Consider the following 54,287-nt stretch of genomic DNA (forward strand, 5'->3'; position numbering starts at 1 on the left):
TTGACGCGCCAAAACGCAGTTCATCGAAAATCCGTTCCTCCGCATGAGCGGATGCCGAGACGTCCGAGACGTCGGCGATCAATGACGCCAGCAGAATACTCAAGGAACGCAGCACCAACCCGCGATTAGGCATCGTCATCCGGTGTCCTCCCTGTTCCGCGCCAAGGGCAGAACAGGAGAATTGGTAGCATGAGTCGCTGCCAAGCCAGCACGCTGTCTTATGTTCATGCCGACGTCAACGCGGCGGTCGACATCCTGGTGGTCGGAACACGGCCATCGAAGGCGGTTAAACCCGTCTCCCGAGAACGCCAAAGGGCGGCCTGAGTCGCCCCTGAAATCCACGTCCTTTCGGGCGGGGAAGATGTTAAATTTCGCCGACATAGGCCGAGCCGCCGCCTTCCAGCAGGCTTCTCAAAATGATCAGGCCGTTTTTAAGCGCGTCCTTGCTCTTCGGCGATGAGAAGCCGATGCGCACGCGGTGATAGACCTTGTCGGCCCGGGCTGCCTTGAATTCATCCTCGTCATCGACGAGCACGCCATCGCGAAACGCGGCGTTCTTGAAGGTGCCGGACATCCAGGGATCGGGAAGCTTCAGCCAGAGGAAGGGAACATGCGGATGTGATTCGAAATCGAACCCGTCCAGCAATTCGCGGACAAGCTGCTCGCGTGCGGCAAGTTCGGTGATACTTGCCTTGCGCATGGCATGGGCGATGCCGCTTTCGACGAGGCGTGCGCAGGTTTCCGCGAGAATGAAGGGCAAGCCGCCCGTGATCATCTTGTGCGTGACCTTGATCCGCTGGGCAAAATGCGGCGGGCAGGCGACCCATCCGCCGCGGACACCGGCAGCGACCGATTTGGAAAGCCCGTTGACGAGGAAGGTACGGTCGGGTGCCAGCGACGACAGCAAAGGGATTTCGTCACCCGTCATACCGCCATAAAGGTCGTCTTCGATTAGCCAGACGCCATGCCTGCGGGCCGTCGCAGCGATTGCGACGCGGCGTTCATAGGGCATGGTTGCGAGCGTGGGGTTGTGCGCGGTTGGCATCAGAAAGGCGAGCTTGGGATGCTGCTGCTGGCATAGCCGCTCGAAGTCATCAGGAAGGACGCCGTTCTCGTCAGAATCGACGGTGATCGTCCGTCGACCCAGTAGGCGGGCGCTGCGGCTCACCTGCGTGTAGCTCAGGTTCTCAAAGACAATCTTATCTCCGGGCGAGGACACGGCCGAGATGATCGACACCGCGGCCGCATGGGCGCCCAACGTCGGAACGATATTCTCCGTCTCCGGCGTCCAGCCATTTCGCGCCAGCCACCTCTGCCCGGCCAGGAACCAGTTTCGCGGAAAATTGCGGGAGTAGGAGGATATCTCCGAAATGTTCTGCTCCCCGATTTCGGCGAGGATCTGACCGATAATGCGGCCCTGGCCAAGATCGGGAGCCGCGGTGGTGTCGAAGCGGATTTTGTTTGCCGGCGCGTCGAGAACCCGCGTGCCGCCAAGCGAAATCGTCAGCGGATCGGCCTGTTCGCCCGGCGCCGTCTCCGCGCGATCAAGCACATAGGTTCCACGCCCGACTTCGCCCGCCACCAGTCCACGTTCGTGCACCAAAGCATAGGCCCGGCCGATTGTGCCGATCGTCACGCCGATATCGTAGGCAAGGTTCCGCTGCGGCGGCAGTTTGCTGCCTGCGGGGAGGGCGCCGCTAGCGATGGCGGACTCGATGCTGTCCGCCAGACGCATATAGACCGGGCCGGAACCGCGCGAAAGATCAGGGAGCCAATTTGTCATGGTAACAATTTGATAGATTGTCACCCTTTGCCTGTCAAGAGTATGAACAATCGTCAGTAACGAAGCGGACCTTCATGACGATGTCTATCAATCAGAAGATCGATCAGGATATTGTATCAATTGTTGCGATTAGCGAACGGTACAAATTGCAACCCGGGCCGACGCAAGGGCTCCTTGCCAAGATTCAGGACATGCTGTCTTGCTGGGGCATGAAGCGCGCAGGGCGGCGAGCCCTGCGCGAGATGGCGGATTGGCAGCTGCGCGACATCGGGCTCTCGCCTGCCGACGCAGCGAAAGAAATCAGCAAGTCGCGTTTTTGGGATTGATCAGCGGCAGGTTTTGCCGCCGCCGGACCAGCGGGTCACGTCGCTAGCAATGCGGGTGGAAACCGGCTCGGACATCATCGGTCCGAAGGCCTGGAGGCGGGCGGGGTCGCCTTCGGCCTGAACGACGAGCAGCGGCCTGCCTTCCGGGCTGTTCTTGTGGACAACCAGGATGCGCGGGCGCCCGGAGAAGGAATTGAGTTCCGGCGCCAGGCGGTAGGCCGAAAATGCAGCATCGCCGGATTTGAACCAGCACGAATTGGCGCCGACGGCAACGCGCTCCATGGTGGAAAGCGCGCTGCGATCCGGGCCGGAGGCGGGCGCCCTGGACTGGCACGACGCGATCAAAATGCAGAGCGTGATTGCCGCCGCAACCGCTGCGATATTCGTGGAAGGGCGCATCAATCTTGCTCCGGTGGACCTGTTGAGTGCGTCTTACCCGGCGAAGGTTAAGCAGCGATTACGTCGAGAGCCGAAGCAAACAGCCCGCGGCCGTCGGAGCCGCCATGGGCTGCTTCGATCAGGTTTTCCGGATGCGGCATCATGCCGAGAACGTTGCCCCTGGCGTTCATCACCGCGGCAATGTCGTTGATCGAACCGTTCGGGTTGGTGCCCTCTGCATAACGGAAAACCACCTGGCCATTGCCTTCTATCTCAGCCAACGTCTCGACATCCGCGAAATAGTTGCCGTCGTGGTGGGCGACCGGGCAACGTATGACCTGACCCTTGGCATAGGCGCGGGTGAAATCCGTATCGGCGTTGGCGACCTCAAGCTTGATCTCGCGGCAGACGAACCTCAGCGAGGCGTTGCGCATCAGCGCACCCGGCAGCAGGCCGGCTTCCACGAGGATCTGAAAGCCGTTGCAGACGCCAAGAACCTTGACGCCTTTCTGAGCCTTGTCGACGATTGCCTGCATCACCGGCATGCGGGCCGCGATCGCGCCGCAGCGCAGATAGTCGCCATAGGAAAAGCCGCCCGGAATGACGATCAGATCGACGTCGGGAATGTCGGTTTCCGTCTGCCAGATCGTCAGCGGCGCGTGGCCGGAAATTTTCGTCAGCGCTGCAATCATGTCGCGATCGCGGTTGAGGCCCGGAAGTTGAACGACGGCTGATTTCATGGGTGCGGTTCAAACCTTGCTTGTGCTTCTGCCAATTCTCGAAGTTCGAGACGATTTTCAATGCGGCCAAGGCGATCAAGTACCTGGCTCATCGTGCCATGCAGATTGTTGATGTCGCCCTGCATGACGTGGATATGGTTGCGCAGGCTGTTGATATCTTGCCGAATGTCCCTCTGTCCTTCCTTCAATGGAGGGACATCGGACTGGATTTTCCTCAAGATTTCAAACAGCAATTCTTACGTCAGGTCAGCAATCACCTTCTCCGCAACCGTCAGTCGAGAGAAATACTATAATTTTCGATCACCGTGTTTGCGAGGAGTTTTTCGCACATAGCCTTGAGGTCGGCTTCGGCCTTGGCCTTGTCGGCGCTTTCGAGCTCGAGGTCGAAGACCTTGCCCTGGCGGACATGGCCGATGCCTGTGAAGCCGAGGCCGCTCAGCGCGCCTTCGATTGCCTTGCCCTGCGGATCGAGAACGCCGTTTTTCAGCGTGACGGTTACACGAGCCTTGATCACTTCTTCTTCCCTGTCTTTGACCAGAACGTCTTACTTGACCAAAACCGGGCCGGTGCCGCGCACAGGCTCGTTTTCGTTGATGATGCCGAGGCGGCGCGCAACTTCGGAATAGGCTTCAAGAAGCCCGCCCATATCGCGGCGGAAGCGGTCCTTGTCCATCTTCTCGTGGGTTTCGATGTCCCAGAGGCGGCAAGAATCGGGCGAAATCTCGTCGGCAAGGATGATGCGCATCATGTCGCCTTCGAACAGCCGGCCGCATTCGATCTTGAAATCGACAAGCTGGATGCCGACGCCAAGGAAGAGGCCGGTCATGAAGTCGTTGACGCGGATGGCGAGCGCCATGATGTCGTCGAGCTCGGCAGGGTTTGCCCAGCCGAAGGCGGTGATGTGTTCTTCCGAGACCATCGGATCATCGAGAGCATCGGATTTGTAGTAGAATTCGATGATCGAGCGCGGCAGAACCACGCCTTCCTCAATGCCGAGGCGCTTGGCCAGCGAACCGGCAGCGACGTTGCGCACAACGATCTCGAGGGGGATCATCTCCACCTCCCGGATCAGCTGCTCGCGCATGTTGAGCCGGCGGATGAAGTGCGTCGGGATGCCGATCTTGTTCAGATGGCTGAAGATGTATTCCGAAATGCGGTTGTTCAGAACGCCCTTGCCATCGATGACTTCGTGCTTCTTCTTATTGAAGGCTGTGGCGTCATCCTTGAAGAACTGGATCAAAGTCCCCGGTTCCGGTCCCTCATATAGAATCTTGGCCTTGCCCTCGTAGATACGGCGGCGACGGTTCATTTTAGTTGTTCTCTGTCGTTGGCGCTCTTGGGATAGCGCGAGTGGATGGATCTCGTGGCGTCCCCATAAAGGAAAAGAGAGAGTTTCACAATGCGCCTGTCACTCCTTCCCCGGATTCCAGATATGTAGGAACGCGGCGCAAGAGAATCGAAGATTTTCTGGAGATAAGCTTACAGTTTTTTGTGATGCAGTGGAATCAAAGCCGCCAGCACAGCCGCTTATGCAGGCTTTATTTGCTGCGGTTGCTTTTGATCTGCTGGCGAAGAACGCCCTGAAGGGCGTGGGCACCGCCGTCGTGCCGCCGCCAGCCCGCATTGCGTACAAAAGCCGGAACCTGCATGGCCGGCATCGGCCGCGCCAGCGCATAGCCTTGCAGCATGTCGCAGCCGAGATCGCTAAGGATGCGGACATGATCCATGCTTTCGACGCCCTCTGCCGTGACGAGGATGTTCAGCGAACGGCCGATATCGATGATGGAACGGACAAGCTTTCTCTGCTCAGCCGACTGCGGCAGCATGCGGATCAGCTCCCGGTCGATCTTCAGCGTGCGCGGACTGAGCTTGAGCAGGCTGACGATCGAGGCGTGACCGGTACCAAAGTCGTCGATCTCGATATCGATCCCGAGCTTGCGGAATTGCCTGAGATTGGTCAGGACTGCATCATCGCAATCGTCAAGCGATATGGATTCCAGGAGCTCGAAGGAGAGGATCCCCGGCTCGATCTTCTGCACCCGCAACTTCTTGGCGAGGCCCGGATCGGCCAAGCGCCTAGAGGAGACATTCACCGAAAGCTTCGGTGTGACGAAACCGTCTCTCGCCCAGGCGGCGCGATCGGCCAGGCCTTTTTCGAGGATCAGGCCGTCGATCGCTGAGACGACGTCAAGATCTTCGGCAATCGTCAGGAAGTGGCCTGGTGTCAGCAATCCGTGCTCCGGATGCCGCCAGCGTGCCAGCGTCTCCACGCCGGCAACCTCCAGGGTCTGGGCATGAAACTGCAATTGATAGAAGGGGATGAATTCGTTGCGCTCCAGTCCCAGCAGCATTTCGTCCGACAGGCGCTTCGCCGCGATGATGGTGCGGCGGGCGTCCTTCGTGAAGAATTCATGGCGGTTGCGGCCTGCGCCCTTGGCGCGGTAAAGGGCGATATCGGCGTTGAGCAACAACTGCTTTGCATCGAGATCCTTGCCGCTTTCCGCGGCAATGCCGATGCTGGCGCCGAAGCGACAGTCATGGCCTTCGTAGCGGACCGGCTTGCTGAGTTCGCGGATGATGCGGGCTGCCATATTGGAAAGCTTCTTCGGAGCGCTGTCGATCGTGCAAAGTACGACGAACTCGTCGCCGCCGATGCGCGCAACGAAATCGCTCGTGCGCACGCTCTCCTTCAGCACCCTGGCCACATGTTTCAACATGGCGTCGCCGGCGCGATGACCGAGCGTGTCGTTGATCTGCTTGAAACGATCGAGATCGATATGCAGGATCGCGAGCGTCAAGCCATTCTCGCGGCATCCGGCGGAACGCTCGTCAAGCATGCGGTCGAGATAGCGGCGGTTGGGTAGTTCCGTGAGGTAATCGTGAAGCGCCAGATGCTCGATGCTTTCCCTGGCGGCTTCGAGTTCCTGATTGCGGGCTTCTGCAAGATCCTTTGCCTTCTGCAGATCGTTGCGAAGACTGACCTCTTCGGTGACATCCCAATTTGCGCCGATGAGCTTGCGCTTGCCGTCGGCATCCAGGAAGAAAGCCGAGCGGGAGCGAATGACGCGTTCGGCGCCATCGCCGCGCATGACACGGAACTCCTGCAGCAGGCCGCGGTCTTTTTCGAGACTTGCTTCCAGGTTCTTCAGCGTGCGCTCGCGGTCGTCCGGGTGCAGCGCCTGTTCCCATGCCTCGCTCAGCTTCAGGCGCGGCGTGCCTTCAAGCCCGTACATCGCCAGCAAGCGGTCGTCCCACTCGACAGTTCCGGCGTTGAGATCGGCTTCGAAAACGCCTATGCGCGAGATTTCGAGAGCGAGATCCAGCCTACGTGACAGGTGCTCGAGCATCTCCTCGGATCGCTTGCGGGCCGTGATGTCCGTATCCGTGCCGACGATGCGGGCAGGGGCGCCGTTTTCGTCCCATTCCACGCAGGCGCCGCGGCATTCGATCCAGACCCAGTGGCCGTCCTTGTGGCGCTCCCGATATTCGAAGACGTGATAATCCGGGTCGCCTGCGATTTGCTTCTCAATGGCCCGGATGACGAAATCGCGGTCATCGGGATGAAGAAGCTTGAGCCATTCCTCGTAGTCTCCGTCGGCTTCCTCGTGCGGAGCCATGCCGCGGATTTCTTTCCAAGTATCGGAGTAGTATTTGGTGCCGGTTAGGTTATTGTGGTCCCACACGCCGAGGCCAGAGCCGACGAGCGCATAGTTCCAACGGCTCTCGCGCTCCGCAAGATCGGAGGTATCCGGTGCCTGCTTCATCGCAAACTTGTTGTCAGTATTGATCGCGCCGACCTGTTTTCGCTGCTTCACTGCGCACTCGCCCAATTCGCGTGCAGGCAGTTTGAAGTCATTGAATAAAATAACTGTTAAGCGGTGCCTGAAAGACGTGGAAAACTTTCGGTTTTCCAGAGCCTAAGGCTTCAGGCGGCTCAAGAACTGCGCGAAGACCATCGTTCCCTCGGGCCAGGGGCCGTGACCTGACTCCGCGTTGATATGGCCCGATTCACCAGCGTCGATCAGAAGCGAGCCCCAGCTTGCGGCAACGTCATCGGCATGCTCGTAGCTGCCGAATGGATCGTTGCGGCTTGCCACTGTGATCGCAGGGAACGGCAGCGGATCGCGCGGGTAGGGACCGAAGGTCATGAGATGCTTCGGGCGGATCTTCGGGTTGGCGACATCGGGCGGTGCCACGAAGAATGCGCCGGCCACCTTCTTCTTGAAATGCGGGATCGCATGGATCGCCGAGGGTATTCCGAGCGAGTGGGCAACAAGGACGACTGGGCGGGACGAGGCGTTCACCTCCTCGGCGATGCGGGCGACCCAATCTTCGCGGACCGGCTTTGACCATTCCGCCTGTTCGACGCGCCGCGCGGTGCTGAGCTTGGCTTCCCAGCGGGTCTGCCAGTGGTCGGGGCCGGAATTCGTGTAGCCAGGGATGATGAGAATATCGACGTCAGATGCTTTCATGATCCCGCCGATGTGAGAAAGCTTGGCCGCTCTGTCAAGGGAAAGCGCGACAAGGGCGGTGAAATTCGTTATGATCGCGCCATTGCCGGTTGCGGTTTCTCGTGTCGGCTGCGTCAATGCCGATGCATTTCCGCCGCCGGCCGATCGGCTTACGGAGGAGAAAGCCATGTCGGCATTTCATGTTATGACAGGATCAGGCGAACGCTACGCACGTCTCGCTATTAACAAGATCAGCACCGCTGACGTCTTCGACGCGTTACGTCGCGGGCTGGACGATTTTCGCGAAAAGCCTTCCCATTACGTCTTCTTATGCCTCATGTATCCGATCGCCGGCATTTTCCTTGCCCTTGCATCATCGGACGCAAACCTTCTGCCGATGATCTTTCCGCTGATGTCCGGGTTTGCGCTGATCGGGCCGATTGCCGCCATCGGGCTCTACGAAATCAGCCGGCGCCGCGAGGCGGGTCTCGATACGTCGTGGACGCACGCGCTCGAAGTCAGGCAATCGCCGGCCTTGCCGTCGATCATCGTCGGCGGGCTGCTGCTGTTCGGCTTCTTCATCGTCTGGCTCGTCGCAGCGCAGACGCTCTACACGAACCTGTTTGGCGATGTTTTCCCGCGGTCGATCGAAGTGTTCACCTCGCAGATTTTCGGTACGCCCGAAGGCATGCAACTAATTATCTGGGGCAATCTGCTGGGGCTGGTCTTCGCCATCGTGGTTCTGGCGACGACCGTGGTCACGTTCCCCTTGCTTCTCGATCGCGATGTAGGGCTGGTGGCTGCTATGGCGGCTTCGATCCGCGCAACTGTCGTCAATCCGGTACCGGTCATGCTGTGGGGCCTGATCATTGCTGCGGCGCTGGTCATCGGCACGATCCCGCTATTTGTCGGGCTAGCACTGGTGATGCCTATCCTCGGCCACGCGACATGGCATCTCTATAGAAAACTGGTCACGCCTGCATAAGGCACGATGCAGTCTGTGCGCTAAGCGAGCGGAACCTGCAACCTCCTTCAAAGTTAATCTGAAGATGTCTTTGAAGGAGGCTTCCATGCCAGCATCGCGGCACGTCTTTACCCGCTTTGCCACCAACGTGTCGGAATGGGCGGGCAAGCCGGCCATCTTCGTTCTCGCGGTGGCGGTCGTCATTGTTTGGGCAGTGTTGGGTCCGTTCTTCGATTATTCGGAAACATGGCAGCTGATCATCAACACAGGCACGACGATCGTGACCTTCCTCATGGTTTTCGTGCTGCAGAACGCGCAGATGCGCGACACGCGTGCCATCCAGGCCAAGCTCGATGAACTCATCCTGACCAGCCATGCCGAGAACCGCTTCATCGGTATCGAAAACCTCGACGAGGAGGATTTGAAACATCTAGACCGGCTGGTGGCGAAAGCCGCCAGAGGGAAAGGCGGGACGGAGGCGATCAATGCATCGCAGGCGGAGGAAGGACGCCGCAAAAGATCGCAGGGAAGCAAACGCGCTGCACCATCGAAACCGCGCAAGCAGAAATGACAACGGCGCCGTAGCTCCGGCGCCGTTTTCGAATGCATCCGAGGGTCAGCCGAAAACGCGCTTGAAGATCGTGTCGACGTGTTTGGTGTGGTAGCCGAGGTCGAACTTCTCTCGGATATCATCTTCCGAAAGTGCCGCACGGACTTCCTGGTCGGCGAGCAGTTCTTCGAGGAAGTCCTTGCCCTGTTCCCAGACCTTCATCGCGTTGCGCTGCACGAGGCGATAGGCGTCCTCGCGCGAAACGCCTGCCTGGGTGAGGGCCAGGAGAACACGCTGCGAATGGACAAGGCCGCGGAACTTGTTGAGGTTCTTTTCCATGTTCTCGGGATAGACCACGAGCTTTTCGATGACGCCGGCCAGACGGTTCAAGGCAAAATCCAGCGTAATCGTCGTATCCGGTCCGATGGCGCGCTCGACGCTCGAGTGGCTGATATCGCGCTCGTGCCACAGCGCCACGTTTTCCAGTGCCGGAACGACCGACATGCGCACCAAGCGGGAAAGGCCGGTGAGGTTTTCGGTCAACACCGGGTTACGCTTGTGCGGCATAGCAGACGAGCCCTTCTGGCCCGGCGAGAAGAATTCCTCGGCCTCCAGAACCTCGGTGCGCTGCATGTGGCGGATCTCGATCGCGATGTTCTCAATCGACGAAGCGATGACGCCGAGTGTGGCGAAGAACATCGCATGGCGGTCGCGCGGAATGACCTGGGTCGAGACCGGCTCAGGCGTGAGGCCGAGCTTGGCGCAGACATGTTCTTCGACGCGCGGGTCGATATTGGCGAAAGTGCCGACAGCGCCGGAGATCGCACCGGTGGCAATCTCGGCGCGTGCGGCGACGAGGCGGGCGTGGTTGCGGCCCATCTCGGCATAAAAGCGGGCGAGGGTGAGCCCCATGGTGGTCGGCTCGGCGTGGATGCCGTGGCTGCGGCCGATGCGGACCGTGTCCTTGTGCTCGAAGGCGCGCGTCTTGAGCGCTGCGAGTACGCGGTCCATATCGGCGAGCAGAATGTCGGCGGCGCGCACCAGCTGGATGTTGAACGTTGTGTCGAGCACGTCGGACGAGGTCATGCCCTGGTGCACGAAACGGCTGTCCGGTCCGACGAATTCGGCAAGATGCGTCAGGAAGGCGATGACGTCATGCTTTGTGACGGCTTCGATCTCGTCGATCCTGGCGACGTCGAACTCTGCTGCGCCTCCTTTTTCCCAGATCGTCCTTGCTGCTTCCTTTGGAATGACGCCGAGTTCGGCCAGCGCGTCGCATGCATGTGCTTCGATCTCGAACCAGATGCGGAACTTGGTTTCGGGCGACCAGATGGCGACCATCTCTGGGCGGGAGTAACGCGGGATCATGGCTCACTGCTTTCGTTGCGAGGAAGACTTTCTGGCGCCCCTGTAGCAAAGACGCGCGGTAATCTCAACGCATGCGTTTTGCAAGCGCGTAGCTGGTTACAAGCAGGCAGACGAGGCCGAACGGCAGGAAGAGCCTCAGACCGAGGACCAGGAACTGATAGACGGCGTTCGCGCCGGTGAAGATGAACTGGTAGGTCCATAGGAGGCTGCCGAACGGCGCATGCCAGCGCGAATAGAAAATGCGGTAGTCCATGGAAAAGAGAAATGCCGTCATCAACATCGTGCCCGCCGTCAGGCAGACGAAGAAGGCGGCAAAGCGCGTTTCGATCCGGCGCCGGTAGGCGAAGAAGCGGCCGATTGGCAGCATGAAGGGCCAGGAGAAAAGGCCGCCGGCGAAATAGAGAAGCGCCAGTTCGGCCGCGTGTTCCGTCTCGAAGCGGTTGCGCATGTAAAGCGCCGACATCGCCGAGGCCATCATCATGAGGCCCCACAGCGCGGCGCCGCCAAACAGCTCGAAACAAGGTGGTCTGGCAGCGCGTATCCGGTCCATCGTCAGCGATACGCCAATGTCATGAGCGCCCGGCTCCTGCAGCGCTTCGCAGGTCGCTGATGGCGGTGCGGTAGGCTTCGACGGAGGCGCCCTTGAAGATCGCCGAACCGGCGACGAGCACATTGCCACCCGCCTTGCCGACGATCGGCGCCGTCTCAACCGTGACGCCGCCGTCGACCTCAAGCTCGATCGGCCTGTCACCGATCAGGGATTTCGCGGCCGCAATCTTCCCGGCCATCGCGGGAATGAATTTCTGGCCGCCGAAGCCGGGGTTCACCGACATGATGAGGATGAGGTCGACGTCGTCGAGAACGTTCTCGATCGCCGACAGCGGCGTTGCCGGATTGACCGTCACTCCGACCTTCTTACCGAGATTGCGGATCGTCTGCAGCGAGCGGTGAAGATGCGGTCCTGCCTCAGCATGAACCGTGATGCGGTCGCAGCCGGCCTTGGCGAAGGCTTCCAGGTAAGGATCGGCCGGCGAGATCATCAGGTGGCAATCGAAGGTCGCATCACTATAGGAGCGCAACGACTTGATGACGTCGGCGCCGAAGGAAATGTTCGGCACGAAATGGCCGTCCATGACGTCCAGATGGATCCAGTCTGCGCCTGCCGCCGTCACATCGCGCACTTCCTGTCCGAGCTTGGCGAAGTCCGCAGCCAGAATGGAGGGGGCAATCCGGATCGGCAGGGTCATGGCACTCTTCTCTCACCTTGGGGAACTCGCGGCGGTTTAGCAGGGCTCAATCGAACGGGCAACCGCATCATCGCTGCACTCGTGAACTCTGCGTAAACGGCATTCTCGTCTCGGGTTAATCGCCAGGCGCGGCAGGCGTGGCGAAGGTGCCGCGGCGCCATTCCAGCAGCTGGTAAGGGTTCTCCGAAAGCTCATGGCCAGCCGTGAACGTCAGATCGCCGATCGGCGTAGAGAACCTCGTGCCGACGAGTTTTTCCGCCACCGTCTTTCCTTCTGCCGTGGCGGCCGTTGCCGCCTGCTGCGCGAGGGCCGCTGCTGCGGCTGCCGGCAGGACATAGCCTTCAGGCTCGATGCCTTGCGCGCGCAATGCCGTCGCTGCGGCTTGTGCGGGCCGCAAAGTGTCGAATTCCGGCATGGTGACCGCACGCACGCCGTCCGGAAGCGGCAGCGGCTGGTTTGCCGCGCGCATTGCATCTCCGCCCAAAATAGCGAGCGGAATCTTCTCCGCTGCGGCATCTCGGGCGATGACTGCGACGTCGGCGCGGTCGCCGCCGATGAAAACCTTGGTGGCGCCGGCCTTCTTCAGGCGGCGGACGAGGGCGATCTGCTGGTCCTGACCCGGCCTATAGGTGTCCGTAAAGACGGGCTTCAGCCCTTTTTCCTCAAGCGCATTCCGGATGGCCTCGGTCAGTTCGCGGCCGTGGATGGTGCCGTCCTCGATGAGGGCGATCGGCGCTGCCTCCCAGTTGTTGAGGATCGCTTCGATGATGCGTGCGGCTTCGGCGCCATCGGCCGGCGCCAGACGAAACAGCGGCCAGCCGTTCTTCAATGCGTCTTCCATCAGGATGCGTGCGCGCACCGACACGGTGATCGCCGGAATGTTCGCATCCTTGAGCTTCGGCAGTGCACTTTCCAGGGTTTCGCTGCACAGAAAGCCGATTGCGACTTGCACCTTGGCGTTCACCAGCGCATCGGCAATCGCCGCACCACTGTTTTCCTCGCAGGGCTCATCGATTGTGACGACGGTATTTCCATCCTTGGTGATCTGATAGTTCGCTCCGGCGAAAACCTGCGCGCCAAGCTGCTGCAGGTTGCCGCCCTGGGGAGCGACGACGCCGATCGTAACGCCCGCGGCATGGCTTTCGGCTGCTGCAAGAAACAGCATCGAAAAAGCCGCTATGCCACGCAGAATATTCATGAAAATCGCCGTTTCCCTGTCGCCCTTCATGCCCTTTTAGCTGCCCGGCGGCAATCGTCAAAGAAAAACAGGCGGAATGCGCCGCATTTCGTCGGCTTCATTGTAGAAAAGGTAACCGATGGCATCCATATTAGCGGCACAAGAGTAGGCGGCGCGGCCGCAGGAGACCGCATTTGTTGAACAGGCAGCCGATCGATCCCAAGCTTTATCGCGATGCCATGAGCCGTTTCGGGGGTCATGTGCAGCTCGTGACGACGGTGCTTGGCGAGACACGCCGCGGGGTGACGATCACCGCAGCCTGTTCGGTCTCCGACGATCCGGCCTGCGTGCTCGTCTGCCTCAACAACAGCAATCCGAAGAACGACATCTTCTTCCAGAGCGGCATTTTCGCGCTGAACACGCTCGGCGCGCACCATCAGGCGTTGGCGGACGCATTTTCCGGACGCACGCCGATGAGCAACGACGAGCGGTTTGCGACCGGCAAATTCGACAAGCTGGTCACCGGTGCGCCCGTGCTCTGGGACTCGCTTGCCTCCTTCGATTGCAGGGTGATGGAGATCAAGGAGATGTCGACTCACCACATCATTTTCGGCGAGGTCGTGGCCGTGCGTTTCAACGAAACAAAACCGGCGCTGCTCTATATGAACCGGGACTACCACACGCTATAACTCCCTAAAAAGGGAGGAGATATGCCCGATCATCCGCTGCCGCCCGCGTCTATCGACGAGACGATCGCCATGCTGGCAAGAGAGGATTATCTCGCAGGCCGGTCGCTGGCGACGGTGCTCTTTCTCGCCTTGAAGATGAAGCGGCCGCTGTTTCTCGAAGGAGAGGCCGGCGTCGGGAAGACCGAGATCGCGAAGGTGCTGTCGAAGGCGCTCGACCGGCCGCTGATCCGGCTGCAATGCTACGAAGGCCTCGATATCGCATCCGCCGTCTACGAGTGGAATTATCCGGCGCAGATGCTGGAGATCCGGCTTGCCGAGGCCTCTGGATTGACCGATCGCAACCGTATCGAATCCGATATCTTTTCCGAGCGCTACCTTATCCGCCGCCCTGTGTTGCAGGCGCTTTCGTCTGCGGAAGGCCGTGCGCCGGTCTTCCTGATCGATGAGCTCGACCGTACCGACGAGGCCTTCGAAGCCTTCCTGCTGGAAGTGCTCTCGGATTTCCAGGTGACGATCCCCGAGCTCGGGACCATCAAGGCCGGCGAGCCGCCGATCGTCATCATCACGACCAATCGGACGCGCGAAGTGCACGATGCGTTGAAGCGCCGCTGTCTCTACCACTGGGTCGATTATCCGGAGGCCGCGCAGGAACTGGAGATCATCCGCCGGAAGGTGCCCGGCTGCAACGAGGCTCTCTCCCAGCAGATTATCGCCTATGTACAGAAGCTGCGCACGCTCGATCTCTTCAAGAATCCCGGCGTGGCAGAGACGATCGACTGGGCGACGGCGCTGACCGAACTCGACCGTCTGGCGCTCGATCCGGAAACCATTTCCGACACGATCGGCACGCTCTTGAAATACCAGGACGACATTGCGCGCATTCAGGGCGGCGAAGGCGCTCGTGTCCTGACCGAGGTCAAGGACGAGCTGAGGGCAGCGGGTTAGAGATGAAAACGCAACCGGCGCAGGATGGGGTCGTCGTTCCGCCGCTGCCGCCGGCCGAGGGGCGCTTTGCCGACAATATCGTCTTCTTCGCCAGGGCGCTCCGTAACGCCGGGCTCAAGATCGGTCCGGGATCCATTGCCGATGCTATCGGAGCCGTCGAGGCGATCGGCATGGGTTCGCGCGAGGAATTCCACGCGGCGCTCTTTTCGGTCTTCGTCAAACGGCACGAGGACAAGCCTGTCTTCGACGAAGCCTTCCGGCTTTTCTGGCGCTCCCGCGATCTCGTGGAGAAGATGATTGCGATGATGTTGCCGCAGGCGCCGGACAACCGTGAAAGGGAAAAGGCGAAGGCGGGTGAAACGCGCGCCAGCGATGCGCTTCTCGGTGATCGGCGCGACAATCGACCCCCTCGCGATGAGCCGGATATCGAAATCGACGCGCGGTTCACCACCTCCGGGAACGAAGTCTTTCGCCGGATGGATTTCGCGCAAATGTCGGCGGCGGAAATTGCCTTGGCGAGAAAAGAACTGACCCGGCTGCAACTGCCGCTCGACAGCGTTCCAACTCGGCGTTTCAGGCAATCGCATGTTCACCGGCAGGTCGATCCGCGCGCGACCATGCGCTCGGCGCTGCGCACCGGCGGGTCGCTGATCCTGCCGCGTTATCGCGAACAGAAAGAGATCCAGCCGCCTTTGGTGGTGCTTGCGGATATTTCGGGCTCGATGAGCCAGTACACCCGTATCTTCCTGCATTTCCTGCACGTGCTGACGGAGAGCCGGCGCCGCGTCCATACGTTCCTTTTCGGAACGCGGCTCACCAATGTCACCAGGCAGATGCGCCACAAGGATCCGGACGAGGCACTGAACGAATGTGCCGCCGCGGTGAAGGACTGGTCGGGAGGCACCCGTATCGGCGAAACGGTGAGGGAATTCAACCGGCTGTGGGGACGCCGCGTCCTCGGGCAGGGCGCGTTGGTGCTGCTGATCACCGACGGGCTGGAGCGGGAAGGCGTCGAATTGCTGGCCGAAGAAATGGACCGGCTGCACCGATCCTGCCGGCGGCTGATCTGGCTGAACCCGCTTCTGCGCTTCGAGGGCTTCGAGCCGCGGGCTCGCGGCGTTCGCGCCATGCTGCCGCATGTTGACGAATTCCGTCCGGTTCACAATCTATCGTCCTTGAGCGACCTTGCTGCGGCGCTCGGCGCGGGCAGATCGCCGGCGCACGATCCGCGGCGCTATCTCGACAGAATGAGAGGTTTTGTATGAGCGAGACGTCTTTCGGCCTCGATCCGCTGATGACGGCGGAGGACTGGATGAAAAGCGGCCGCAGTGTGGCGATCGCGACCGTCATCGAAACCTGGGGCTCGGCGCCCCGTCCTGCCGGCAGCCATCTGGTGATCGACGGTGACGGCAATTTCGAGGGCTCGGTCTCCGGCGGTTGCGTGGAAGGTGCGGTGATCGCGGAGGCGATGGATGTCATCGGCGACGGCAAGCCGAAGATGCTGGAGTTCGGGGTTGCCGACGAGACCGCCTGGCGCGTCGGACTATCCTGCGGCGGGCGCATCCGCGTCTTTGTCGAAAGGCTTGCCTGATGGACGCCGCCAATCTGGAGCGGCTGAACGCCGCCCGTCGGGCACGCAAGGCCGTGATACTGGTCACCAACTTGGAGCATGGAACGGATCGCGTGATCGTCGAAGGCGGGCCGGTCGATAGCGCACTGAGCGATACCGTCGCTGCGGCATTCCGCTCCGGCAAGTCCGGCATCTGCGACATCGACGGCGGCAGGTACTTTCTGAACGTGCACCTGCCGCCAGCCCATATCGTCATCATCGGCGCGGTCCACATCAGCCAGGTCCTGGCGCAGATGGCGGCGCTTGCCGGCTTCGACGTCCGTATCATCGATCCGCGAACCGCCTTTGCAACGCCGGAGCGTTTCGCCGGCATAGATCTCACCGCCGACTGGCCCGTCGATGTGATGAAGGACCGACCGCTCGATGCCTATACGGCTGTCGTCGCGGTCACGCATGATCCGAAGATCGATGATTTCCCGATCGCCGAGGCGCTTCGAACGGGCTGTTTCTATGTCGGTGCGCTCGGCAGCCGCAAGACCCACGGTTCACGTCTCGGCCGGCTGAAGAAGGAGGGTTTTTCCGACGGCGAACTGGCGAGAATCAATGGCCCGATCGGGCTTGATATCGGCGCCTCCAGTCCGGCGGAGATTGCCGTTGCGATCCTTGCGCAGATCATCCAAGCCTTGCGCTCGCGCGACGTCGCGTCTCCGAAAGGTGACAAGGCATGATCTTTGGCGAATTCGATGTCGGCGGTGCGGAAGGGCTCGTCCTCGCCCATTCCGTCAAGATGCCGGATGGGTCTCTGCCCAAAGGGCATGTGGTTGACGCTGCAGACGTCGAGCGGCTGAAGGGCTCGGGCATCGAGAAGATCGTCGCGGCGCGCCTGGAGGACGGCGATCTCGGCGAGGACGAAGCGGCGGCACGGCTGAGCGAGGCAATCGCGCCCGATCATCTCCGCTTTTCGGAGGCTGCGACCGGCCGCGTCAACATCTATGCTGCCGCGGACGGGCTTTTCGTGGCTGACAGGGAGGCCGTCGATCGGCTGAACCGCATCGATCCGGCGATCACGCTCGCCTGTCTTGCCGATCATACACATGTCAGCGCCGGCGATATGGTGGCGACCTTCAAGATCATTCCCCTGGCGGTTCCGGGCGCGAAGATAAATGCCGCCCGTGCGGAGCTTCGCGCGACTGGACCATTTCAGGTGAAGCCGTTTGCCGATCATGCCGTCTCGCTGATTGCCACGGAACTGCCTTCGCTGAAAGTGTCGGTGATGGACAAGACGGCGCGCATCCTTGAGCGGCGGTTGGCTGCTTGCGGCAATCGTCTGCTGCGGGAGCGGCGCGTGCCGCATGAGACCAAGGCTCTTGCCGCTTCGATCCAGGATATTATGACGATTCCGGAGAAGGCACCGAAGCTCGTCATCGTCTTCGGTGCCTCGGCGGTCATCGATGCGGCGGATGTCATTCCGCAGGCAATACGCGAGGCGGGCGGGCGTATCTTGAGTGTAGGCATGCCCGTCGATCCGGGAAATCTGATGGTCCTCGGCAGCATCGGTGAGACTTATGTCGTCGGCGCGCCTGGTTGCGCCCGCAGTCCGAAGGAAAACGGTTTTGACTGGGTTCTCGACCGCATTCTGGCCGGTGAAGAGCCAGGCGCGCATGAGGTGACCGGAATGGGTGTCGGAGGCCTGCTGATGGAGATACAATCGCGGCCGCAGCCACGCGATGTGCCTGCCAGGAAACGTGCCGACGCTTCCGTTGCGATCGTCCTGCTTGCCGCCGGCAGGGCGCGCCGCATGGGCGAGGGCGGACAGCACAAGCTGCTGGCGGAATTCGATGGCATGCCGCTGGTGCGCCGCTCGGCATCCATTGCTGTTGCCAGCAGGGCTTTATCGGTTTCGGCCGTAACGGGGCATCGCCGTGCTGAGATTGAAGCAGCCCTTGAAGGCTTGAGCGTGCAGCCGGTCTTCAACGCCGATTATGCTTCCGGCATGGCAAGCTCTCTCGCGGCCGGCTTCGCACATGCCCATGCGAACGGCGCCGATGGCGTCCTTGTCATGCTTGCTGATATGCCGGGGGTCTCGACGGCGGACCTCGATCATTTGATCAGCGCATTCGAGCAGACTGAGGGCCGGGCGATCGTTCGGGCGGTCTCCGGAGGCAAACGCGGAAATCCGGTCATTCTGCCGCGATCATTGTATCATGCAGTGCTTTCACTCGAAGGCGATGTCGGCGCGCGCCACATCGTCGAGACGGCGCGGCTGCCGGTCGTCGATGTCGATATCGGCGAGAGTGCGCATCTTGACGTGGATACGCCGGAGGCGATCGCCGCCGCAGGCGGCATATTGAAGGGATAGCAATGGACGCGGCCGGTATAGAGGAAATGTTTCAGGGGCTCGGCCCCGTGACGATCAAGCGTATGTTCGGCGGCAAGGGCATCTATCACCTCGGCCGTATCGTCGCGGTCGAAGTTGGTGGCGAGGTGCTGCTCAAGGCCGATGACAAGAGCTCGCCGGAGTTTGCCGGAGCAGGCTCCAGCCAATGGTTCTATGAGGGCAAGAAGGGCAATCCGGTGAAAATGCCATATTGGTCGATCCCGGACGCGGCTTATGACGATCCGGATGATATGGCGAAATGGGTGCGGCTTGCCTATGAGGCGGCGCTGAGAGCCGAGTGATCAGCGGAAGTTTTCGTTGTCGAGATAACCGATTGCGGCCTTGGCAAAGTCGGAAAGAGGTGCCGGCAGTTCTGATCGCGTGAACCAGCCGAAATCCGAGAGTTTTTCCGGTTCCGTCAACCGCGGATCGCCGCTGACTTCTCTAGCTATGTAGAGAAACGAGACCCAATGCTGCGCATCTGCGCCTGAAATCACTTCCGCATGACCGAGAAGTTCGGTTCGACCAATCGTCAATCCGGTTTCTTCCTCGGCTTCGCGGCGCGCGGCTTCGGCTATCGGCTCCATATGATCTACTTTGCCGCCGACGATGCTCCAATGACCAGCCTCAGGCACACGAATGCGCTTGTAAAGCAGGATCTTGCCGTCGCGCAAAATCACCAGGCCGACGCCGAGACCTGGAAAATGAACGCCAGGCTTGCCCATCGGAAGATCAGATCTTGGCGTTAGCCGCAATCAGCATGAAGGCGGGAATGTCGTCGCCGAAGCCGACCGGCGTCGGGCCGTCGTCGTGGTCGCGATAGCGGCGCCGCTCGCGATTATCGTCGTTTGCCGGATAGGGCCGAGAGTTGCGCGCGTTATTCTGCGGCTTGTTTTCTGTTTTGCGCTCGTGCTTCACGCTTTCGGCCTTTGCTGGTGCTGCTGCTTCGATGGCTTCGGCGGCATTATCATCGGCGCCGATATCAGTTTTATGACCCCGGCGCTCCTTGACGCGGCCACGGCCCTTGTCGCGATCCCGGCTACCTGCGCGGCGTGGACGATCGTCTTCGCGGCCGGGTTCCGGAGGCGGAAGAGCGGAAAGATCGCCATTCAGCCACTCGACCTTCTCGCCGATCAGCTTTTGGATCGCGTCGGCATGTTTCTGGTCACGGCCTGTGACAATGGTGAAGGCAGCGCCGGAACGGCCTGCACGGCCGGTCCGGCCGATGCGGTGCACGTAATCCTCGGCATGAATCGGCACATCGAAATTGAAGACGTGGCTGACATCCGGAATGTCGAGGCCGCGGGCGGCGACGTCGGAGGCGACGAGCAGTTGCAGCTGTCCATCGCGGAAGCTTTGAAGCATATTCGTGCGCGAGCGCTGGTCCATGTCGCCGTGGAGCGCACCGACGGAAAAGCCATGGCGTTCGAGGGAGCGGAAGAGGTCGGCCACGTCCTTCTTGCGGTTGCAGAAGATGATGGCGTTCTTCAAGTCTTCCTGCGCGCGGACCAGATCGCGCAGTGCGGCGCGCTTCTCATAGTCCTTGCCGTGCGAAGCAACGAAACGCTGCGTGATGTTCTTGGCGGCGGAGGCCGGCTTCGCAACTTCGATTCGCTCCGGATTTTGCAGGAACCGGTCGGCGAGCTTCTGGATTTCCGGCGGCATGGTCGCCGAGAAAAACAGTGTCTGACGCGTGAAGGGGATGAGCTTGGCAATACGCTCGATATCGGGGATGAAGCCCATGTCGAGCATGCGGTCGGCTTCGTCGATGACGAAGATTTCGACGGCGCTCATCAAGAGCTTGCCGCGCTCGAAATGGTCCAGCAGGCGGCCGGGTGTGCAGATGAGAACGTCTGCACCGCGCTCGAGCTTGCGGTCCTGGTCTTCGAAGGAAACGCCGCCGATCAAGAGCGCGACGTTCAAGCGATGGTTCTTACCATATTTTTCGAAGTTCTCCGCGACTTGCGCCGCGAGTTCGCGCGTCGGTTCCAGGATGAGCGTCCGTGGCATGCGGGCGCGTGCGCGGCCCTTTTCCAGCAGCGACAACATCGGCAATACGAAGGATGCCGTCTTGCCCGTTCCTGTCTGCGCGATCCCGCAAATGTCACGGCGCTGCAGGGCGAACGGGATTGCTCCTGCCTGAATAGGAGTGGGGATCGTGTAGCCGGCGTCGGTAACGGCGGAAAGCACTTTTTGGCTCAGGCCAAGGTCAGCGAATGTCGTCAAGGGGAAAACTATTTCCGTTCAGGTTCGGCCATACTCTGGTTGAGTCGGCGGGATTGCATGCCGCAATGCAGCGCGACATAGTCCCAAACGGCTTGCAAGTCAAGGAATACGGGCTCTGCAGCCTTCGAACAGGTAAAACTGTGGTTACTGTAATTGGTTATTTGATATAAGTCGCGAGTTTCAACCCTGCGTTCAAGAAATACACGGGATCGACCGCGCGGCCGTTCTGGCGTACCTCGTAATGCAAATGGGTGCCCGTCGAGCGGCCGGTGCTTCCGGCAAAACCGATCACATCCGAGCGGCCGACCATGTCGCCGGCCTTCACCAGGATCTGCGACATGTGGCCGTAACGGGTAGAAATGCCGTTGCCGTGATCGATCTCGACCATGTTGCCGTAGCCGCCCGTCCAGCCCGCATTGACGACCTTGCCGGGGGCTGTCGGGCGGATCTTTTCGCCCGCAGCAAAACGAAAGTCGACGCCGGAATGAAGGGCGAGACGTCCGAGGAAGGGATCGCGCCGATTGCCGAAGGGACTGGTGATTTCCTTGCCGATGGCCGGATTGCGGAACGGCAGGGATTCCGCCGTACTGCGGACGGCTTCGAGCCGTGTCAGCGCGGTATCGAGCTGCGCGAGGGAATTGTTGAAGTTGTCGCCGTTTTCCGGCTCGACATAGGGACCGCCGACAGCGCTGTCATCATCATCGGGCTTGACGGCTGCCTGCTCCGGTACGGCAATCCTGAAGCGGGTCAGGACTTTCTCGATATTGCTTGCGGCATCGCCCGCATCCACGGTCAGCTGCTCAACGCGGGCACGCTGCTCTTCCTCGACGCCTTTCAGGGAAAGCGTGACCTTCGAGAACAGGCGGTCGGCACGATCGCCGACGGTTTCGGGTGCGGGGACATAGGCGAGCGTGGAATTGTCGGGCGTTGCGTCGGCGGGTTCGTCGGTGCCTGCCAGGAGCTTGTCGATCGCCCGGGCACCGGCTGAAAGCGACGCACGCTTGTCCCTCGCTTCGGGCACGAGCGATTGAGCCGGTATCATCTCATCCTTCCTCGTCAGGCCGGAATTTTCCGCACGGTCGAGGAGGGAGCCAAACTTTCCGTGGCGCGAAGTCAGCGCCATCTGCTGCTGCATGAGCTTGTCCACCTTGTCTTCCACCAGCTGCTGGTCGAGCAGCTGACGCGAGGTGACCCGATCGACCTGCGCGCGAAGGGCCGCAATGCGATCTTCATAATCATGCTGCATGCGGGCTTGCCGCGCCATGGTGGCGCCGATCAGGTCGTCGCGAAGAACGAGGTAGGAGGTTGCAAGCAGATAGCCGATCAGGAAAACGCCGGAAAAGCAGAAGCAGAGGGCTGCCATCCACGGCTTTATGGTTACGTGCCGGACCTTGTCGCCACTGGCGAGAATGAGGATATGTTCCTGCGAACGCTTGCCGAATACGCGATTATGCTGTGCATGCGTCACGGAGAATCTCCCAATTGATGCGCCCGTGCTTCGATCAGGAATGATTACACACTGTTATGGTTAACAAATGCCTTAGCGGGCATGTTAATGCACGCAAAGGTTTATTGGTTGCTCATCGACGTCAATGAGCGATAGAAAGAAGGCGTGAGGCCGGCTTCGGCGCGCGCCAGGTCGTTGAATGGCGGCTTCAGCGGACCGCGGAAGTTTACACGCACCAGCTCCTTGAAGGTCTGGACCGGGTCGCGGCGCTCGCGGGCGCAGAGAAAGCGGAACCATTTGGCGCCGATTGCCACATGCCCCTTTTCGTCATGGTAGATAACATCGAGGACGGCGGCACTTTCGAGATCGCCGGTTTCACGCATCTTCGCCTGCAGCGAGGGCGTGACATCCAAGCCGCGGGCCTCGAGAATCAGGGGAACGACGGCAAGCCGCGCCGTCAGATCGTTTCTGGTCGCGTGCGCCGCCTGCCAAAGGCCGTCATGCGCGGGCATATCGCCGTAATCGGCGCCAAGATCGCGAAGCCGCCCGCGCACCAGGCGGAAGTGCTTCGCCTCCTCGAAGGCAACCTGCATCCATCCGTCGAAGAAAGAATTGGGGACCGCTTCGGTGGCGAACCGCGCAACGATATCGAGCGCCAGGTCAACGGCGTTGAGCTCGATATGGGCGATCGCGTGAAGCAGCGCGATGCGGCCGTTGATGGTGTGCAGCGAGCGTCTCTCGACCTGCGTCGGGGGTACCAGTGCCGGCTTTTCCGGGCGGCCCGGCCTGTCCGGCAGCGACGCATCGCGCGGCGAACGTAGGGAAATCCTTCGTGCGAACCAGCGGGTCGCAGCTTCCTGCGCCAGAGCTGTCTTGCGATCGAGATCGGCGGAACGGATGGCCTCGATCGCGCCACCGCGCAGCGATGTCATCGAAAGCGTGCTCACGCGGCAAGGTTCCTGAGGGCCTTCAAAACGTCTTCGGCATGGCCGGGTACCCTGACCTTCTGCCAGATCATCGCGACCGTACCATCGGTGCGGATCAGAAAGGTCGTGCGCTCGACGCCCATGAAATTGCGGCCGTACATGCTCTTTTCCTTCCAGACGCCATAGGCCTGCAGCGTCGTTTTCTCCTCGTCCGAGGCGAGCGCAACGGAAAGGCTGTGCTTCTTGATGAAGCGTTCGTGGCATTTGACCGAATCGGGAGACATCCCGACGACCGCCGCTCCCGCGGCATCGAATTCGTCGGCCAGAGCGGTAAAGGCCAGCGATTCGGCGGTGCAGCCGGTCGTATCGTCCTTCGGATAGAAGAACAGAACCAGCGGCTTTCCGCGGAAATCGGAAAGCGATACCCGCCCGCCGCCGTCGCGGGGAAGGTTGAAATCCGGCGCCGTGGCGCCGATGCCGAGAACCGCCATATGTGGTAACCTTTCTTTTGCCGGGTTTATGGATGACACTATGTTCCGCGGATATATATTGAAGCTCAGACCGTCCAGCTAGACCGGGCGGCCACATTCTAACTCGGGGTTATCCAAAGCGCATGTCGGTGATCCGCGGCGAAAAGGTTACGTTTCGCAAAAAAGACATCGTCGCGCTGCATGAGCTTCCCTCCGCACAGGCCGAGGACCCCATCATCGTGCATTGCCCGCCGCCGCGGCGTTCACGCATGCGGCGTGCGGCCAATGTGACGGCTGGCAGCTTTGCCGCCGTACTCTTTGTCCTGGCGGCGATCATCTTCATTATCGAAAGCGGAATGTTCGACGCGACGCTGTCGCGCCAGGCGCAGACCGCATTGAATTCGGCGATAGGTTCCCGCTACCGGGCAGAGGTGGGGTCGACTGTCATCCGTTTCACATCCGGTGCACAGCTCGCGCTTGAAGCCCGTAACGTCAATATGGTCGATCAGGAAAGCGGGCAGCATCTGTCGACGACCGGCGCGATGCGCATGGCGCTCGATCCGTTTGCGCTTTTTCGCGGCCGCGTGGCCGTGACGGCGATCGAAGCCGACGATATTGCGCTCGACACGGCCCTTCTGCCGTCCGGCGGCCCTCTGGACTTAAGCAAGCTTCGCATCGACGCAATTCCGCACGCGATGGAAGCCGCATTTTCTCATCTCGATATCCTGGACGATTTTGTTGAGCGCGGGGGTACGGATACCGTGCGTCTCTCCGGCATCGACATCAAGCTCGCCGATACCGCGAATGGTCCGCTTTCGATCGTGGTCAACAATCTGGTCTTTGCGCATGCAGGCCCATCTTCGTTGCATTTGACGGGCGAGGTGGCGATCAACGGCGAAGTGGCGCTGCTGGACGTGCTTGCTGAAAAGCGCGCCGGGAAAGCGTCGCGGTTCATGGCAAAGCTCACCCATGCCGATCTGACGCCATTTACTTTGAAGAGGAACGGGCTCGGGGAAATTCGGCAGGGCGTGCACAGTTTTGCGGACGTTGCCGTTTCCGCCGTGCGCGGTGCGGGCGATGTTGTGCCGTCCCTGGCCGCCAGGGCGGATCTTGCGCCCGGGTCAATTTATGTCGACGGAGACGAGCAGCAGCTTTCCGGTGGCCGCATCAATCTCGGCTATGACTTCACGAAGCAGACGCTTGAGATCGCAAGATCGCAAGCGCAGTTCGGCAACACCGCCGTCCCGTTCAACGGCGCAATCATCGACCTCGACAAGCTCGATCCGGCCGTCGGCAAGGGTTTTGGCATCGATCTCCTGATCAGCGGCGGCACGGCTGCGCCGGTGGGGTCGGGCGAACAGCCGCTCCCGTTCGATATCCAGACGACGGGCCGCTACCTTGTCGCCTCGCGGGAACTGCAGTTCGCGGGCATGACAGTTTCCAGTCCTCTGGGGCAGTTGTTCGGATCGCTTCATGTCAAATTCGGCGACAAATCGCCGGAAATCAGCTTCGTCGGACAATCACAGCAGCTTCAGACGGCTGCGATCAAGCAGCTCTGGCCCTTTTGGATGGCACCCAGGGCGCGCGAATGGGTTCTGGGAAATCTCTTCGGTGGCACGGTCACGAATGCTTCGATCTCCGTATTCATTCCGTCCGGGAAATTGGACGACGCCGTCGGCAAGGGGCTGAGACTCGGCGACGAGCAAATCCGTATCAATTTCGATATCGCGAATGCGCGCATGAACGTGGCGGGCGATATTCCGCCGATCCGCGATACATCCGCCCATTTCGATCTGACCGGCCAGAAGGCGACGATTTCGATCAAGAGCGGCACGTCATATTTCGCGTCGGGCCGTTCGGTCAGCCTCGGAGAGGGTCAGTTCGTACTGCCCTCAACTTACCAGAAGCCACTGATGGCGGAAATGAAGCTCGCGATCTCCGGCGATGCCGATGCGGTGGGCGAACTCCTGACCTACAAGCCGGTCCAGGTCCTGCAGCGCGCCGGCCTCGAGCCTGGAGACCTGAAGGGCAAGATCACCGCCGACGTCGAGGCGCGGCTCGGCCTCCTGAGATCGCAGGATCCTCCGCCGCCCGAATGGAAGGCGGCCATGCAGCTCAGCGGCGTCGATGTCGGCAAGCCGGTGTCGGGCCGGATGATTACCAATCTGAACGGCGCGCTCGACGCCGATCCGCAGCAAGTGGCGCTCGATGCCGAGGGGCAGATCGACGGCGTGCCCGCTGAGATCGAGCTTATCGAGCCGACCGACAAATCGTCCGGCGTCAAGCCGCAGCGCATCATCACGGCGACGCTGAACAACGCTCAGCGCGCAAAGGTGCTTCCTGGCCTATCCGGGATCATCGACGGTAGCCTGACGATGCAGCTGACGAAAATCGATGAGGAACGCCAGAATGTTCAGATCGATCTCGACAAGGCGTCGTTGCAGCTTCCCTGGATCGGTTGGGCGAAGGGAAGCGGGATCGGCGCAACGGCGGAATTCGAAGTATCGGGACCACCCGAGAAAACGCAGATCAGGAATTTCCGTCTGAAGGGCGACGGCTTTGGCGCCAGCGGCTCGTTTGCCCTCAGCAAGGGAGACCTCGATTCTGCCGATTTCGACAGCGTGAGGCTTTCGTCCCTTGATGACTTTGCGATATCGATCCGGCGCAACAGGGGCAATTTCGACGTGTCGGTATCGGGGAACACTGCCGATGCGCGTCCGATCCTTGCACGATTGAAGAACGGACAGGGCGACAGCGACGGGGATGGTGGTGGCAGTGCCAGCGTCTCGGTCCGAGCGAATCTCAACAGCGTCGTTGGCTTCAACGATGAAAAGATCGGCAATTTCGAGGCCAGATACGTATCGAGCGGCGGCCGGCTGCAGGCGCTGAACTTTTCCGGCATCACCGGCAGCGGCGAGGCGGTCGTCAGTCAGACAAGGGAAGGCCGTGCCTTGAACATCACGAGCGGCGATGCCGGTGCCGTCTCGCGCTTCGCCGATCTCTATCAGCATATGCAGGGAGGGCTGCTCAACATGTCGATCAGGCTCGGCAACGGCGGCAATTGGGATGGCTCGGTCGATATACGCCGCTTCGCCATCGTCAACGAACAGCGCCTGCACTCGATCGTTTCAACGCCGGTCGGCGAGAACCAGCGCAGCCTCAATTCCGCCGTCAAACGCAATATCGACACCTCCGCGCAGCGCTTCCAGCGCGGCTTCGCGCGCGTCGTGTCCCGCGGCGGCGTGGTCGGTATCGAAAACGGCGTGGTGCGCGGCGATCAGATCGGGGCCACGTTCCAGGGCGTGATCCGCGATCAGCGCGGCAATATGGATATGACCGGCACCTTCATGCCGGCCTATGGCTTGAACCGGCTGTTCGCCGAGCTGCCGGTCATTGGCATCATTCTCGGGAACGGCTCGGATCGCGGTTTGATCGGCATCACGTTCAAGCTAACCGGCAAGTTCGACCATCCGTCCATGCAGATCAATCCGCTGTCGATCATTGCGCCGGGCGTTTTCCGCAACATCTTCGAGTTCCAATAAAAAAGCCGGCGCGAAGGCCGGCTTTTTTGGATTTCGATACCGTATGGCTCAGGCCGCGCGGCGGATCAGGATGTGCTTCTTCTTGCCGAGCGACAGCTTAATGACGCCATCGGCGGTGATTTCACCGCTGCCGATCAGCCTACGCTCGTCGCTGACCGCTTGGTCGTTGATGCGCACGGCTCCGCCCTGAACGTGACGGCGGGCTTCGCCGTTGGAGGCCGCAAGGCCGGCGCGGACCATCAGGGAAAGCAGGCCGATACCGGCGTCGAGTTCGGATGCGGGAACATCGACGGAGGGAAGGTTCTCGGCGATCCCGCCTTCTTCGAAGGTTTTGCGAGCCGTTTCCGCGGCCTCTTCGGCAACGGTGCGGCCATGCAGGATCGCCGTTACTTCGGTTGCGAGTATCTTCTTTACCTGGTTGATTTCCGAGCCACCGAGCGCAGACAAGCGTGCGATCTCGTCCATGGGCAAGGTGGTGTAAAGCTTGAGGAAGCGCGGGATGTCCGCATCTTCGGTGTTGCGCCAGTATTGCCAGAAGTCATAGACCGAGAACATATCGGCGTTCAGCCAGACGGCACCGGTCGCCGACTTGCCCATCTTGGCGCCGGAAGATGTCGTCAGAAGCGGTGAGGTCAGGGCATAGAGCTGTGTAGTCCCCATGCGGTGACCGAGGTCGATGCCGTTGATGATGTTGCCCCACTGGTCGGAACCGCCCATCTGCAGCCGGCAGCCGTAGCGCTTTGCCAGTTCGACGAAGTCGTAGGCCTGCAGGATCATGTAGTTGAATTCGAGGAACGAGAGCGACTGTTCGCGATCGAGACGCGTCTTCACGCTGTCAAAGGCCAGCATGCGATTGACCGAGAAGTGGCGACCGACATCGCGCAGGAAATCGAGGTAGTTGATCGAACGCAGCCACTCGGCGTTGTTGATCATCAAGGCGTCCTTCGGACCCTCACCGTAGGTCAGGTAATTCGAGAAGACACGCTTGATCGAGGCGATGTTGCTTTCGATCGTTTCGACGGTCATCAACTGGCGTGCTTCCTCCTTGAAGGACGGATCGCCTACCATGCCGGTGCCGCCGCCCATCAATGAAATCGCGCGGTGGCCGGTTTTCTGCAGCCAGTGCAGCATCATGATCTGGATGAGCGAGCCTGCATGCAGGCTCGGCGCCGTGGGATCGAAGCCGATATAGGCAGTCACGGTTTCCTTGGCGAACAGATCGTCGAGGCCTGCTTCATCGGAGATCTGATGAATGAAGCCGCGCTCTTTCAGGATGCGCAGGAAATCGGATTTGAACTCGGACATGACTTCGTCTCTTCGGGGGTGTCGGATTGATACTTGTTGAACTGCCGCGGCGCGTTTAGCACTGTTTTGCCGAAAGTGCACTATTCCGTTCGGAATGTTTTGGAGGATGGATGGGTAAAATAAGAACCGCAATCGGCCTGATGAGCGGAACGTCGATGGACGGGATCGATGTCGCCCTGGTTCGTACGGACGGTGAAGCCAGAGTGGAACGCGGGCCGTTTCTGGGTGTGCCTTACGATCCGGCTTTTCGCGACAGGCTGAAGCTTTCGCTTGAAGGTGCAAAATCCATACTCAGGCGCAAGCAACGCCCCGGCGAACTTGCAACAATCGAGCGAGAGCTTACGCTGCGTCATGCATCTGCTGTTACGGAGTTTCTCGATCGTTGCGGTCTGGATCGAAGCTCGATCGATGTCGTCGGATTCCACGGCCAGACCGTGCTGCACCGGCCGGACGATGCGCTGACCGTCCAGCTTGGCGACGGGCCGTTGCTTGCGAGCGAGACCGGCATCCCGATCGTCTACGACATGCGGGCGAACGACATGGTGCATGGCGGGCAGGGTGCGCCGCTCGTGCCGGCTTATCATGCGGCGCTTTCGGGGACTATTCGAGACGCCAAGCTGCCGGTCTGCTTCGTCAATATCGGCGGCATCTCGAACCTCACCTATATCGGCGCCGACGGCTCGATCGTCGCCTATGACAGCGGGCCGGGAAATACCTTGATCGACCAATGGGTCGAGACATACGCCGGAATTCCGTTCGACCAGGGCGGCATGATTGCTTCGGAAGGCAAGATCGTCCCCGAACTGGCCGACCTGTATCTGGAAAGCCCGTTCTTTACTGCCGGGAAACGCCGTTCGCTCGATCGCAATGACTTTCTACCGCCGAGCGGAGCGGACGCCGAGCTCGCGGACGGTGCGAGGACGCTCGCCTATGTGGCTGCCGCCTCGATCATCAAATCGGCCGGTCACCTGCCGGTGACGCCGACGCTCTACATCGTCTGCGGCGGCGGACGGCTGAACCGCACGATCATGCGCGATCTTGCTGATCTCGCTGCCCGCCAGAATGCCGACGTGATCTCCGCCGAGGTTGCGGGCTTCAACGGCGACGCCATGGAAGCTGAAGCCTGGGCCTACCTAGCAGTCCGGTCGCTGGAGGGACTGCCGCTGACTTTTCCGGGCACGACCGGCGTCAAGGAACCAGTCAGCGGCGGCATTCTTGCGAGGCCATGATGGTGGGAACGCTTATTCTCGAAACGTCGCGGCTGCGGCTGGTGATGTGGGACGCAAGCGATGCGGGGCTCGTACTCGCGCTGCATTCGACGATCGGCACAACGCGTTATATGTCCGGCGGCGCGCCTTGGGGCATCGACAAGTGCGAGGAGCGGCTTGCCAGCTGGTTCAAAGAGAATGCACAGGACGGCACGACAAAGTACAAGCTCCTGAGCAGAGACGACGGCCGCTTCGTCGGCCGCGCTGGGATTTCGATGCATGACCGCGACGAGAACGAATTCGAACTCGGTTATGCGCTTCGCGAGGAAGAATGGGGAAAGGGCTATGCGACGGAAGTGGCCAGTGCGCTTGCGATGTGGTTCTTCGAAAAGGGCTTCGCTACGCGTTTCATAGCTTTCACGCATCCGGAAAACTTCGCCTCGCAGCATGTACTGAAGAAGATCGGAATGCGGCCGGTCGCGCCGCGGCTGATCGACGGCTTTGTGGCGCCGACATTCGAGCTCGGCGCCACCGACATTTGATTGTCAGCGAATGCGCTTCGCTGCCGGTTCCGGCACCAGTTCGCCGTTCAGGCGGCGGTCGAGATAGTCTTCGCATTCCGCCATCAGTGTTTCGACCTGGCCGTTGAAGAAGTGATTGGCATTCGGCACCGTACGGTGAGTGATGAGGATGCCCTTCTGGGTCTTCAGCTTTTCGACCAGACCGTTGACATCCTTTTCTGGCGCAACCTTGTCGGCTTCGCCGTTGATGATCAGGCCGGAAGACGGGCAGGGCGCCAGGAACGAGAAGTCGTAGGTGTTCGGTTGCGGCGCAATCGACATGAAGCCTTCGATTTCCGGGCGGCGCATCAGCAGTTGCATGCCGATCCAGGCGCCGAAGGAATAGCCAGCGACCCAACAGGTCTTCGAATCGGGATGCAGGCTCTGCACCCAATCGAGCGCGGAAGCGGCATCCGAAAGCTCGCCCGCGCCGTGGTCGAATTCGCCCTGGCTGCGGCCGATTCCGCGGAAGTTGAAGCGCAATGTCGTAAACCCGCGCTTCTGGAACATGTAGAAGAGCTGGTAGACGATCTGGTTGTTCATCGTGCCGCCGAACTGCGGGTGCGGGTGCAGGATAAGGGCGATCGGCGCGCTTTTTTCCTTGGAGGGCTGGTAGCGGCCTTCAAGACGGCCGGCTGGGCCGTTGAAAATGACTTCGGGCATCGGTACTCCGGGTTTTTATTTTCGCGTTCCTGCTGCTTAGACTTGACGAACGTTGTCAGCTTTTCTAAAACGCAGTTTAGAACAATTCGAAACTTGCATGCGATCCACGCATCGTGGACGTGTCATAAGGCAAGCCCGGCGGAAATTTCAAGGAAAATGAACCGTGGCAGCCTAGCAGGATCAAGCGCAGGAAAAAAGAGCATGGCGCCGCCCCGCCTTTATCTTGATTGGAACGCGACATCGCCGCTGCATCCCGCAGCGCGCGAGGCGGTTCTGAGCGCGCTCGCTCTCTTTGGAAATCCGAACTCTGTTCACGGCGAAGGCCGCGCCGTACGCGCTGCGATCGAGGGTGCGCGCCGCCAGATTGCGGCGCTGACCGCGGCCGAACCGGCACATGTGATTTTTACCAGCGGCGCGACGGAAGCGGCCAGTATGGTGCTGACGCCGGATTTCCGCATGGGGCGCACGCCGCTTGCGATCGACCATCTCTACTATTCGGCGATCGAGCATCCGGCCGTGCGTGAAGGCGGGCGCTTTCCTGCTGAGAAGACGACCGAGATTCCGGTTACGTCGACAGGTGTCGTGGATCTGGCAGCGCTGGACAGATTGCTTGCGGCGCACGACAGGGCCTCGGGCTTGCCCATGGTGGCGATTATGCTCGTCAACAACGAGACGGGTATCGTCCAGCCGGTGCGCGAAGCCGCCAAGATCGTACAGACCTATGGCGGACTCCTGATAGTGGATGCGGTGCAGGCAGCAGGACGCCTGAAGCTCGACATCAGCGAGCTCGGTGCTGATTTTCTGATCGTGTCTTCACACAAGCTCGGCGGGCCGAAAGGAGCCGGCGCGCTTGTTTCGCGCGGTGAGGCTCTTATGCCGAGGCCGCTGATCCGCGGTGGTGGCCAGGAAAAAGGTCACCGTTCGGGGACTGAAAATTCCACCGCCATCATTGGCTTCGGCGCCTCCGCAGCTGCGGCACTTGCCGAGTTCGACGAGCGCAATAGCAGATTTGAAAGGCTTCGCGACCGTCTCGAGGCCGGAATGCGGCGCGCAGCGCCCGGTTTACTGATTTATGGCGCGGACGGGCCGCGGGTATCGAATACGAGCTTCTTCACGCTTCCGGGCCTCAAGGCCGAGACTGGCCAGATCGCCTTCGATCTCGAAGGCGTCGCGCTTTCGGCAGGCTCCGCATGCTCGTCCGGCAAGGTCGGCGAAAGCCATGTTCTTGTGGCCATGGGCCGCGACCCGAAAATGGGCGCGCTGCGCATATCGCTCGGTTTTGCGACGACGGAAGAGGAAATCGACAGGGCGGTCGCCGCCTTTGCGAAGATAGCCGGGCGGTGCAGGCCGGCCGGAGAGGCGGCCTGACGGCCTCACTAAATTGCGGAAACGCAAATTTCCGCTTGCCAATCGGGCTGAAAAGCGCCTTTTGGCCCCCTACATACGGGGTAAGGAAAATTGCCCCAAGACAAGCTGCCGGACCTTTACCCGGCGAGATTGGAGAACGACATGCCCGCCGTACAAGAAACGGTTGAACGCGTCCGCCAGATCGATGTGGACCAGTACAAATACGGTTTCGAAACCATCATCGAGATGGACAAGGCACCCAAGGGCCTGTCCGAAGAGATCATTCGCTTCATCTCCGCCAAGAAGCGGGAGCCTGAATGGATGCTCGAATGGCGCCTTGAGGCCTACAAGCGCTGGCTGACGATGGACGAGCCCACCTGGGCGCGCGTCGACTATCCGAAGATCGACTTCAATGAAATCCACTACTACGCTGCGCCGAAGAGCACATCCGGCCCGTCGTCGCTGGCTGAAGTCGATCCGGAGCTTCTGAAGGTCTACGAGAAGCTGGGTATCCCGCTGCGCGAGCAGGAAATCCTTGCCGGCGTTGAGAAGCCGAAGATCGCCGTCGATGCCGTCTTCGATTCCGTTTCGGTCGTGACGACCTTCAAGGAAGAGCTGAAGAAGGCCGGCGTGATCTTCATGTCGATCTCCGAAGCGATCCGGGAACATCCCGATCTCGTGCAGAAGTATCTCGGCTCCGTCGTTCCGCCGACCGACAATTACTACGCGACGCTGAACTCCGCGGTCTTCACGGATGGCTCCTTCGTCTTCGTGCCGAAGGGCGTCCGCTGCCCGATGGAGCTCTCCACCTATTTCCGCATCAACGAGAAGAATACCGGCCAGTTCGAGCGCACGCTGATCATCGCCGAGGAAGGCGCCTATGTGTCCTACCTCGAAGGCTGCACGGCGCCACAGCGTGACGAAAACCAGCTGCACGCCGCCGTCGTCGAACTGATCGCGATGGACGATGCCGAAATCAAGTATTCCACCGTCCAGAATTGGTATCCGGGCGATGCCCAGGGCAAGGGCGGCATCTACAACTTCGTCACCAAGCGCGGCGATTGCCGCGGCGACCGATCGAAGATCTCATGGACGCAGGTCGAGACCGGCTCCGCCATCACCTGGAAGTACCCGTCCTGCATCCTGCGCGGCGACGATAGCCGCGGCGAGTTCTATTCGATCGCCGTGTCCAACGGCCATCAGCAGGTCGACAGCGGCACCAAGATGATCCATCTCGGCAAAAACACCTCGAGCCGCATCATTTCCAAGGGTATTGCCGCCGGCGTGTCGCAGAACACCTATCGCGGTCAGGTGTCGGCGCACCGCAAGGCCTCGAACGCGCGCAACTTCACGCAGTGCGACTCGTTGCTGATCGGCGGCAAGTGCGGCGCGCATACGGTGCCCTACATCGAGGCGAAGAATTCGACGGCCCATTTCGAGCACGAGGCGACGACCTCGAAGATCTCCGAAGATCAGCTCTTCTATTGCCTGCAGCGCGGCATTCCGGAAGAAGCGGCGATCGCGCTGATCGTCAACGGCTTCGTCAAGGAAGTCCTGCAGGAACTGCCGATGGAGTTCGCCGTCGAGGCGCAGAAGCTGATCAGCATCTCGCTCGAAGGCAGCGTGGGCTGACGCCAACCGATATGACTACGCGATGGCGCGCGCGGCGCGCCTTTCTACGATTGCTTATTATGGGACATAACCATGCTTGAAATCAGAAACCTGCACGCCCGCATCGCCGAAGACGGCACCGAAATCATCCGCGGCCTGGACCTTACGGTGAAAGCCGGCGAAGTCGCTGCCATCATGGGCCCGAACGGCTCTGGCAAGTCGACGCTCTCCTATATTCTCGCGGGTCGCGAAGACTACGAAGTGACCGAAGGCGACATTCTTTATAACGGCGAGAGCATCCTCGAGCTGGACGCTGCCGAGCGCGCCGCCAAGGGCATTTTCCTCGCCTTCCAGTATCCGGTTGAAATCCCGGGTGTCGCCACCATGCAGTTTTTGAAGGTCGCTATGAACGAGCAGCGCAAGGCGCGCGGCGAAGAAGAACTGAAGACGCCGGATTTCATGCGCCTCGTCAAGGACGCGGCCGGCAAGCTGCAGATCAATACCGAGATGTTGAAGCGTCCGCTGAACGTCGGCTTCTCCGGCGGCGAGAAGAAGCGCGCCGAGATCCTGCAGATGGCGCTGCTTCAGCCGCAGCTTTGCGTGCTCGACGAGACCGATTCCGGCCTCGACATCGACGCGCTGAAGATCGTTGCCGATGGCGTCAACGCACTGCGCTCGCCGGACCGCGCGGTGGTCGTCATCACCCATTACCAGCGCCTGCTCGATTACATCGTTCCAGACACCGTTCACGTCCTCTACAAGGGCCAGGTGATCAAGTCCGGCGACAAGACGCTGGCGTATGAGCTCGAAGCCAACGGATACGCCGACATCATCGGAGCGGCAGCCTGATTCAGGCGGAAAGGACGGGTCTCATGAACATGCAGACGACGAGCCGCCTGACTGCCGCGGAAGCGGCGCTCGTTGAGGCGTTCAACAATCAATTCGGCGAACTGCCAGGCGACGGCGCCGTGACGGCGACCCGCGACCGGCTGCTCGACGACCTGAAGAAGGGCGGCCTGCCGACACGGCGGATCGAGGCCTGGCACTATACCGACCTCAAGAACCTGCTGCGCGAGGTGCCGGCCACTGCTGGAGACGCCGCGTCGAAAGAGATCGAGCCGTTGATCGAAGGTTCTTCGGTTCTTTCGATCGTGCAGGGCCATGCGGACCCTAGCGCAAGAGCGGGCGACCTCGAAATTTCCAGCTATGCGCAGCGCCTGATCGATGGTTCGGCTGCCGCCGCGCTCGGCGCGCTCGGCGCGGATGACGCCGTCGGCCGCATCAATGGCAGCTTCGTGCGCGACGGCTATGTCGTCGATATCCCTGCAAAGACCGAGTTCGATAAGCCGCTGGAGATCGACGTCGTTCACGCCGGCGGCCAGATCCATACACGCCTGCCGGTGTCCTTCGGCGAAAACGTCAAGGCGACCGTGATCGAGCGTCACCTGTCGGTGACCGGAGATGCGGCATTCGTGTCTCATGTCAGTGACATCACGATCGGAGAGGGCACGGAACTTATCTGGATCATCCTGCAGCAGCAGGGCCGGGAGGATACGCATCTCGGCCAGATCCGTATCGATCTCGGCGCCAATGCCAAACTGAAGCTCTTTGTCATCAACGCTGGCGGCAAGCTGGTGCGCCAGGAACTGCATATCAAGGTGACGGGCGAGGGTGCGGACTTGACGCTCCGGGGCATCAACCTGCTCGGCGGCGATACGCATACCGACGTGACGATGGTGCTTGGTCACAATGTTCCGCACACCGGTTCGACGGAGATCATCCGCAACGTCGTCTTCGACCGCGCCAAGGGGGTCTTCCAGGGCATGATCCGGGTTGCGCCCGACGCGCAGAAGACCGATGCGAAGATGTCCTGCAACACGCTGCTGATGTCGGACGATGCCGACTTCTCGACAAAGCCCGAGCTTGAGATCTTCGCCGACGACGTCCAGTGCGGCCACGGTGCGACCGTTACCGACATCGATGACAATCATCTCTTCTACATGATGGCGCGCGGCGTTCCGGAGAACAAGGCGCGCGCGATGCTCGTCAATGCCTTCGTTGCGGAGATCATCGAAGAACTGGAAGACGAAGCCCTGGTCGAGGCGCTGGAAGGCGTCATCTCGGTCTGGCTCGAAAAGCACGTCTGATCGGATAAGCGCCATGGACAAGATAGTACCGGCAGCCACCTACGACGTCGAAGCCATCCGCAGGGATTTTCCGATCCTTGCGCGGGAGGTCTATGGTAAGCCACTGGTCTATCTCGACAACGGCGCGTCCGCACAGAAGCCGCATGCCGTCATCGACGCCATCTCGCGGACCTATTCGACCGAATATGCGAATGTGCACCGTGGCCTGCATTACCTCTCCAATGCCGCAACCGAAGCCTATGAAGGCGCGCGCGAAAAGGTGCGCCGTTTCCTGAATGCGCCGTCGGTCGACGACATTGTCTTCACGAAATCCTCGACGGAGGCGATCAATACGGTCGCGCATGGCTGGGGAATGCCGAAGATCGGCGAGGGCGACGAGATCGTCGTCTCGATCATGGAGCACCACTCCAACATCGTCCCTTGGCATTTCATCCGTGAACGGCAGGGCGCCAAGCTGGTCTGGGTGCCGGTGGACGACGAAGGTGCCTTTCATATCGAGGACTTCGAGAAGAGCCTGACGGAGCGTACCAAGCTCGTCGCGATCACGCACATGTCGAATGCGCTTGGCACGATCGTTCCGGTCAAGGAAGTCTGCCGTATTGCTCATGAGCGCGGCATTCCGGTCTTGATCGACGGTTCGCAGGGTGCCGTGCACCTGCCGGTCGATGTCCAGGATATCGACTGCGACTGGTACGTCATGACCGGCCACAAACTCTACGGTCCCTCGGGCATCGGCGTTCTCTACGGCAAGAAGGACCGGCTTCGCGAGATGCGTCCATTCCAGGGTGGCGGCGAGATGATCTTCGAGGTGACCGAGGATGCGGTCACCTACAACGACCCGCCGCACCGCTTCGAGGCCGGGACGCCGCCGATCGTGCAGGCGATCGGCCTCGGTTATGCGCTGGACTATATGGAGACGGTCGGCCGCGAGGCGATTTCGCGTCATGAAGCCGACCTGACGGCCTATGCTGCCCAGCGGCTGCGGTCGATCAATTCGCTGCGTGTCTTCGGAACGGCACCCGGCAAAGGCAGCATCTTTGCCTTCGAACTCGCCGGTCTTCACGCTCACGACGTTTCGACGGTCATCGACCGGCAGGGCGTTGCGGTGCGTGCCGGCACGCATTGCGCCATGCCACTCTTGAAACGCTTCGGCGTCACCGCCACATGCCGTGCATCCTTCGGCATGTACAATACACGTGCCGAGGTCGATGCCTTGGCCGACGCGCTGGAATATGCGCGCAAGTTCTTTGCTTGAGGAGTGTCCGTATGAGCCTGGACGAAAGCGAACAGAAGACCGACGTGCGCGAGGGCATCGTGCATTCGAGCATTCCTGCCGATGAACTGGCGCGCCTCAGCGACGACATCATCGGGGCGCTGAAAACCGTCTACGATCCGGAAATCCCCGCCGACATCTTTGAACTCGGACTGATCTACAAGATCGACATCGAAGACGACCGCATGGTGAAGATCGTCATGACGCTGACGGCTCCAGGCTGCCCGGTTGCCGGCGAAATGCCGGGCTGGGTCGAGAACGCCGTTGGCGCCGTCGAAGGCGTGTCCGGCGTCGAGGTCGCAATGACCTTCGATCCGCCGTGGACGCCGGACCGCATGTCGGAAGAGGCGCAGGTGGCCGTCGGCTGGTATTGAGGGTCGGGCGGCCGACCTTTCATTGGGCATGATGGGAGCAAGGCCGAGTCAGAGAGCATTCGTTCGCTTGAGGATGGTCGCAATTTCCGAATTGCCTTCCTTGTAAAGCGCGGAGCGGCTTATCCAAGCTCACGCGCAGACTGGCTCATGTTTGTGGCTCTTGCCACAACGCCCAAACTCCGGGCGATGAGAGGACATATGTCAATGAAAAGACGTAGGACGAATTTCGCCTTTGATTAAGGGATTGAAGAATTAGGCATAACTGCCTAAATTGAAAAGATGAAGCGCCGGATCTTGACCCCGGTGCGGAAGGAGAATGAGCCGATGGGCTTTGCAGTGATGAGCATGACAGGCACCGCCGCGGCGCGCGTGAAGGCAATCGTTGAAAATTCCGGGCCTGACGCCAAGGGCATCCGCGTCGGCATCAAGAAAGGCGGTTGCGCCGGGATGGAATATACCATCGAACTGGTGACCGAACCCAATGTCAAGGACGACCTGATCGAGCGCGACGGCGCCAAGGTCTGGGTGGAGCCCTCTGCGGTCCTCTATCTGCTTGGCACGGAAATGGACTTCGAGACCACGACACTGCGCTCGGGCTTCACCTTCACGAACCCGAACCAGACATCGGCCTGCGGCTGCGGCGAATCCGTCGAGCTCAAGCCTGCCGATCTCGCTGCGCTTGCCGCGCGCGGCGACGCCGTGGTACCAGCCGCGCACTGAATTCTTCAAGACCGCAACCGAAAGCCGCCAGAGATGGCGGCTTTGTTATTTTGATTTGTCCCTTTCAGGCAGCGAAACAGTTTCTACCTTATGATCATCGAAACGCTGCTTCTGCTCTTTGCCAAAGGCGCGCTCCTCGGCCTCATCATTACAGCGCCGCCGGGGCCGATCGCGACGCTCTGCATCAACCGCAGCCTTCATCGTGGTTTCGGATCGGGTGCAGCCATCGGCATTGGGGCAGCGCTTGGCGATGCATGTTACGCGCTGGTCGCGGCCGCCGGTCTCGCGATGGTTTCGGATATCGTCGATGACTATTCGCTGCCGATTGCGGCGGCCGGCGGTGCGCTTCTGATCTTTCTCGGCATCCGAGATCTCATGACGCCGCCAGCCGGTGCCTTGCAGGTCGGTGCGCGCGATCTCTTGCGCACGATCGCCTCGACCTTTCTGCTGGCGATTTCGAACCCAGGCGCGCTTCTGTCCTTCGGGGGTCTCTTTGCTGGCCTTGGTTTGGTCGATGGCAAAACCGTCACCGAGGTGGCATCGATCGCCATCGGCGTGTTTTTCGGGGCCATGGTATGGTGGACGGCGCTGAGCGCGGCGGTGAACCTCGCCCGCGACAGGATTTCAAGCGATCTCACGCTGCTGATCCGCCGCATTTCGGGGGGGCTGATCATTACGTTCGGCACCGTCGTTCTCGGCTTTGCCGCGCGGCTGCTGCTTTCGTAGAGAGTTACGGGCGGGGCCGTCAGTCGCGCTTGATGCTCATCAGAAGGTCCCATATGTCAGCGCCGGTCTCGAAGACGACAGCATTTGCCTTGAAGCTTTGTTCGGCCTGGATCAGGCCTGTCAGTTCCATGGCAGGATCGACACTTTGGCCGTCATCGGCAGTCAGTGTATCGGGATCGATTCGGCCATAACCCGGCGTGCTGATATTCGCAACGTTGCTGGCGATCGCGCTGACCTTGTTGGTCTGCGTGCGCATGCCGGAAAGAGCGGTGTTCATGACGCTCGATGCATTCATCAGCCGTTCCCCTCATGTCTCTATAGAAGCCGCTGTACAGCAGAGGTTTTAGGGAAAGCTGAACGCAGTTCGTTAATGCCGAGCATTGGGCCGTCGCCAGGCCGTCCGGAAATGGCACATTGTCATGCCTGGGGATTCGATTGGCCGGCCGAGGCATAGCGAATGGTCAAGCGTTGAAATGGTGCTCGTCCAAATCTTCGAGCAGACGCGAAGGACCGGAGTCCATCCGAGCCGCTCACAGGTCGCAGCCGCTTGAGGCGCGGTTGTCTATCCTCGCGAAATGCGCGAACCAGCCGAAGCGCTCCTTTGCCTCTTCGCGAACCTTGGAGACAACGGGCAGATTCAGGCGTCGGCCGATCACGGCGGCGATGTCCTTTGAAGGCGACGCCTTGTCCGGCGCCGCCGTGACTGAGTCCGCCCGCCTGTCCCTTTTTGAGCACCAGACGGTGGAGGGTGGGCCATCGGAAGTATTGCGGCGCTGGTCGATGAACTCTGCCGTTCCGCGGCAACGTTCGAGGCGACATGGCGCAACTATCACGTCCGCAACTACGGCCGGGGTGCCAAGCACGCCGGTGACGACAAGGTCGGGAACTCGCCTCGAATATTCAGCCTTCGCCGGCGACGCCGGAGGATTTAGCCAGGGCGCAGAGGTTAGGGAAGGGAAAGGCCTAGGCGACGGCCTTTGCCCTAAGCTCCTTTCGGCGCAATATGGCCATTGCTGATGACCGTTTGGCGCCCTGCCAAGTGCTCAGTTATAATTGCCATGCCTCTGGCTGATGGAGCTTTCGATGTCCTCAAGCTTTAACGTTCACAACGCGGCCGGCTACGAGCAACTCATGGGACGCTGGAGCCAAAAGCTCGCGCCGGCATTCATAGAGTTTGCGGGTCTTGCCAATGGTGAGAAGGTCCTTGATGTCGGTTGCGGTACGGGCAGCCTGACATTTGCCCTTGCCAAGGCCGCTGATCTCAGCGAGATCGCTGCCGTCGACTATTCGCCAGTCTTCGTCGAAGAGGCAATTCGGCGCAACACCGACCCGCGCATCAAGATCGGGCAGGCGGACGCTTGCTCCTTGCCCTTCGATGACGGGGGCTTCGACCGCGCGCTCGCGTTGCTCGTTCTTCATTTCGTGCCCGAGGCCGGCCGGGCCGTTGGGGAGATGCGCCGCGTCGCGCGTCCGGGCGGGGTAGTCGCCGCAGCTGTCTGGGATCATGTGGGCGGCATGCCCGGCATGCGAATGATGGTCGATACGGTGGCGGCACTCAGCGAGACCGGGCGGCAGCTGCGCAATCGATATTGCTTTCAGCCGATGATGCAACCTGGCGAAATGAGGCGGACTTTTGTCGAGCAGGGTCTGCTGGACGTTACCGAAACGCAGCTGGTGATCCGCATGGAGTACCAAAACTTTAACGATTACTGGGCACCTATTGCGGCAGGCGAAGGGCCTCTTGGCAAATTTGTGGCGACCCTCGACGCCGCTGAGCGGGCACGCATAGACGCTGCCGTACGCGACGCATACGAGGCGGGCCGGTCCGATGGTCCAAGGTCGTTCGCAAATGTTGCATGGGCCTGCCGCGGAATCGTTCCCTGAGCCGGCCGCCAGAGGTCTGATCGGCCCCGCGCTTCTTACACGCACGATCCTTGATCCTAGAAGCGAAGGCCCCTCTGACGAGGAGCCTTCCAGCCCCCGCTTCAGGCTCGGGGCATTCGCTGCAATCGATTCATGGTCGATCGGCTGGGCCTTTGCCCGACCGCTTCTACTCCGCAGCCTCTGCGTAGCTCTCCACCGGCGGGCAGGTACAAACGAGATTCCTGTCCCCGTACACATTGTCGACGCGGTTGACCGGGGACCAGTATTTGTCGACGCGGAAGGCGCCGGGCGGGAAGCAGGCTTGTTCGCGGCTGTAGGGGCGGTCCCATTCGCCGACGAGATCTTCCACCGTGTGCGGGGCGTTCTTCAGCGGGTTATTGACCTTGTCCATGCTGCCTTCCTCGATGGCGCGGGCTTCCTCGCGGATCGCCAGCATTGCCTCGCAGAAGCGGTCGAGCTCGGCCTTGGTTTCGGACTCGGTCGGTTCGATCATCAGCGTGCCGGCGACCGGCCAGCTCATGGTCGGGGCATGGAAGCCGCAGTCGATCAGGCGCTTGGCTATGTCGTCGACCGTGACGCCTGCGCTGTCGGCCAGCGGACGCGTGTCGATGATGCATTCATGCGCGACGCGGCCGCTCTCGGACTTGTAGAGCACCCCGTAGGCGCCCTTTAGGCGGGCGGCGATGTAGTTGGCGTTGAGGATCGCAACCTTGGTTGCCTGCGTCAGGCCTTCGCCGCCCATCATCAGCACATAGCTCCAGGAGATCGGCAGGATCGAGGCCGAGCCGAAGGCCGCTGCCGAGACGGCGCCTGAGCGTCCGTCCGTTTCCGGGTGGCCGGGCAGGTGAGGCGCCAGATGGGCCTTGACACCGATCGGGCCCATGCCGGGACCGCCGCCGCCATGCGGGATGCAGAAGGTCTTGTGCAGGTTGAGGTGACTGACGTCGGAACCGATGTCACCGGGACGCGACAAGCCGACCATGGCGTTCATGTTGGCGCCGTCGAGATAGACCTGGCCGCCATGCTTGTGCACGAGATCGCAGATCTCTTTCACCGTTTCCTCGAACACGCCATGCGTCGAAGGATAGGTTATCATGCAGCAGGAGAGATTTTCCGCATGCTCCTGCGCCTTGGCGCGGAAGTCGTCCATGTCGATGTCGCCGTTCCCGCGAACCTTGATGACGACGACCTTCATGCCGGCCATCTGCGCGGAGGCGGGGTTGGTGCCGTGCGCTGAGGTCGGGATCAGGCAGACGTCGCGATGGCCGTTGCCGTTGGCGATATGGTAGTTGCGGATCGTGAGCAGGCCGGCATATTCGCCCTGCGCGCCTGAATTTGGCTGCATGGAGAAGGCGTCGTAGCCCGTCACGGCGCAGAGTTTTTCCGTCAGATCGTCGATCATTTCGCGGTAGCCGAGCGCCTGATCGGCCGGAGCATAAGGGTGGATATCCGAAAATTCCGGCCAGGTGATCGGCAGCATTTCCGCCGTGGCGTTGAGCTTCATGGTGCAGGAGCCGAGCGGGATCATCGCGCGGTCGAGCGCGAGGTCGCGGTCGGAGAGCCGGCGGATGTAGCGGGTCATTTCGCTTTCGGCGCGGTTCATGTGGAAGATCTGATGCGTCAGATATTCGCTGGTGCGCAGCAGATCCTTCGGCAGGCGGTAGCCTGGCTCGAAATCGGCGACGGCGAAATTGCCGCCGAAGGCGCGCCAGGTGGCTTCGAGCGTCGCGGGGCGCGTGCGCTCATCGAGGCTCATGCCGATCTTGGTCGTGCCAACCTTGCGCAGGTTGATACCCTCGGCGACGGCCGCGCGCAGGATGAGGCCCTGCATGTGGCCGACATCGACAGTGATCGTGTCGAAGAAGGTTTCGGGCTCTATCCTGTAACCTAGCTTCTCCAGGCCCTTAGCCATCAGCACGGCCTTCTGGTGGACCTGCTGGGCGATTGCCTTGATGCCTTTCGGACCGTGGAAAACCGCATACATCGAGGCCATGACGGCGAGCAGCACCTGCGCGGTGCAGATGTTCGACGTGGCCTTTTCGCGGCGGATATGCTGTTCGCGGGTCTGCAGCGACAGCCGGTAGGCGCGATTGCCGCGGGCGTCGACCGAGACGCCGACGAGACGGCCGGGCATGGAGCGCTTGTGCGCATCCTTGACTGACATATAGGCGGCATGCGGTCCGCCGTAGCCGACCGGAACGCCGAAGCGTTGCGACGAGCCGATCGCAATATCGGCTCCCATTTCGCCCGGCGACTTCAGAAGCGTCAGCGCGAGTATATCGGCCGCGACGATGGCGATCGCGCCCGTCTGGTGCAGGCGGGAGATCAAGCCGGTGAAATCATGCACGTGGCCGTGCGTGCCTGGATACTGGAAGATGGCGCCGAAGACGTCCACCGGATCGAGATCCTTGAAGGGGTCACCGACGATGACGGTCCAGCCGAGCGGCTCGGCGCGGGTCTGGATGAGCGCGATCGTCTGCGGATGGCAGGCGGCATCGACGAAGAAGGCCTTGGCCTTCGACTTCGCGACGCGCTCGGCAATCGCCATGCCTTCGGCAGCAGCGGTCGCTTCGTCGAGAAGCGAAGCGTTGGCGACGTCGAGACCGGTCAGGTCGCAGATCATCGTCTGGTAGTTCAAGAGCGCTTCCAGACGGCCCTGACTGATCTCCGGCTGGTAAGGCGTGTAGGCCGTGTACCAGGCCGGATTTTCGAGGATCGTGCGCTGGATGACCGGCGGCGTGATCGTGCCGTAATAGCCTTGACCGATCAGGGAAACGAGGACCTTGTTCTTGTTGGCGGTCTCGCGCAGCTTGTCGAGCGCCTCGCGCTCCGTCATCGGCGCGCCCCAGGCAAGCGCCGCCTTCTGGCGGATCGCAGACGGCACGGTCGCGTCGATGAGGCTGTCGAGGCTGTCGAGGCTGTTGTAGCCGACGACCTTCAGCATGTCGCTCATTTCGGCCGGCGACGGGCCGATATGGCGGCGGTTGGCGAAGTCGTAGGGCTGGTAGTCGGTGAATTGGAATTCTGTCGGCGTCGTCATTACGCGGTGAGCTCCCTATAGGCCGCTTCGTCAAGCAGGCCATCGGCATCGCCCGGATTCTTGAGCTTCAGCTTGAAGAACCAGCCGGCGCCCTGCGGGTCGGAATTGACCAGCGACGGATCGGCAGTGATCGCTTCGTTGACTTCGGTGATCTCGCCATCGAGCGGACAATAGACTTCCGAGGCAGCCTTCACGGATTCGACGGTGGCGGCATCGTCATTCTTGGAAAAGGTCGCGCCCACTTCCGGCAATTCGACGAAAACGAGGTCGCCGAGCTGCTCGACGGCATAATTCGTAATGCCGACCGTCGCCACGCCGTCTTCGAGCTTCAGCCATTCATGTTCTTCGGTAAATTTCAGCATGGTTTTGATCCTCTCTGGAAATTCTTAGCGTTTGTAGGTCGGCGTGATGAAGGGCAGGGCGGCGACCGTGGCGGGGAGATACTTGCCGCGCACCTCAGCGTAAATTTGGGTTCCAACGGAGGCATGCGAGACCGGCACATAGCCCATGGCAATTGGGCCTTCGACACTGGGGCCGAAGCCGCCCGAAGTGACTTCGCCGATCTCGGTCTTGCCTTCAGCATCCGCATAGAGCTTGGAATGGCCGCGCACCGGCGCCTTGCCTTCCGGCTTCAGGCCGACGCGGCGGCGTGCGGCACCATTGTCGAGTTCACCGAGAATGCGTGCTGCGCCCGGAAAATCCCCCGTGCGCGCGCCGCCTGTCCTGCGAGCCTTCTGCATGGCCCATTCGAGCGCGGCCTCGACCGGCGTTGTGGTGGTGTCGATGTCGTTGCCGTAAAGGCAGAGGCCGGCCTCCAGACGCAGCGAATCGCGGGCGCCGAGGCCGATCGGCTGCGCATCGGGATGTTCGAGCAACCGCCTGGCGACATCCTCCGCCTTGTTAGCGGGTACGGAGATCTCGAAGCCGTCCTCGCCGCTGTAGCCGGAGCGGGAGACGAGACAGGAGATGTCGTGCAAGCGGCAGTGGCGCACGTCCATGAACTTCATTGCCGCGACATCCGCCCAGAGTTCGGCGAGCACGTCGACGGCGCGCGGACCTTGCAGCGCGACCAACGCGCGGTCGAGAAGGGTTATGTCGCAGCGGTCGCCGATATGCTTTTGCATGTGCGCGACATCGGCCTCCTTGCAGGCGGCGTTGACGACGACGAAGAGATGGTCGTCGAGATGGGTGATCATCAAGTCGTCGAGGATGCCGCCGTTTTCGTCGGTGAAGAAGCCGTAGCGCTGGCGGCCTTCGGCGAGGCCGAGAATGTCGACCGGCACGAGGCTTTCGAATGCGAGGGCGGCATCTTCATATCTGCCGGACTTCGCCCTCACGACGACCTGACCCATGTGGGAGACGTCGAAGAGGCCGGCGCCGGCGCGCGTCTGCAGGTGTTCCTTCAGCACGCCGGCCGGATACTGAACGGGCATTTCGTAGCCCGCGAAGGGCACCATGCGGGCACCGAGCGAAAGATGCAGCGCGTGTAGCGGAGTTTTCTTGAGGGCAGCAGTATCGTCCAACGACGCCTCCGGGGTTTGCGCGTGGAATTCCATGCGCGGGCTCAATCTGAAGGCGCGGCTACGCCTTGCTTTCGAGCCCCCTCTGTCCCTGTGCCTGAGATTGTTATCCCTTCGGCGAGCGTTTCGAGAACGCTTCTCTCCAGAGTTCCGTCTGCCCCTTGCTGGTCCTTTGGCCTGAGAGTTTCCGGGGCGGTTGCTCCTTCGGCACCGGCCGTCTGTAGACCGGATTCTCCCAACAGGGTTGCGGCAATTATCCGGCGGAGCAGGCTCTTGGCAAGGGGGAATGTCGCCGCCGAACAAATTTTTGTCGCGCCGTCTTTCGGCAAAGTGTGATCTGCGTCAAATGGGCTTTTGCTTTTTTCGGATAAAGTGCTTAATCGCGAAATCCGCTAAAGAGGATCCAGATGATGAAAACGGGCCGAAACGCTGGCATGCTGACGCGCATTCTCTGCGCGCTGAGCTTGTTTATGCTTGGCCTTGCGCATCAGGCACCGCAGGCGGCTGCGGCAAATGCGGACTATAATAGCGCCGCATACGTCCTGCCGGACGGCACCTACGCCTCGCTTTGCGTGACCGCTACCGACAGCAGCGGCAAGACGGTCCCTCTGAAGCAGAATTGCGAAGTCTGCCGGCTTACGGCTTTCGTCATCCTGCCGGTGCCGGATAACGGCTCCTGGCTGCATCTCGAATTCGCGACGCTGCATAACCCGCCGGTTGTTGCCGACTCCCCCATCCGGGTGCACGCCGTCGAACGGCCGAAGTCCAGGGCGCCGCCGGTTCTGGCCTGATCTCCAGCCACCACCGAAATGACACGACAATGCCGGTGCGCCAGCCATTGCGAGCAGCAGCCGGCGAGGAGATACCCGATGAAGACAATCAAGACCCTCAGCATTGCGGCTCTGGTTTCCGCAACCACATTCACGGCAGCGCAGGCGCATGTCACCTTTCTTGATCCTGAAGCCCCACAGGAAAAGACGTTCCTCTTAACGCTGCAGGTGCCGCATGGCTGTGACGGCAGGCCCACCAACGAAGTGCAGGTGAAGCTGCCGGAAGGCTTTGTATTCGCCAAGCCGCAGCCGAAGGCCGGCTGGGAACTTGAAGTGATCAAGGGCGACTATCAGAAGAGTTACGACAATCACGGCACCAAGGTGAAATCCGGCGCAGTCGAAATCCGCTGGAAGGGCGGCAACCTCTCGGACGATTTTTACGATACCTTCGTGATCCAGGGCAAGGTCTCGGGCGTGGATGCCGGAACGTCACTAGCCTTTCCGGTGAAGCAGCTTTGCGGCGATGCGGCCGAGGCATGGGACGAGGTCGCAATCGATGGCGGCGATCCCCATAAGCTCAAGAGCCCGGCGCCGTTGCTGAAGGTCGTTGCCGGTGGCGGCAATGGCCATGACCATGGCGACATGGCGGGGATGGACATGAATGCTGCAGCAGGCGGCAGTGCCATACTCGGCGACCTCGAAATCTCCGGCGCCTTTGCCAAGGCAATGCTGCCCGGCCAGCCGGTCGGCGGTGGCTTCTTTACTGTCAAGAATAGCGGCAAGACCGACGACAAGCTCGTCGTCGTTTCCTCGCCGACTGCGGGCGAAGTTCAGATGCACGAAATGGCCATGCAAGACAATGTCATGAAGATGCGTGAACTGAAGGATGGGATTGCCATTCCGGCAGGCGGGACGGTGAAGCTAGCGCCTGGCGGCCTGCATCTGATGTTCCAGAAGGTGAAGGCGCCTTTCAAGCAAGGTGAGAGCGTACCGGTGACGCTCACCTTCGAGAAGGCGGGCAACATCGACGTGGCGTTGAAGGTTCTCTCGGCCCAGGGTAAATAACCAGCAACAGGCCTGCGGCAGTCGCCGCGGGCCTGTTGCTTTCCAAACGTAGGAAACTCAAAAATCCTCGTAGGATTTCAATGCCTGCTGCAATCCAGCCTGCGGCTGCTTGTTGCCTTTGGCCATCAGGTCGAGCGCCACTTCGGTGGACTGAATGATGCTTGCCGTTTCGCTCAGTTCCTGGTCATGTCGGAGCTGACGGTCTGCGATCCGGCGCGCGTCCTTTGCCGCTATGCTTGTCGGCACGCGGGGAGCAATCCTCAGCGTTTCGAAAGCGGCGGCGGCCGTGCTCGCGGATATGGTGACGACCTGTGTCATAGGACGTTTGATACACATCGCCGGTTCGTGTGCGGCTAAGGAAATCAATCGCATTTTATTGAACGGCAGGATTTCTTCTCATCCGATTGGAATCGGTCAATTCGTCAGGTAGACCAGAACGATGATCCAGGCTCTTCTTGTCGGCGTCGGCGGCGCTATCGGCTCGCTTTTGAGATATTATGTCGGCCAATGGTCGCTGCGGCTCCTGGGGCCCGGCTTTCCTTGGGGCACGCTGATCGTCAACGTGGTTGGCTGTTTCGCCATTGGCGTTTTTGCCGAAATGATCGCGCGCCGGTTCAACGCCTCCGTTGAGATGCGCCTGCTGCTCATCACCGGCTTCCTCGGCGGCTTTACGACCTTTTCCGCCTTTTCTCTGGATGCGATCTCGCTTTTCGAGCGGGGCGAGGCAGTGGCTGGCGGACTTTACGTCGCCGCAAGCGTCGGGCTTTCGATTGCCTCTGTCATGGCTGGTCTCGCGCTTGTGCGTGCTTTGATCTGAAAGGCAGTTTCCGCGCAAGGAAAAATGCTCTAAAGCCACCGCAACAGCCGCGCGTGGCGCGACCAAGATTTTCCGAAAGAACAAGAATGGCCGGAATCGAACATATCAAGGTGGATGCCGACGAGGCGGGAATGCGGCTCGACCGGTGGTTCAAGATCCATTTCCCTGGCCTCGGCTTCGGCCAGCTTCAGAAGCTCCTGCGTTCGGGCCAGGTCCGCGTTGACGGTGGACGCGTAAAGACCGACGCGCGCGTGCAACCGGGCCAGGTGGTTCGCGTGCCGCCGCTCGATGTCGATGCGAAGGTCAAGAGCGGTCCGATCGCCGGGAAGGATCTGAAGCATTCCAGCGATTACGAACTTCTTCAGCGCATGGTGCTGCATGAGGACGACAAGGTAATCGTTCTCAACAAGCCCGCCGGACTTGCCGTGCAGGGCGGTTCCGGCCTGACCCGGCATATCGACCAGATGCTGGAGGCCTGGACGAGCCCGAAGGGCGAGAAGCCGCGGCTCGTGCACCGGCTTGACCGCGACACATCGGGCGTGCTCGTCATTGCCCGCACACGTGGTGCCGCTCAGAAGCTGACGGCTGCCTTTCGCGAACGCGACACCAAGAAGACCTACTGGTCGTTGGTGAAGGGCGTGCCACGCAAGCATGAGGACAAGATCTCCACGTGGCTCGTCAAGGAAGCGACTGCCGACGGCGACCGCATGCGCATTGCCAAACACGGCGAGGAGGGTGCGGATCATGCCGTATCCTATTACCGCGTGATCGAAACGGCGGCGCAAAACCTGGCCTGGCTCGAGATGGAGCCATACACCGGCCGTACGCATCAGCTTCGTGTTCATGCGCTGCATATCGGCCATCCGATCATCGGCGATCCAAAATACTTCATCGACGACCCGAACTGGGATTTTCCCGGCGGCATCCAGAAGCGGCTGCACCTGCATGCCCGTCATATCGATATCCCGCATCCTGCGGGCGGACGCCTACGCATCACGGCGCCGCTGCCGCCGCATATGGTGCAGACATGGAACCTTCTCGGCCTTGATCTTGCCGGTGCGGAGAGGATTGACGAATGAAGCTCATTCTCTTCGATTGCGACGGCACGTTGGTCGACAGTGCCGCCCTGATCCATGAGGTGATGGCCAGAACCTTCGTTCAATTCGGTCATCCACGTCCGGATCTTTCCAGCATCAAATCGATCATCGGTCTGACCCTCGACATCGCGATTGCCCGCATGCTGGGCAAGCTGCATGTCGATGACGAGGCGATCGCCATGACGGCTCACTACAAGTCGATCTACATGGACGTCAGGCAGGAGCCCGGCATGGATGTGCCGCTTTTCGCCGGGATAAAGCCGATGATAGACAGGCTCGCCGCACGAGAAGACATCCTGATCGGCGCCCTCACCGGAAAGTCGCGCCGCGGGCTTGTCAATGTCCTCGAAACACACGGTTTCATGCCGCATTTCATCGTCTCGCGGACGGCCGACGATTGTCCGTCCAAGCCGCATCCGGCCATGGTAACCGAATGCTGCGACGAGGCCGGCATGAAGGCCGCTGATGCGATTGTCATCGGCGACGCTATCTACGATATGCAGATGGCAAAGGCTGCAGGCGCAAAGGCAATTGGTGTATCTTGGGGTTATGCCAGCATTGGCGACCTGATTGCCGCCGGCGCCGATACTGTCGCTTACCATCCGAATGACGTGCTTGACCATTTTTGAGGTGACGCCATGCGCGACCTGCTAAACGACCTTTCCGAAGGACTGAGCCATCCCGATCCGATCCGCCGCGCGCAGATCCAGATGAAAAGGCCGCTGCCGAAACGCTTCTACAAGAACGTCACGGTTGCCGAGCGGGACGACGGCTTCGCGATCGAGCTTGACGGCAGGGTCGTGCGCACGCCCGCCAAACAGGTTCTGGCGGTGCCGGTAAAGGCTCTGGCCGACCTCGTCGCCGCCGAGTGGGATGCACAGGCGGAAATCATTGACCCGGCGACCATGCCCGCGACACGCCTCGTCAATACCGCGCTCGACGGCGTCGCGATGGACACGCAAGCCGTCTTCGAAGACATCCTGCGGTTTTCCGCGAGCGATCTTCTCTGCTATCGCGCCGAAGGACCGGAACTCCTGGTGCAGCGCCAGACCGAGCAGTGGGATCCGGTTCTCGATTGGGCGGCGAATGATCTTGGCGCGCGCTTCATCTTGATCGAAGGCGTGATGCATCACGAGCAGCCGCACGAAGCCGTCGCAGCCATCGACGTCACTTTGCGCAGACACGACAGTGCGCTGGAACTTGCCTCTCTTCACACGATAACGACGCTCACCGGGTCGGCCCTTCTGGCGCTGGCGTTCGCCGAGCACCATCTGACCATGGACGAGGTCTGGTCGCTTGCCCATCTCGATGAGGATTGGACGATCGAGCATTGGGGCAGCGACGAGGAGGGCGAACTGCGCCGCGCCAAGCGCTTTGAGGAGTTGAAGGCAGCGGCGGAGGTTTTTTTGGCGCTAAAGGCCTGAAACATATTGCTTTGACCGCCATTATGACGAAATCTGCGACTCCGAGCGGGAGAGGTGCGGAATTCAGCATGAATCGGTTTAGGTCGCTTTTTTGTCAGCTGGGGCTGGTCTGCGCCATGCTGACGTCCTGCATGGGCCTGACCTCCGATGAGCCCGCCGCTCCTATCTACGATGTCCGCAGTGCCGTGGTTCTCGGCGGTCCCAATACGCCGCCCGAGCTGCTTTCAGGCATCGGCGACCGCATCAATGCCGCCATCAATGCAACGGTTCGGACCGAAGTCTATCCGCGCGTCGTGCTGACGATTCGCATCGCTTCCCTCCAGAAAGTCACAGGCTTCGACAAAAACAGGAATATCGCCAAGATCAATATCGATGCGGCGTCCGTCGACGAGGGTTCGGTCATCGCCGTCAGCTCGTTCGAGGTGACCAGCACTGCCAACGATCGGGCCATGGCGGATCAGATTCTAGCGGAGGATATCGCCGCGCGAATCCGCTCGGCCTTCAAGCTCAATACCGGCCGCGGCTGAGGATCATGCCGCGATCGCGCGGCGAGGGGAGATTTCATGAAGGAAGTTCTCGACGAGCTGGAGCGGCGGCGGGAGATTGCCCGGCAAGGCGGCGGCCAGGCGCGCATCGAAGCGCAGCACAAGCGCGGCAAGCTGACGGCACGCGAACGGATCGACCTCTTCCTCGACGAAGACTCTTTCGAGGAGTTTGACATGTTCGTCGAGCATCGCTCGACGGATTTCGGCATGGACAAGAGCCGGATTGCCGGCGACGGCGTCGTCACGGGCTGGGGAACCGTCAACGGCCGGACCGTCTTCGTCTTTGCCAAAGATTTCACGGTGTTCGGCGGCTCGCTTTCCGAGGCGCATGCCGAGAAGATCATGAAGGTACAGGACATGGCGCTGAAAAATCGGGCGCCGATCGTCGGCATCTATGATGCGGGCGGCGCGCGCATCCAGGAAGGCGTTGCTGCGCTCGGCGGCTATGCCGAAGTCTTCCAGCGCAATGTACTCGCCTCCGGCGTCATTCCGCAGATTTCCGTGATCATGGGCCCATGTGCCGGCGGCGACGTCTATTCGCCTGCGATGACCGATTTCATCTTCATGGTGCGCGACACCTCTTACATGTTCGTGACCGGTCCGGATGTCGTCAAGACCGTCACCAACGAGACCGTGACCTCCGAGGAACTCGGCGGCGCCTCTGTTCACACGACGCGTTCCTCAATCGCTGACGGCGCTTACGACAACGATGTCGACACATTGCTGCAGGTTCGCCGCCTCATCGATTTTCTGCCGCTTTCCAATACCTCGCCGGTGCCGGAGATCGAATGTTACCAGTCGGTGACGGATGGGGATCAATCGCTGGACACGCTCATCCCGGCCAATGCCAATAAGCCCTATGACATCAAGGAGCTGATCCATAAGGTTGCGGACGATGGCGATTTTTTTGAGATTCAGGCAAGCTTCGCCAAGAACATCGTCTGCGGTTTCGGGCGCGTCGAGGGCTCGACGGTCGGCTTTGTGGCGAACCAGCCGATGGTGCTTGCCGGCGTGCTCGATAGCGATGCATCACGCAAGGCCGCGCGTTTCGTGCGCTTTTGCGATTGCTTCAGTATTCCCATCGTCACCTTCGTCGATGTTCCGGGCTTTCTGCCGGGCACGGCGCAGGAATATGGCGGTCTCATCAAGCATGGGGCGAAGCTGCTTTTTGCCTATGCCGAGGCGACCGTTCCGAAGCTGACAGTCATCACCCGCAAGGCGTTCGGCGGGGCTTACGACGTAATGGCCTCCAAGCATCTGCGCGGCGATCTCAACTATGCCTGGCCGACGGCGCAGATCGCAGTGATGGGTGCGAAGGGCGCAGTCGAGATCATCTTCCGCAAGGACATCACCGATCCGGAAAAGATAGCGGCACACACAAAGATGTACGAGGACCGCTTCCTCTCGCCCTTTGTCGCGGCCGAGCGCGGCTATATCGATGAGGTGATCATGCCGCATTCGACGCGCCGCCGCCTGGCGCGCGGTCTGAAGATGCTGCGCAACAAGGATCTCTCGAACCCCTGGAAGAAGCACGACAATATTCCGCTCTGAGATGTGAGGTTCGTGAAAATTAAGCGAAATCAACAGGAAGTGAACACACGTCACCGATCCGTGTTTTCATTCCTGTCGTTTAGGAAATTAACGCTCGACTGTCTTATCTCAAGGGAGAGTCCAAATGTCCGGTTTCGAACGTCTCAGCGCCTATCAACCCTACGCGCTGGCCGCTCTCAGGATTATCACTGCGCTTCTGTTCATCGAGCACGGCACGATGAAGTTGTTTGAATTCCCGATCCCGCAAGGAGAGGGCGGCCCGCTTCCGCCGCTCATGCTCGTGGCGGCGCTTCTGGAATTCGTCGGCGGGCTGGCGATTCTCGTCGGTTTCCTGACACGTCCGGTCGCTTTCATCCTGAGCGGCCAGATGGCTGTTGCCTATTTCATGGAGCATGTGCCGATGGGTTTCTACCCGGCCGTCAATCAGGGCGAATCGGCGATCCTCTACTGCTTCGTCTTCTTGTACCTGGTTTTCGCCGGTGCAGGCGCCTTTTCGGTCGACAAGCGCAACGCCTGAGAAGAATGCCGCGGGTTCGTCCCGCGGCATTCATCGTCATCGTGAACCCCCGCGGGATACCCCGGCGTTCAGGCCGGGAGGAACGCGAGGCCTTGGTTCGCTTCCCGCTGGGATTTGACATATTCGGCGATCACCGAGAGCGGTGCGCCGCCACAGCTTGCCGCAAAGTAGGACGGCGACCACAAAACGCCCCTGTGGTAGCGCCCGGTGATTTCCGGGCCGTGCCTGTGACGCCCCAGCAGCAGGCCCTGCGCGATCTGGACAAGGCCTATGCCAACGTCTTGGCGGGGCGCGCAGGATATCCCTCGCCCCGCAAGAAGGGCGTGAACGACGCCTTCCGCTTTCAGGGGCGGGAGATCGAGGTCAAGCGCCTGAACGGCAAGTGGTCCGCCGCGCGCCTTCCCAAGATCGGCTGGGTGAAGTTCCGCGCCACGCGGCTCCTGCGTGGCAAGACCCTGAATGTGACGGTGAGCCTGGCGGCGAACGGCTGGCACATCCTTCGCCTGCGAAATCGACCATGCCGTCGCGGCGAACGATTTGCCCGCCGTGGGGATCGACCGGGGCGTGGCGAACACGCTGACGCTATCGACCGGGGAGCATTGGTGGATGCCTGCCGGCCTTGCAGAGATCGAGCGCAGGAAGCGCAGGGCACAGCGCGTTCTGGCGCGGCGCAAGCGCGGGTCGAGCCGCCACGCGAAGGCCCGCCGCCGCGTTGCAGCCTTGCAGGCCCGCGCTGCCCGCATCGGGCAGGATTGGCGGCACAAGGCCAGTCTTGATATCGCCCGTCGCTTCGCAACGGTCGGGCTGGAAGACCTCGCCACGCGCAACATGACGCGCAGCGCCAGGAAAACCGTGGACGCGCCCGCAACCCACGTCTGCCAGAAGGCGGGCCTGAACCGGGCGATCCTCGAACAAGGCTGGTACGGCTTTGAAACCGTGTTGACCTA

Annotated in this window: 58 protein-coding genes, 1 pseudogene and 1 riboswitch (1 of these 60 cut by a window edge); of the genes and pseudogenes, 32 read left to right on the forward strand and 27 right to left on the reverse strand. The window is 60.9% G+C overall.

Translation table 11 applies throughout. The annotated features are described in order from the left end of the window. On the reverse strand, nucleotides 1-139 hold the start of the coding sequence (locus tag A3C3_RS0114110; RefSeq protein WP_022715257.1) for an acyloxyacyl hydrolase. Its footprint begins 443 nt before the window's first position; the window shows 139 of its 582 coding nt (coding positions 1-139); it begins with the start codon at nucleotides 137-139; its stop codon lies off the left edge, out of view. A gap of 225 nt (nucleotides 140-364) precedes the next feature. After that, a complete protein-coding gene (locus A3C3_RS0114120; protein ID WP_022715259.1) occupies nucleotides 365-1,783 on the reverse strand; it encodes an aminotransferase-like domain-containing protein in 1,419 nt (472 codons plus the stop codon). 74 nt (nucleotides 1,784-1,857) lie between these two features. Between A3C3_RS0114120 and A3C3_RS0114125 the strand changes: the two genes are divergently transcribed. Next, the gene (locus tag A3C3_RS0114125; RefSeq protein WP_022715260.1) at nucleotides 1,858-2,109 is read left to right on the forward strand and encodes a DUF1127 domain-containing protein; all 252 of its coding nucleotides are present in this window, start codon (nucleotides 1,858-1,860) and stop codon (nucleotides 2,107-2,109) included. Here A3C3_RS0114125 and A3C3_RS0114130 read toward each other — a convergent pair whose 3' ends face one another. The 7 genes from A3C3_RS0114130 to A3C3_RS0114160 all read right to left on the reverse strand — a co-directional run bounded on the left by A3C3_RS0114130 (nucleotide 2,110) and on the right by A3C3_RS0114160 (nucleotide 7,699). Next, a complete protein-coding gene (locus A3C3_RS0114130; RefSeq protein WP_022715261.1) occupies nucleotides 2,110-2,508 on the reverse strand; it encodes a carbohydrate kinase family protein in 399 nt (132 codons plus the stop codon). Nucleotides 2,509-2,555: 47 nt separating this feature from the next. Then, the gene (gene purQ, locus A3C3_RS0114135; protein ID WP_022715262.1) at nucleotides 2,556-3,227 is read right to left on the reverse strand and encodes a phosphoribosylformylglycinamidine synthase subunit PurQ; all 672 of its coding nucleotides are present in this window, start codon (nucleotides 3,225-3,227) and stop codon (nucleotides 2,556-2,558) included. Further along, nucleotides 3,224-3,460 (reverse strand): hypothetical protein, encoded by a 237-nt coding sequence (locus A3C3_RS41485; protein WP_145611830.1) that lies wholly within the window; start codon nucleotides 3,458-3,460, stop codon nucleotides 3,224-3,226. The genes purQ and A3C3_RS41485 overlap by 4 nt, the downstream gene beginning before the upstream one ends. 38 nt (nucleotides 3,461-3,498) lie before the next feature. Beyond that, a complete protein-coding gene (gene purS / locus A3C3_RS0114145; RefSeq protein ID WP_022715263.1) occupies nucleotides 3,499-3,741 on the reverse strand; it encodes a phosphoribosylformylglycinamidine synthase subunit PurS in 243 nt (80 codons plus the stop codon). Nucleotides 3,742-3,771: 30 nt separating this feature from the next. Then, entirely contained in the window at nucleotides 3,772-4,536 is a 765-nt protein-coding gene (gene purC, locus A3C3_RS0114150) for a phosphoribosylaminoimidazolesuccinocarboxamide synthase (protein WP_022715264.1), read from the reverse strand. A gap of 229 nt (nucleotides 4,537-4,765) precedes the next feature. Then, entirely contained in the window at nucleotides 4,766-6,991 is a 2,226-nt protein-coding gene (locus A3C3_RS38380) for a putative bifunctional diguanylate cyclase/phosphodiesterase (protein WP_084796961.1), read from the reverse strand. A 153-nt stretch (nucleotides 6,992-7,144) separates the two neighbouring features. Beyond that, nucleotides 7,145-7,699, reverse strand: a complete 555-nt coding sequence (locus A3C3_RS0114160; protein WP_028739645.1) for an RBBP9/YdeN family alpha/beta hydrolase — start codon at nucleotides 7,697-7,699, stop codon at nucleotides 7,145-7,147. A gap of 166 nt (nucleotides 7,700-7,865) precedes the next feature. On the opposite strand from A3C3_RS0114160, the gene A3C3_RS0114165 reads away from it, so the two are divergent. Together A3C3_RS0114165 and A3C3_RS0114170 are read left to right on the forward strand one after the other, a co-directional pair. Next, nucleotides 7,866-8,663 carry a DUF2189 domain-containing protein gene (locus tag A3C3_RS0114165; RefSeq protein WP_022715267.1) on the forward strand — a complete coding sequence of 266 codons (798 nt, stop codon included), beginning with the start codon at nucleotides 7,866-7,868 and terminating at the stop codon, nucleotides 8,661-8,663. 85 nt (nucleotides 8,664-8,748) lie between these two features. Beyond that, entirely contained in the window at nucleotides 8,749-9,213 is a 465-nt protein-coding gene (locus tag A3C3_RS0114170) for a low affinity iron permease family protein (RefSeq protein WP_028739646.1), read from the forward strand. 45 nt (nucleotides 9,214-9,258) lie between these two features. Here the strand turns inward: A3C3_RS0114170 and purB are convergent, their stop codons facing one another. The 4 genes from purB to A3C3_RS0114190 all read right to left on the reverse strand — a co-directional run bounded on the left by purB (nucleotide 9,259) and on the right by A3C3_RS0114190 (nucleotide 13,005). Continuing rightward, nucleotides 9,259-10,560, reverse strand: a complete 1,302-nt coding sequence (gene purB, locus A3C3_RS0114175) for an adenylosuccinate lyase (RefSeq protein ID WP_022715269.1) — start codon at nucleotides 10,558-10,560, stop codon at nucleotides 9,259-9,261. 64 nt (nucleotides 10,561-10,624) lie between these two features. Then, entirely contained in the window at nucleotides 10,625-11,110 is a 486-nt protein-coding gene (locus A3C3_RS0114180) for a hypothetical protein (RefSeq protein WP_022715270.1), read from the reverse strand. Between the two features lie 19 nt (nucleotides 11,111-11,129). Next, complete coding sequence (gene rpe, locus A3C3_RS0114185; protein WP_022715271.1) at nucleotides 11,130-11,807, reverse strand: ribulose-phosphate 3-epimerase; 678 nt, start codon at nucleotides 11,805-11,807, stop codon at nucleotides 11,130-11,132. 115 nt (nucleotides 11,808-11,922) lie between these two features. After that, on the reverse strand, nucleotides 11,923-13,005 hold the full coding sequence (locus A3C3_RS0114190; protein WP_028739647.1) for an ABC transporter substrate-binding protein: 1,083 nt from the start codon (nucleotides 13,003-13,005) through the stop codon (nucleotides 11,923-11,925). 173 nt (nucleotides 13,006-13,178) lie between these two features. Here A3C3_RS0114190 and A3C3_RS0114195 point away from each other — a divergent pair, with 173 nt between their 5' ends. Genes A3C3_RS0114195 through A3C3_RS0114225 form a run of 7 tightly spaced genes read left to right on the forward strand, consistent with a single transcriptional unit; the run spans nucleotide 13,179 to nucleotide 18,867 of the window. Next, nucleotides 13,179-13,673: a flavin reductase gene (locus A3C3_RS0114195; protein WP_022715273.1), complete on the forward strand. Its 495-nt coding sequence runs from the start codon at nucleotides 13,179-13,181 to the stop codon at nucleotides 13,671-13,673. A 21-nt stretch (nucleotides 13,674-13,694) separates the two neighbouring features. Continuing rightward, nucleotides 13,695-14,618, forward strand: coding sequence for an AAA family ATPase (locus A3C3_RS0114200; RefSeq protein ID WP_022715274.1), 924 nt, complete (start codon nucleotides 13,695-13,697; stop codon nucleotides 14,616-14,618). 2 nt (nucleotides 14,619-14,620) lie between these two features. After that, nucleotides 14,621-15,883, forward strand: coding sequence for a vWA domain-containing protein (locus tag A3C3_RS0114205; RefSeq protein ID WP_022715275.1), 1,263 nt, complete (start codon nucleotides 14,621-14,623; stop codon nucleotides 15,881-15,883). Then, a complete protein-coding gene (locus A3C3_RS0114210; protein ID WP_022715276.1) occupies nucleotides 15,880-16,209 on the forward strand; it encodes an XdhC family protein in 330 nt (109 codons plus the stop codon). The genes A3C3_RS0114205 and A3C3_RS0114210 overlap by 4 nt, the downstream gene beginning before the upstream one ends. Continuing rightward, a complete protein-coding gene (locus tag A3C3_RS0114215) occupies nucleotides 16,209-16,916 on the forward strand; it encodes an XdhC family protein (protein WP_022715277.1) in 708 nt (235 codons plus the stop codon). The genes A3C3_RS0114210 and A3C3_RS0114215 overlap by 1 nt, the downstream gene beginning before the upstream one ends. Beyond that, nucleotides 16,913-18,547 (forward strand): NTP transferase domain-containing protein, encoded by a 1,635-nt coding sequence (locus A3C3_RS0114220; RefSeq protein WP_022715278.1) that lies wholly within the window; start codon nucleotides 16,913-16,915, stop codon nucleotides 18,545-18,547. The genes A3C3_RS0114215 and A3C3_RS0114220 overlap by 4 nt, the downstream gene beginning before the upstream one ends. A 2-nt stretch (nucleotides 18,548-18,549) precedes the next feature. Then, complete coding sequence (locus tag A3C3_RS0114225; RefSeq protein WP_022715279.1) at nucleotides 18,550-18,867, forward strand: TfoX/Sxy family protein; 318 nt, start codon at nucleotides 18,550-18,552, stop codon at nucleotides 18,865-18,867. On the opposite strand, the gene A3C3_RS0114230 is transcribed toward A3C3_RS0114225, so the two are convergent. From A3C3_RS0114230 to A3C3_RS0114250, 5 genes are all read right to left on the reverse strand, one after another. Beyond that, complete coding sequence (locus A3C3_RS0114230; RefSeq protein ID WP_022715280.1) at nucleotides 18,868-19,290, reverse strand: NUDIX domain-containing protein; 423 nt, start codon at nucleotides 19,288-19,290, stop codon at nucleotides 18,868-18,870. 7 nt (nucleotides 19,291-19,297) lie between these two features. Continuing rightward, complete coding sequence (locus tag A3C3_RS0114235) at nucleotides 19,298-20,791, reverse strand: DEAD/DEAH box helicase (RefSeq protein ID WP_022715281.1); 1,494 nt, start codon at nucleotides 20,789-20,791, stop codon at nucleotides 19,298-19,300. Between the two features lie 157 nt (nucleotides 20,792-20,948). Then, entirely contained in the window at nucleotides 20,949-22,259 is a 1,311-nt protein-coding gene (locus A3C3_RS0114240) for a M23 family metallopeptidase (protein ID WP_022715282.1), read from the reverse strand. Nucleotides 22,260-22,360: 101 nt separating this feature from the next. After that, a complete protein-coding gene (locus A3C3_RS0114245; protein ID WP_033419680.1) occupies nucleotides 22,361-23,170 on the reverse strand; it encodes a ferritin-like domain-containing protein in 810 nt (269 codons plus the stop codon). A gap of 11 nt (nucleotides 23,171-23,181) precedes the next feature. Then, nucleotides 23,182-23,655 (reverse strand): peroxiredoxin, encoded by a 474-nt coding sequence (locus A3C3_RS0114250; RefSeq protein ID WP_022715284.1) that lies wholly within the window; start codon nucleotides 23,653-23,655, stop codon nucleotides 23,182-23,184. Nucleotides 23,656-23,777: 122 nt separating this feature from the next. Between A3C3_RS0114250 and A3C3_RS0114255 the strand changes: the two genes are divergently transcribed. Further along, entirely contained in the window at nucleotides 23,778-27,176 is a 3,399-nt protein-coding gene (locus A3C3_RS0114255; RefSeq protein WP_022715285.1) for a YhdP family protein, read from the forward strand. A gap of 48 nt (nucleotides 27,177-27,224) precedes the next feature. Here A3C3_RS0114255 and tyrS read toward each other — a convergent pair whose 3' ends face one another. Beyond that, complete coding sequence (gene tyrS, locus A3C3_RS0114260; RefSeq protein WP_022715286.1) at nucleotides 27,225-28,481, reverse strand: tyrosine--tRNA ligase; 1,257 nt, start codon at nucleotides 28,479-28,481, stop codon at nucleotides 27,225-27,227. A gap of 110 nt (nucleotides 28,482-28,591) precedes the next feature. Here tyrS and A3C3_RS0114265 point away from each other — a divergent pair, with 110 nt between their 5' ends. Beyond that, the gene (locus A3C3_RS0114265; RefSeq protein WP_028739648.1) at nucleotides 28,592-29,710 is read left to right on the forward strand and encodes an anhydro-N-acetylmuramic acid kinase; all 1,119 of its coding nucleotides are present in this window, start codon (nucleotides 28,592-28,594) and stop codon (nucleotides 29,708-29,710) included. Next, nucleotides 29,710-30,231 (forward strand): GNAT family N-acetyltransferase, encoded by a 522-nt coding sequence (locus tag A3C3_RS0114270; RefSeq protein WP_183906846.1) that lies wholly within the window; start codon nucleotides 29,710-29,712, stop codon nucleotides 30,229-30,231. The genes A3C3_RS0114265 and A3C3_RS0114270 overlap by 1 nt, the downstream gene beginning before the upstream one ends. 3 nt (nucleotides 30,232-30,234) lie before the next feature. On the opposite strand, the gene A3C3_RS0114275 is transcribed toward A3C3_RS0114270, so the two are convergent. Next, nucleotides 30,235-30,912: an alpha/beta hydrolase gene (locus A3C3_RS0114275; protein ID WP_022715287.1), complete on the reverse strand. Its 678-nt coding sequence runs from the start codon at nucleotides 30,910-30,912 to the stop codon at nucleotides 30,235-30,237. 201 nt (nucleotides 30,913-31,113) lie between these two features. Here A3C3_RS0114275 and A3C3_RS0114280 point away from each other — a divergent pair, with 201 nt between their 5' ends. The 8 genes from A3C3_RS0114280 to A3C3_RS0114315 all read left to right on the forward strand — a co-directional run bounded on the left by A3C3_RS0114280 (nucleotide 31,114) and on the right by A3C3_RS0114315 (nucleotide 39,110). Further along, nucleotides 31,114-32,280, forward strand: a complete 1,167-nt coding sequence (locus tag A3C3_RS0114280) for a cysteine desulfurase family protein (RefSeq protein ID WP_022715288.1) — start codon at nucleotides 31,114-31,116, stop codon at nucleotides 32,278-32,280. A gap of 141 nt (nucleotides 32,281-32,421) precedes the next feature. Further along, on the forward strand, nucleotides 32,422-33,891 hold the full coding sequence (gene sufB, locus A3C3_RS0114285) for a Fe-S cluster assembly protein SufB (protein ID WP_022715289.1): 1,470 nt from the start codon (nucleotides 32,422-32,424) through the stop codon (nucleotides 33,889-33,891). A gap of 72 nt (nucleotides 33,892-33,963) precedes the next feature. After that, the gene (gene sufC / locus A3C3_RS0114290; protein WP_022715290.1) at nucleotides 33,964-34,719 is read left to right on the forward strand and encodes a Fe-S cluster assembly ATPase SufC; all 756 of its coding nucleotides are present in this window, start codon (nucleotides 33,964-33,966) and stop codon (nucleotides 34,717-34,719) included. A gap of 23 nt (nucleotides 34,720-34,742) precedes the next feature. Then, nucleotides 34,743-36,017, forward strand: coding sequence for a Fe-S cluster assembly protein SufD (gene sufD, locus A3C3_RS0114295; protein ID WP_022715291.1), 1,275 nt, complete (start codon nucleotides 34,743-34,745; stop codon nucleotides 36,015-36,017). A 13-nt stretch (nucleotides 36,018-36,030) separates the two neighbouring features. Then, nucleotides 36,031-37,272 carry a cysteine desulfurase gene (locus A3C3_RS0114300; protein WP_022715292.1) on the forward strand — a complete coding sequence of 414 codons (1,242 nt, stop codon included), beginning with the start codon at nucleotides 36,031-36,033 and terminating at the stop codon, nucleotides 37,270-37,272. A gap of 11 nt (nucleotides 37,273-37,283) precedes the next feature. Continuing rightward, nucleotides 37,284-37,664 carry an SUF system Fe-S cluster assembly protein gene (locus A3C3_RS0114305; protein WP_022715293.1) on the forward strand — a complete coding sequence of 127 codons (381 nt, stop codon included), beginning with the start codon at nucleotides 37,284-37,286 and terminating at the stop codon, nucleotides 37,662-37,664. 324 nt (nucleotides 37,665-37,988) lie between these two features. After that, complete coding sequence (sufA, locus tag A3C3_RS0114310; RefSeq protein WP_028739650.1) at nucleotides 37,989-38,384, forward strand: Fe-S cluster assembly scaffold SufA; 396 nt, start codon at nucleotides 37,989-37,991, stop codon at nucleotides 38,382-38,384. Nucleotides 38,385-38,474: 90 nt separating this feature from the next. Then, a complete protein-coding gene (locus A3C3_RS0114315; RefSeq protein WP_022715295.1) occupies nucleotides 38,475-39,110 on the forward strand; it encodes a LysE family translocator in 636 nt (211 codons plus the stop codon). A 19-nt stretch (nucleotides 39,111-39,129) separates the two neighbouring features. Here the strand turns inward: A3C3_RS0114315 and A3C3_RS0114320 are convergent, their stop codons facing one another. Together A3C3_RS0114320 and A3C3_RS47010 are read right to left on the reverse strand one after the other, a co-directional pair. Beyond that, entirely contained in the window at nucleotides 39,130-39,405 is a 276-nt protein-coding gene (locus A3C3_RS0114320; protein WP_022715296.1) for a flagellar basal body protein, read from the reverse strand. Nucleotides 39,406-39,640: 235 nt separating this feature from the next. Continuing rightward, nucleotides 39,641-39,766 carry a hypothetical protein gene (locus A3C3_RS47010; protein ID WP_376774889.1) on the reverse strand — a complete coding sequence of 42 codons (126 nt, stop codon included), beginning with the start codon at nucleotides 39,764-39,766 and terminating at the stop codon, nucleotides 39,641-39,643. Nucleotides 39,767-40,193: 427 nt separating this feature from the next. Between A3C3_RS47010 and A3C3_RS0114330 the strand changes: the two genes are divergently transcribed. After that, nucleotides 40,194-40,994, forward strand: coding sequence for a class I SAM-dependent methyltransferase (locus tag A3C3_RS0114330; RefSeq protein WP_028739653.1), 801 nt, complete (start codon nucleotides 40,194-40,196; stop codon nucleotides 40,992-40,994). A gap of 166 nt (nucleotides 40,995-41,160) precedes the next feature. On the opposite strand, the gene gcvP is transcribed toward A3C3_RS0114330, so the two are convergent. Genes gcvP through gcvT form a run of 3 tightly spaced genes read right to left on the reverse strand, consistent with a single transcriptional unit; the run spans nucleotide 41,161 to nucleotide 45,557 of the window. Continuing rightward, entirely contained in the window at nucleotides 41,161-44,034 is a 2,874-nt protein-coding gene (gene gcvP / locus A3C3_RS0114335; protein ID WP_022715298.1) for an aminomethyl-transferring glycine dehydrogenase, read from the reverse strand. Continuing rightward, nucleotides 44,034-44,396, reverse strand: coding sequence for a glycine cleavage system protein GcvH (gene gcvH / locus A3C3_RS0114340; protein ID WP_022715299.1), 363 nt, complete (start codon nucleotides 44,394-44,396; stop codon nucleotides 44,034-44,036). The genes gcvP and gcvH overlap by 1 nt, the downstream gene beginning before the upstream one ends. Nucleotides 44,397-44,420: 24 nt before the next feature. After that, nucleotides 44,421-45,557 carry a glycine cleavage system aminomethyltransferase GcvT gene (gene gcvT / locus A3C3_RS0114345; protein ID WP_028739654.1) on the reverse strand — a complete coding sequence of 379 codons (1,137 nt, stop codon included), beginning with the start codon at nucleotides 45,555-45,557 and terminating at the stop codon, nucleotides 44,421-44,423. Nucleotides 45,558-45,709: 152 nt separating this feature from the next. After that, nucleotides 45,710-45,802: riboswitch (glycine riboswitch) on the reverse strand. A gap of 159 nt (nucleotides 45,803-45,961) precedes the next feature. On the opposite strand from gcvT, the gene A3C3_RS0114350 reads away from it, so the two are divergent. Continuing rightward, nucleotides 45,962-46,345 carry a hypothetical protein gene (locus tag A3C3_RS0114350; RefSeq protein ID WP_022715301.1) on the forward strand — a complete coding sequence of 128 codons (384 nt, stop codon included), beginning with the start codon at nucleotides 45,962-45,964 and terminating at the stop codon, nucleotides 46,343-46,345. Nucleotides 46,346-46,423: 78 nt separating this feature from the next. Continuing rightward, nucleotides 46,424-47,389, forward strand: coding sequence for a copper chaperone PCu(A)C domain-containing protein (locus A3C3_RS0114355; RefSeq protein ID WP_022715302.1), 966 nt, complete (start codon nucleotides 46,424-46,426; stop codon nucleotides 47,387-47,389). A 57-nt stretch (nucleotides 47,390-47,446) separates the two neighbouring features. On the opposite strand, the gene A3C3_RS0114360 is transcribed toward A3C3_RS0114355, so the two are convergent. Next, entirely contained in the window at nucleotides 47,447-47,707 is a 261-nt protein-coding gene (locus A3C3_RS0114360; protein WP_022715303.1) for a hypothetical protein, read from the reverse strand. Nucleotides 47,708-47,828: 121 nt separating this feature from the next. Here A3C3_RS0114360 and crcB point away from each other — a divergent pair, with 121 nt between their 5' ends. The 7 genes from crcB to A3C3_RS0114395 all read left to right on the forward strand — a co-directional run bounded on the left by crcB (nucleotide 47,829) and on the right by A3C3_RS0114395 (nucleotide 53,340). Then, nucleotides 47,829-48,206 (forward strand): fluoride efflux transporter CrcB, encoded by a 378-nt coding sequence (crcB, locus tag A3C3_RS0114365; RefSeq protein ID WP_022715304.1) that lies wholly within the window; start codon nucleotides 47,829-47,831, stop codon nucleotides 48,204-48,206. Between the two features lie 86 nt (nucleotides 48,207-48,292). Then, complete coding sequence (locus A3C3_RS0114370; protein ID WP_022715305.1) at nucleotides 48,293-49,285, forward strand: RluA family pseudouridine synthase; 993 nt, start codon at nucleotides 48,293-48,295, stop codon at nucleotides 49,283-49,285. Further along, complete coding sequence (locus tag A3C3_RS0114375) at nucleotides 49,282-49,932, forward strand: HAD-IA family hydrolase (protein ID WP_022715306.1); 651 nt, start codon at nucleotides 49,282-49,284, stop codon at nucleotides 49,930-49,932. Before A3C3_RS0114370 ends, A3C3_RS0114375 begins: the two co-directional genes overlap by 4 nt. A 9-nt stretch (nucleotides 49,933-49,941) precedes the next feature. Next, nucleotides 49,942-50,727, forward strand: a complete 786-nt coding sequence (locus A3C3_RS0114380) for an ATP12 family chaperone protein (protein ID WP_022715307.1) — start codon at nucleotides 49,942-49,944, stop codon at nucleotides 50,725-50,727. 68 nt (nucleotides 50,728-50,795) lie between these two features. Next, a complete protein-coding gene (locus A3C3_RS0114385) occupies nucleotides 50,796-51,254 on the forward strand; it encodes a hypothetical protein (RefSeq protein WP_022715308.1) in 459 nt (152 codons plus the stop codon). 36 nt (nucleotides 51,255-51,290) lie between these two features. Continuing rightward, on the forward strand, nucleotides 51,291-52,823 hold the full coding sequence (locus A3C3_RS0114390) for an acyl-CoA carboxylase subunit beta (RefSeq protein ID WP_022715309.1): 1,533 nt from the start codon (nucleotides 51,291-51,293) through the stop codon (nucleotides 52,821-52,823). Nucleotides 52,824-52,947: 124 nt separating this feature from the next. Further along, nucleotides 52,948-53,340 carry a DoxX family protein gene (locus A3C3_RS0114395; protein ID WP_022715310.1) on the forward strand — a complete coding sequence of 131 codons (393 nt, stop codon included), beginning with the start codon at nucleotides 52,948-52,950 and terminating at the stop codon, nucleotides 53,338-53,340. 68 nt (nucleotides 53,341-53,408) lie between these two features. On the opposite strand, the pseudogene A3C3_RS48580 reads toward A3C3_RS0114395, so the two are convergent. Next, nucleotides 53,409-53,558 (reverse strand): annotated as a pseudogene (locus A3C3_RS48580) (transposase); the annotation flags it as partial. Between the two features lie 328 nt (nucleotides 53,559-53,886). Here A3C3_RS48580 and A3C3_RS45245 point away from each other — a divergent pair. Next, nucleotides 53,887-54,287, forward strand: a 401-nt coding sequence (locus tag A3C3_RS45245; RefSeq protein WP_342418170.1) for a transposase, incomplete at its 3' end; no start/stop codon positions are given.

The sequence above is a fragment of the Rhizobium mongolense USDA 1844 genome, from assembly GCF_000419765.1.
GTDB classification, from domain to species: Bacteria; Pseudomonadota; Alphaproteobacteria; order Rhizobiales; family Rhizobiaceae; genus Rhizobium; species Rhizobium mongolense.

Bases quoted from the DNA above. Each gene is read 5' to 3' on its own strand.
- A3C3_RS0114120 (WP_022715259.1), bottom strand. From the start codon at position 1,783: ATGACAAATTGGCTCCCTGATCTTTCGCGCGGTTCCGGCCCGGTCTAT.
- A3C3_RS0114125 (WP_022715260.1), top strand. From the start codon at position 1,858: ATGACGATGTCTATCAATCAGAAGATCGATCAGGATATTGTATCAATT.
- A3C3_RS0114130 (WP_022715261.1), bottom strand. From the start codon at position 2,508: ATGCGCCCTTCCACGAATATCGCAGCGGTTGCGGCGGCAATCACGCTC.
- purQ (WP_022715262.1), bottom strand. From the start codon at position 3,227: ATGAAATCAGCCGTCGTTCAACTTCCGGGCCTCAACCGCGATCGCGAC.
- purC (WP_022715264.1), bottom strand. From the start codon at position 4,536: ATGAACCGTCGCCGCCGTATCTACGAGGGCAAGGCCAAGATTCTATAT.
- A3C3_RS38380 (WP_084796961.1), bottom strand. From the start codon at position 6,991: ATGAAGCAGGCACCGGATACCTCCGATCTTGCGGAGCGCGAGAGCCGT.
- A3C3_RS0114160 (WP_028739645.1), bottom strand. From the start codon at position 7,699: ATGAAAGCATCTGACGTCGATATTCTCATCATCCCTGGCTACACGAAT.
- A3C3_RS0114165 (WP_022715267.1), top strand. From the start codon at position 7,866: ATGTCGGCATTTCATGTTATGACAGGATCAGGCGAACGCTACGCACGT.
- A3C3_RS0114170 (WP_028739646.1), top strand. From the start codon at position 8,749: ATGCCAGCATCGCGGCACGTCTTTACCCGCTTTGCCACCAACGTGTCG.
- purB (WP_022715269.1), bottom strand. From the start codon at position 10,560: ATGATCCCGCGTTACTCCCGCCCAGAGATGGTCGCCATCTGGTCGCCC.
- A3C3_RS0114180 (WP_022715270.1), bottom strand. From the start codon at position 11,110: ATGGACCGGATACGCGCTGCCAGACCACCTTGTTTCGAGCTGTTTGGC.
- rpe (WP_022715271.1), bottom strand. From the start codon at position 11,807: ATGACCCTGCCGATCCGGATTGCCCCCTCCATTCTGGCTGCGGACTTC.
- A3C3_RS0114190 (WP_028739647.1), bottom strand. From the start codon at position 13,005: ATGAATATTCTGCGTGGCATAGCGGCTTTTTCGATGCTGTTTCTTGCA.
- A3C3_RS0114200 (WP_022715274.1), top strand. From the start codon at position 13,695: ATGCCCGATCATCCGCTGCCGCCCGCGTCTATCGACGAGACGATCGCC.
- A3C3_RS0114205 (WP_022715275.1), top strand. From the start codon at position 14,621: ATGAAAACGCAACCGGCGCAGGATGGGGTCGTCGTTCCGCCGCTGCCG.
- A3C3_RS0114210 (WP_022715276.1), top strand. From the start codon at position 15,880: ATGAGCGAGACGTCTTTCGGCCTCGATCCGCTGATGACGGCGGAGGAC.
- A3C3_RS0114215 (WP_022715277.1), top strand. From the start codon at position 16,209: ATGGACGCCGCCAATCTGGAGCGGCTGAACGCCGCCCGTCGGGCACGC.
- A3C3_RS0114220 (WP_022715278.1), top strand. From the start codon at position 16,913: ATGATCTTTGGCGAATTCGATGTCGGCGGTGCGGAAGGGCTCGTCCTC.
- A3C3_RS0114225 (WP_022715279.1), top strand. From the start codon at position 18,550: ATGGACGCGGCCGGTATAGAGGAAATGTTTCAGGGGCTCGGCCCCGTG.
- A3C3_RS0114230 (WP_022715280.1), bottom strand. From the start codon at position 19,290: ATGGGCAAGCCTGGCGTTCATTTTCCAGGTCTCGGCGTCGGCCTGGTG.
- A3C3_RS0114245 (WP_033419680.1), bottom strand. From the start codon at position 23,170: ATGACATCGCTGCGCGGTGGCGCGATCGAGGCCATCCGTTCCGCCGAT.
- A3C3_RS0114250 (WP_022715284.1), bottom strand. From the start codon at position 23,655: ATGGCGGTTCTCGGCATCGGCGCCACGGCGCCGGATTTCAACCTTCCC.
- A3C3_RS0114255 (WP_022715285.1), top strand. From the start codon at position 23,778: ATGTCGGTGATCCGCGGCGAAAAGGTTACGTTTCGCAAAAAAGACATC.
- tyrS (WP_022715286.1), bottom strand. From the start codon at position 28,481: ATGTCCGAGTTCAAATCCGATTTCCTGCGCATCCTGAAAGAGCGCGGC.
- A3C3_RS0114265 (WP_028739648.1), top strand. From the start codon at position 28,592: ATGGGTAAAATAAGAACCGCAATCGGCCTGATGAGCGGAACGTCGATG.
- A3C3_RS0114270 (WP_183906846.1), top strand. From the start codon at position 29,710: ATGGTGGGAACGCTTATTCTCGAAACGTCGCGGCTGCGGCTGGTGATG.
- A3C3_RS0114275 (WP_022715287.1), bottom strand. From the start codon at position 30,912: ATGCCCGAAGTCATTTTCAACGGCCCAGCCGGCCGTCTTGAAGGCCGC.
- A3C3_RS0114280 (WP_022715288.1), top strand. From the start codon at position 31,114: ATGGCGCCGCCCCGCCTTTATCTTGATTGGAACGCGACATCGCCGCTG.
- sufB (WP_022715289.1), top strand. From the start codon at position 32,422: ATGCCCGCCGTACAAGAAACGGTTGAACGCGTCCGCCAGATCGATGTG.
- sufC (WP_022715290.1), top strand. From the start codon at position 33,964: ATGCTTGAAATCAGAAACCTGCACGCCCGCATCGCCGAAGACGGCACC.
- sufD (WP_022715291.1), top strand. From the start codon at position 34,743: ATGAACATGCAGACGACGAGCCGCCTGACTGCCGCGGAAGCGGCGCTC.
- A3C3_RS0114300 (WP_022715292.1), top strand. From the start codon at position 36,031: ATGGACAAGATAGTACCGGCAGCCACCTACGACGTCGAAGCCATCCGC.
- A3C3_RS0114305 (WP_022715293.1), top strand. From the start codon at position 37,284: ATGAGCCTGGACGAAAGCGAACAGAAGACCGACGTGCGCGAGGGCATC.
- sufA (WP_028739650.1), top strand. From the start codon at position 37,989: ATGGGCTTTGCAGTGATGAGCATGACAGGCACCGCCGCGGCGCGCGTG.
- A3C3_RS0114315 (WP_022715295.1), top strand. From the start codon at position 38,475: ATGATCATCGAAACGCTGCTTCTGCTCTTTGCCAAAGGCGCGCTCCTC.
- A3C3_RS0114320 (WP_022715296.1), bottom strand. From the start codon at position 39,405: ATGAATGCATCGAGCGTCATGAACACCGCTCTTTCCGGCATGCGCACG.
- A3C3_RS0114330 (WP_028739653.1), top strand. From the start codon at position 40,194: ATGTCCTCAAGCTTTAACGTTCACAACGCGGCCGGCTACGAGCAACTC.
- gcvP (WP_022715298.1), bottom strand. From the start codon at position 44,034: ATGACGACGCCGACAGAATTCCAATTCACCGACTACCAGCCCTACGAC.
- gcvH (WP_022715299.1), bottom strand. From the start codon at position 44,396: ATGCTGAAATTTACCGAAGAACATGAATGGCTGAAGCTCGAAGACGGC.
- A3C3_RS0114350 (WP_022715301.1), top strand. From the start codon at position 45,962: ATGATGAAAACGGGCCGAAACGCTGGCATGCTGACGCGCATTCTCTGC.
- A3C3_RS0114355 (WP_022715302.1), top strand. From the start codon at position 46,424: ATGAAGACAATCAAGACCCTCAGCATTGCGGCTCTGGTTTCCGCAACC.
- A3C3_RS0114360 (WP_022715303.1), bottom strand. From the start codon at position 47,707: ATGACACAGGTCGTCACCATATCCGCGAGCACGGCCGCCGCCGCTTTC.
- crcB (WP_022715304.1), top strand. From the start codon at position 47,829: ATGATCCAGGCTCTTCTTGTCGGCGTCGGCGGCGCTATCGGCTCGCTT.
- A3C3_RS0114370 (WP_022715305.1), top strand. From the start codon at position 48,293: ATGGCCGGAATCGAACATATCAAGGTGGATGCCGACGAGGCGGGAATG.
- A3C3_RS0114375 (WP_022715306.1), top strand. From the start codon at position 49,282: ATGAAGCTCATTCTCTTCGATTGCGACGGCACGTTGGTCGACAGTGCC.
- A3C3_RS0114380 (WP_022715307.1), top strand. From the start codon at position 49,942: ATGCGCGACCTGCTAAACGACCTTTCCGAAGGACTGAGCCATCCCGAT.
- A3C3_RS0114385 (WP_022715308.1), top strand. From the start codon at position 50,796: ATGAATCGGTTTAGGTCGCTTTTTTGTCAGCTGGGGCTGGTCTGCGCC.
- A3C3_RS0114390 (WP_022715309.1), top strand. From the start codon at position 51,291: ATGAAGGAAGTTCTCGACGAGCTGGAGCGGCGGCGGGAGATTGCCCGG.
- A3C3_RS0114395 (WP_022715310.1), top strand. From the start codon at position 52,948: ATGTCCGGTTTCGAACGTCTCAGCGCCTATCAACCCTACGCGCTGGCC.